A 57,671-nucleotide genomic window follows, 5' to 3' on the forward strand; every position below is an offset into this window, starting at 1 on the left:
TTACGCTGACGGTAAACACTGACGGTAGCTACAACTTCACCCTGCAAGGTCCAATTGATCACGCTCCAAACAGTGACGAGTTGATCCTCAACTTTCCAATCATAGCGACAGACTTTGACGGTGATACAACAATCGCGACTATCCCAGTTACGATTGTGGACGACAAGCCGGTCATTACTGATGTCGATGCGATTTCTGTTGATGAAGATGATTTAGCGCCGATCGGTTCAGATGGCTCTGCCCCGGTTTCAATTGACGGAAACTTCACTACCACACAGGGCTCAGACCGAGTAGTGAGCTACCAACTAGAAAGCTCTGCAACACCAGTTGATGGTTTGAAATCACAAGGTATCGACGTCGTTCTGAATGAAACTGCAAACCCAGATGGTAGCTTTACTTATGAAGCGACAGCGGGTGCTAACTCGGTGTTTACGTTAACGGTCAATACCGATGGCAGCTACAACTTTACGCTGCAAGGTCCGATCGACCATGCACCAAACAGTGATGAGTTGATCCTTAATTTCCCAATTACAGCAACAGATTTTGATGGGGATACGTCAACAGTCAGCATCCCAGTCACGATTGTTGATGATAAGCCAACCATTACTGATGTTGATGCGATCTCTGTCGATGAAGATGATTTAGCGAGTATTGGCTCGGACCAAAGCAATCCAGTTTCAATTGATGGTAACTTTACGACAACACAAGGTTCCGACCGAGTAGTAAGTTATCAATTAGATAGCTCTGCAACACCAGTTGATGGTTTGAAATCGCAAGGTGTCGACGTCGTTCTGAATGAAACGGCAAACCCAGATGGTAGCTTTACTTATGAAGCGACAGCAGGCGCTAATGCGGTCTTTACGTTAACGATCAACGCTGATGGCAGCTACAACTTTACGCTGCAAGGTCCGATCGACCATGCATCAAACAGTGATGAGTTGGTTCTTAACTTCCCAATTACAGCAACAGATTTTGATGGGGATACGTCAACAGTCAGCATCCCAGTTACCATCGTTGATGATAAGCCAACCATTACCGATGTTGACGCAATCAGCGTGGACGAGGACGATTTAGCGGCTATTGGCTCAGACCAAAGCAATCCGGTTTCCATTGATGGTAACTTTACGACGACACAAGGCTCTGACCGAGTGGTGAGCTACCAACTAGATAGCTCTGCAACACCAGTTGGTGGTTTGAAATCGCAAGGTGTCGACGTCGTTCTGAATGAAACGGCAAACCCAGATGGTAGCTTCACTTATGAAGCGACAGCAGGCGCAAATGCAGTCTTTACGCTGAAGGTCAACACCGATGGCAGCTACAATTTCACGCTGCAAGGCCCAATCGATCACGCTCCAAACAGCGATGAGTTGATCCTTAATTTCCCGATTATTGCGACCGATTTTGACGGCGATATAACAACGGCAACGATTCCTGTCACGATTGTGGACGACAAGCCGGTCATTACTGATGTCGATGCGATTTCTGTCGATGAAGACGATTTGGCGAGCGTTGGTTCGGATGGTTCAGATCCAATTTCAATCAATGGTAACTTTACGACGACGCAGGGCTCTGACCGAGTGGTGAGCTATCAGCTTGAGGGCGCTGCAACGCCAGTCGATGGTTTGAAGTCGCAAGGAGTCGACGTTAGTCTAAACGAAACGGCTAACCCAGACGGTAGCTTCACTTATGAAGCGACAGCAGGGGCAAATCCCGTATTCACTCTGACGGTGAACCCAGATGGCAGCTATAACTTCACGTTACAAGGTCCGATTGACCATGCTGCAAACAGTGATGAGTTGATCCTCAATTTCCCAATTATCGCGACCGATTTTGATGGTGATAGCACAACGGCAACGATTCCGGTTACGATTGTTGACGACAAGCCAACGATTGCTGATGTAGACGCAATCAGCGTGGATGAGGACGATTTAGCGACTATCGGTTCAGACCAAAGTAATCCGGTTTCCATTGATGGTAACTTCACGACGACGCAAGGTTCAGATCGCGTGGTGAGTTACCAACTAGACAGCTCTGCAACACCAGTTGATGGTTTGAAATCACAAGGTGTCGACGTCGTTCTGAACGAGACTGCAAGCCCTGATGGTAGCTTCACGTATGAAGCGACCGCTGGGAGCAATGCGGTCTTTACGTTAACGGTCAACACCGATGGCAGCTATAACTTCACGCTACAAGGCCCAATTGACCACGCGCCAAACAGTGATGAATTGATCCTCAATTTCCCAATCATCGCTACTGATTTTGACGGTGATAGCACAACGGCAACCATTCCAGTCACGATTGTGGATGATAAGCCAACCATTACTGACGTTGACGCAATCAGCGTGGACGAGGACGATTTAGCGACTATTGGTTCAGACCAAAGCAATCCGGTTTCCATTGGTGGTAACTTTACGACGACGCAAGGCTCAGACCGAGTGGTGAGCTATCAGCTTGATGGCTCTGCAACGCCAGTTGATGGTTTGAAATCGCAAGGTGTCGACGTGACACTAGCGGAAACCGCAAACCCAGATGGCAGCTTTACGTATGAAGCGACAGCAGGGACCAGTGCGGTCTTTACGCTGGCGGTAAACCCAGATGGTAGCTACAATTTTACGCTGCAAGGTCCAATCGACCATGCGCCAAACAGCGATGAGCTGATCCTTAACTTCCCAATCATTGCGACTGATTTTGATGGTGATACGTCAACGGTAAGTATCCCAGTCACCATCGTCGATGATAAGCCAACCATCACTGATGTTGATGCGATCAGTGTGGACGAGGACGATTTAGCGAGTATTGGCTCAGACCAAAGTAATCCGGTTTCTATTGATGGCAACTTTACGACGACGCAAGGCTCAGACCGAGTAGTGAGTTACCAACTAGACAGCTCTGCAACACCGGTTGATGGTCTGAAATCGCAAGGTGTCGACGTGACACTAGCGGAAACTGCAAACCCAGATGGTAGCTTTACCTATGAGGCGACAGCAGGCGCTAACGCGGTATTCACGCTTACCGTTAATACTGATGGCAGCTATAACTTTACGCTGCAAGGTCCAATCGACCATGCGCCAAACAGTGATGAGTTGCTCCTCAATTTCCCAATCATTGCGACCGATTTTGATGGTGATACGTCAACGGTAAGTATCCCAGTCACCATCGTCGATGATAAGCCAATCATCACTGACGTAGATGCGATTTCTGTCGATGAAGACGATTTGGCGAGCATTGGCTCGGATGGTTCAGACCCAATTTCAATTGGTGGCAACTTCACGACGACGCAAGGCTCAGACGGTGTGGTGAGCTATCAGCTTGATGGCTCTGCAACACCAGTTGATGGTTTAAAATCGCAAGGTGTCGACGTGACACTAGCGGAAACTGCAAACCCAGATGGCAGCTTTACCTATGAAGCGACAGCTGGTGCTAACGCGGTATTCACGCTTACCGTTAATACCGACGGCAGCTATAACTTTACGCTGCAAGGTCCAATCGACCATGCGCCAAACAGTGATGAGTTGCTCCTCAATTTCCCAATCATTGCGACCGATTTTGATGGTGATACGTCAACGGTAAGTATCCCAGTCACCATCGTCGATGATAAGCCAACCATCACTGATGTCGATGCGATTTCTGTCGATGAAGACGATTTGGCGAGTGTTGGTTCGGATGGTTCAGACCCAATTTCAATCAATGGTAACTTTACGACGACGCAAGGCTCAGATGGTGTGGTGAGCTATCAATTAGATGGTTCTGCAAACCCTGTCGCTGGACTGAAATCGCAAGGTGTCGACGTGACTCTAGCGGAAACTGCAAACCCAGATGGTAGCTTTACGTATGAAGCGACAGCAGGCGCTAACGCGGTATTTACGCTTACCGTTAATGCTGACGGCAGCTATAACTTTACGTTGCAGGGACCGATTGACCATGCGCCAAACAGTGATGAGTTGATCCTCAATTTCCCAATCATTGCGACAGATTTTGATGGCGATACTTCGACAGCAACGATCCCTGTTACGATTGTGGACGACAAACCCAACATTACTGATGTAGATGCAATCAGTGTGGACGAAGATGACCTAGCGAGTATCGGTTCCGACCAAAGTAATCCGGTTTCCATTGATGGCAACTTTACGACGACTCAAGGCTCAGATGGTGTGGTGAGCTATCAACTAGATGGTTCTGCAACCCCTGTCGCTGGACTGAAATCGCAAGGTGTTGACGTTACTCTCAATGAAACCGCTAACCCTGATGGCAGCTTCACTTATGTGGCGACAGCTGGGGTGAATGCAGTATTTACGCTAACGGTTAATACTGATGGCAGCTATAACTTCACGTTGAAAGGTCCGATTGACCATGCGCCGAATAGTGACGAATTGATCCTCAATTTCCCAATCGTCGCTACGGATTTTGACGGCGATACTTCAACGGCAACCATTCCTGTTACGATTGTGGACGACAAACCAACCGTTACTGATGTTGATGCACTCACTGTCGATGAAGATGACATCACAACCATTGGTTCTGACCAAAACGACGACGCCTTTATGTCAGGCATGTTCACGACCACAGAAGGTTCTGACGGGGTAGTGAAGTATCAATTAGATACGACGGCAGATCCGGTTGCAGGGCTGAAATCTCAAGGTAATGACGTAACACTTGCTGAGACCGCTAATCTTGATGGCAGTTATACCTACACAGCCACGGCTAATGGTAGTGCTGTATTTGAATTAGTTGTTAAGCCTGACGGTAGCTATACGTTCACCTTGCAAGGTCCACTTGACCATGCGACCAACAGTGATAGTTTGCAGATTGACTTCCCGATCATTGCGACCGACTTTGATGGTGATACATCATCTGAAACGCTTCCTGTCACGATTGTGGACGATAAACCGACACTTGGCGGTATTGTTGATACCAGCACGCAAACAGTGGATGAAGATGACATTCCAACGATAGGATCTGATGGTGCTCAATCGAATAGCATTACGGGTAACTTTATCGCGAATGATGGTTCTGACAGTATCGTTGAGTATGAGGTGTCCGATCTAAATTCTCCAGTTCAAGGTTTGCAGTCTGGAGGGCAAGACCTAGTGATGGTTGAAGTCTCTAATTCAGGCGGTGTTTCTGTTTATGAAGCGCGTATTGATGGGACTACGACACCAATTTTCCGCGTTACGCTTGATGCATCGGATGACAGCTATCAGTTTGATTTGCTTGGTGCGCTAGACCATCCTGATGCGGACGGAGAAAACCAGCTCGTCATCAATTTACCTATCCAAGCGACCGACTTTGATGGTGATGTTTCTAATACGCAATTGCTACCGATTACGGTTGTCGATGATGTTCCAATCATTGATGGCGTAGTGGCTGGCAGCGAGCAGATTGTGGATGAAGATGACTTGCCGGCAGGCACTGACGGGGCAAGTGCCGAAGATACTGTCATCACAGGCACGCTGGATATCAATGAAGGCGCAGACCAAGTCGCCTCTATCCAGCTTAGCGATTTGACCACGCCGGTTGCGTCATTAATGTCTGATGGTCAGCCTATCTCTCTTGTTTTGAGTTCAAGTCTCAATGGGGTCAATGTTTACCAAGGCATTGCTGGTAACCCAGCAGAGGTGGTATTTGAGCTGTCGTTAGATGCGACAGATAACTCTTATGAGTTTGACCTACAAAAACCACTTGATCATCCAGATGGTAATCAGCAAAACACCATTGTTATTGACCTTCCTGTTACAGCGACAGACAACGATGGCGATACGTCACCAGTGTTTACGTTGCCGATTACGGTAGTGGATGATGTTCCAGTCGTTACGCAAATTGATAGTTTGCAAGTTGACGAAGATGACCTTCCTTTGGGTTCAGATTCATCGAAAGAGCCTTTGACCGTATCCGGTGAGTTTGAAGCAACCAGTGCCGATGGTATTGATTCGTTTGTTTTGGATCTGAGCACGAATCCAGTTCCAAACCTGAAATCGGGTGGGGAGGATGTCACCATTTCACCGGATGCAAGCGCGTCAACGGCAGATGCACTTGTCTACGTTGGTCAAACTGCGAATGGAGCAACGGTCTTTACCTTAACACTCCACCAAGATGGTAAATACGACTTCGAACTGTCTGGTCAACTTGATCATGCGGTTAACTCAGACCAAATACTATTGAATCTTCCTGTTCAAATTACAGATGGCGATAACGATACGATTACAGCAACGTTGCCTGTTACCATTGTGGATGATAAACCAACGATTGATGCCATTCGTCCTGGTAGCATCTTGTCAGTGGATGAAGATGACATCCCAAGTGAAGGTTCAGATACCACGCCTGAATCCAATGTTATTGGCGGTAACTTCGATGTTACTGACGGCGCTGACTCTATCGTGAGTTTCCAATTAGATAGCTTAACATCGCCTGTTTCAGGACTAAAATCAGGAGGTCAATCCCTTGAGTTGGTTGAATTCTCTAATGCTAACGGTGTCGTTGAGTATCGTGCTTACGTCCAAGGGACAACCGACACAGTATTTAAACTGACGCTTAATGGCTCTGCAGACAGTTATGAATTCGAGTTATTGGGGGCTTTGGACCATCCATCAGGCAGCGACCAAAACTCGCTAGTGATTAACTTCCCTGTTAATGCGACCGATTTTGATGGTGATGTCTCAAACAACATTACCTTACCAATCACCGTTGTGGATGATGTCCCGGCGATTATCAAAGTCGCGGACACAAGCGAACAAACAGTGGATGAAGATGACTTGCCAGGAGGCTCGGATAGCACTAGTGGTGATTCTCGCGTACTTAATGGTGGTTTTGACGTTGTCGACGGTACGGATGAGATTGTTAGTTATCAAATCTCAGATCTAGATGCGGTGGTATCTGGACTAACTTCGAACGGTTTAGATCTTGAGCTGAAGCCATTGCCTTCTGCCGGTGGTGTGACAGGTTATGAAGCCGTCATTGCGGGAACTTCAACGCAAATCTTCACGCTGACACTCGATGCGAATAACGACAGTTATCAATTTGAGTTATTGGGTCCGCTCGATCATGCGGTGGTTCAAGGTGAGAACACGCTAACGATCGATATTCCAATCACGGTCACCGATTATGACGGTGATACGTCTGCTTCACTTAATCTACCGATCACCATAGTGGATGATATTCCAGAAATTAAATCGGCGGATGCGCTTGCCGTGGATGAAGACGACTTAGCCAATGGCTCTCAAGCAACGGGTAAAGATAGCTTAGAAGCAACTGGCAATTTTGATACGGTTGAAGGGGCAGATACGGTTGTTTCTTATCAGCTTGATCTGACTTCGAATCCTATTCCTGGTGTCACTTCGGGTGGGTTAGCGGTGACTCTGGTACAAACTGGGGTAAGCAATAATAACTACACCTATCAAGGACAAACGCCAAATGGCAGCTCCGTGTTCACCTTGGTACTCAATGCAGACGGCTCTTACAAGTTTACGCTTGAAGGTGTCCTTGACCATTCTGTGCAGGGTGAAGACACTTTAATCCTCGACCTGCCTGTCTTTGCTACAGACGTGGATGGAGATACTGCGGGCATTAATTTACCTGTAACCATAACCGATGACGTCCCAACGTTATATGACGCATCGATTTCACGTGTTGAAGGTCAAAGTGGACGCACGGTTCGCTTGTTTAGAGACCCAGTAGAAGGCGACGATGATCTTGGCGCCGATGGTGCGCAAATTACCTCTTTCTCAGCGGATAATTCCGGAATTTACTTCAAGCAGAATGGTGTTGACTCCAGCTCAGTTGACCTCAATGGTAGTAATCAAACCGTCTCAGTCCATAAAGTATTAGATGGTGTCGATGCCGAAATCGGTGTTTTGATTGTTCGCACTAATGGTCGTGTGACATTCCGCCCTAACGACGACTTAGATCATACCGAAACAGATTCTATTGATTTCACTGTCAACGTTGTTGCTACCGATGGTGATGGTGATACAAGTGATGCAGATGTAGATATTTCGGTAAGAGATAGAAATGCTGAAATTAAAACGTCGACAGTAACCGCGTTTGAGGACCAAGGGCGCGGTGGTGTTGTCGCTGGTGTTGATTCAGCGAATACACAAGACAACCTGTCAACGTTAGATATCACTCCTGCAAAAGTGGACCTCGTTATTGATCTGCATGATATCGATCGTAATGAGAGTTTAGGCGATATCATTATTCGTGACGCGAACAGTTACGAAGGTACTTTCTTCTACCTAGATAGTGCTACCGGTAGCTATGTGGCGCTAACGACTAGCGGTAACAATGTTATTTTGGATGGTGCGAATGTCGAGCAGTCGTTCAACGGCGAACTTGTGTCACTCGATAATCTATATTTCGTTCCTGACCGCCATGCTTCAACAGATGCAGCAGGTGTTGACCCTCGTATTCGTATTGAAATCCTCAACAACGGCGTAAGAGATCACTTTGTTGATGGTCGTTTAGATATTGAGGTGGATGCTGTTGCGGATATTGCTACGTGGAAAGGGACCAGTGACTTTGCGTATACGGTTGATGAGGATGCTAACAACGTCTCATTAAACATTGAAGCTGAAACGCAAGATAACAGTAATCCGGAAGCAATAGCCTATGAGCTTGTATTTACTGAAGGTGGTGCTAGCGCAACACTTGTGTACTCAGATGGTTCCGCTATCCCAGAAGTGGGTGGTAAATATCTTGTTGACGCAAACCGAATTGGTGAAGTCCAGGTTGATCCTGCAGATAACTTCTCCGGTCAGATTAAAATCGATGTGACAGCGATTACGACGGAAGGGAATAACCCGCTTGCTGGTAAAGATACCGCTCGCTCTGTGACAGAAGAAATTGTGATTGACGTGAATCCGGTTGCTGATGCCGGTAGTTTTACTGTTAACCGCATTAATATTTTTGAGGACAACGCGAGAACGCAAGACACCATAGACCCAGTGACAGATCATGATCCACTTCAACTCAGTGAAGTGATTAAGATGACGCCTTCTGCAGATATAGATGGCTCGGAAGAGCTGTTTGTGCGCATCGATAACTTCTCAATTGATGGTGTCACCTTAGTGTGGCTTGATAGCGGTAACCCAAGCCAAATCAACGTTGTTACTGACTCTGGTGGCAATGTTCTGTATTACGAAATTCCAGAAGCGAATCTAGCGGATGTTGAGGTGCTTCCTCCAATTCACAGCAACGAAGACTTCACTTTCGATGTCGAAGGTATTGTGAAAGACAACGCATCACTTTCTTCTGGCGCCGCGCAGGACATCCGCTCATTAGGTACCCAGTCAGTGATCGTTTCAGTCAAAGGTGTTGCCGATATCCCGGACATTGAACTGAACGATAAAACTGGGGTTTGGAATGTTTTTGATGATGGTAACGTTCGTGGTATCGAAGCAACCATTGACGAAAATGGTCAAGTCGATCTTGCATTTAGCGTGGTTTCCGGAGAACTGAAGGATAACCCTGCAGACAGCTCAGAAACCATTACGGTTCTTCTGTCGAACATTCCAGACGGTGTTGAACTGTTTGATAGTGATGGCTCATCCATCGATTTGACGTTTGTTGGATACGACGGTGCTGGTGAACCGATTTACGAAGCGAACATTACGGACGCAAATGTGAATTCAGGTATTGTGATTCGACCTGAAACCTCATCTACGGAAAATATCACGATCACGGCGACCACTATCGTGACAGAAAACGATGGTCATACTCGCTCTGTGGCGGGTGAGATCCGCGTTAAAGTGGCACCAGTTATTGATGCTCAAGACAACTATGTGGTGAACTCTGAAGGTAATGAAGATACTCGCATCAATATCGATTGGGAGCCAACTGCAACACAAAGTCCGGATACGGACGAATTCTTTGCCGAACTAACCATCAGTGGCTTCCCGAATGGCAGCACCGTATATGTTGGTGGTGTTGCTCAAACGGTAACGGGTGGCAGCATCACGTTGACGCCGGGAACCAATGAGTCAGAGCAAGATTTCTCGGCGCGAATAACCCAAGACGGATACATTCAGGTGCAATTGGAGCAAGACTCTAGTCTAGACTTTGATTTGAGCACGCAAGTGACGGTGAAGGAAATTGATGCTGAGTACGTAGATTCAGGTAATCCTGGCGAGGGCATAGCATCAACGGTCATCAATGGTACGGTCAATGTTCAAGTTAACCCAGTGGTTGAGCCAGAAGATTTAACCGGTCCAGTTTCAGGTCAAACACGTCTTCTTGTTGAAGGTACAGGCGGTGTTACTGACACGGTACAGTCCGATACTCAGGGACGAATTGATTTCACTATTAATACTGCGGCCGGTGGTTCTGCTGATGCAAACATTATCAAGTATCAGGAGTTCGATAACTCTTCAGATGAAGTGGTCACCCAACTTGTGGTGCAGTTTAGTAATACTTCTCCAGAGATCTTGAATCAATTAGTTATTGTTGGTGCTTCTAACGAAGGCGGTGGTCGTTGGACTATTACCGATGAAGAGAACTTCTCAATCATTGCGCCTGCTGGCTTAGATTTGACGCCAAACGACAACACGGATGACGGAGCAAACGGTGGTATCTCTTCGATTGGTCTTACCATCTATGCTCAAGTTAACGATTTAGGTGAAGATGCGTCAGAAGTCGACGCAACCGTGACGCGACAAACCGATATCACACTGGAGTTCCCAACTGATATCACGCCTCAAACCAGTGTAGCGGCTGATATAGAGCTTGATAATACGGTCCAAATTGATGGTAGCGAAGACAATGTCATTGATTTAGGTGTTCAGTTGGCATCGAAAGTCAGCACTATGAATGGCGATACAGTAGAAGACGTGTTGACGTTAGTGATAGACCCAACATCCCCAAGTGTACCGCCAGGTCTTGTTATTGGTGGTACCGATGTCGACTTTGTTAATGGCAAATATGTGTTCCAAGCAACGGTTGATGCAAGTGGAAATATCACTGGTTTGGACGGTCTCACTCTACGTGTGGCAGAAGACTGGGCAGGAGACTTTACCTTACCAGTACTATTTGTAACGACTGACACGCAGTCCGGTGACGAAAACTCAACGTTTGAGTCACTTCCTGTTCAGATCCTACCCGTTGCAGACGTACCAGGGTCCTCTGTTGATCAACCTCTTGATAGCGACGTCACTCCGGATGTGACGGTCGACATCACTGGCACACTTGGTCTTGATGCTAACAAACAACCGGTTAATGACCTCAATAGCGATGTTCCAACGAACGATGGTGTTGGCTACGAAGATGGCTTGATTCAGTTGAATTTGAACGTTGATTTTGCTGACGACCGTAACAATCTTCAAGCAGGACAAGAAACGCTCACTAACGTGAAGCTTACGGTTGCCGATACAACACTGGGTGAGTTTGTTGATGCAAATGGCAATCCACTTGGTACAAGCATTGAGTTTAATGCTACTGAGATTGCGGCAGGTGCACTTGATGAGGTGTTGTTTAAACCGAAAGAAAACTACCCTGTCGGTGGTGGTCAAAATACGGTTCAAATCAATATTGAAGGCGAGATCACCGATACTGCAGCTATTGACCAGACTACATTGGCAAACCCGGGGGATGATACGGACGTACGCAACTTCACCGACAGTGTGTCATTTGAAATCACTCCTGTTGTGGATGACATCACTATTAGCGGTGCCGATCCAACTCAGCCTATAGTGGTGACGGGCGATGAAGATACGTTGATTTCCTTAGCGCAATCAGGCTCTGGTGTGTCAGTGAGCCTGAATGACAATGATGGTTCGGAACAGTTTGTATCGCTGAAACTGACGGGTTTACCGACTGACTTTATCGTCACTTCAAATTCTCCTGATTACACCGTGAAGAACAATGGCGGCGGAGAGTGGAGTATTCAGTTGAAAGACTTGACGCAAACGTCAGTTGATCTCAGCGCTATTCAAATTCAACCGCCGAAAAACTTCAGTGGTGAAGCGGAGATCGGAATTACAGTCTTTACGCAGGAAGAATTACTTAAAGTTCCTACTGAACATACTGGCAATTTCAAAGTTGTGATTGACCCAATTGGTGATGATGTCGACGTTAACCCAGATACACTTGTGTCAGGTAACGAAGGCGAAGACATCGATATCAACATAAATGCTCTAGTGGTCGACAATAAAGAGTCGATTGGTGATGGTGCAACGTATCAAGAAAATGACCCAGAAACACTTCGCGTCGAAATTTCAAACGTGCCAGATGGCGCAACCATTGCACTGGCAGATGGTACTCAGTTTGTGAACCAAGGCAGTGGTGTATTCGTCCTAGAAATCGATGCACAAGATTTGGATAAAGTGGCCTTCAATTCGGGTGATCGTAACGATAACTCTTGGAATGGTACGCTTGAGTTTAAAGTTCAAGCCGTGGATACCGGTCTAGATGGAAGCCAAAGCTTAGGCACTCCACAGCAATTTGATGTGAATGTTGAGGTTGAGGCGATTAACGACCGTCCTGAATTCGTTAATACCGTAGATGTTGAAACGCCGGAAGACACACCATTACTCCTTGATGGCTTTAGTGTTTCGGATGTTGATGCCGTTTTGGATGATCCGAGTGCTGAGTACGTATTGGATGTGACGGTCGATAGCGGAACGTTGGTTCTGGACCCTGCGCTTGTCACTACTTACAACTTAACCGTGCAAGGTGATGGCTCTGATACTCTTGAATTGAAAGGGACAGTGGCTGATCTCAACAATGCTATTGCCAATGGTTTGATAGAGTTCAACCCTGATTTGAACTTCTTTGGTGACGTTACCGTTGGCGTTACTGTCGATGACCAAGGTAACGAAGGTCTAGTGATCAGTGGCGTCGATGACACACTCAATACCAACAGCACTAGCTTTAATATCGAAGTGACTGAGGTCAATGATACACCAGAGACAACACCAGTTACCTTGCCGGATATCGAAGAAGACAGTGGCGTATTCTCTATTTCTGAAGCAGACCTAATTGCGAACGCGACGGATATTGAAAACGACAACCTCACAGTAAGTAATGTGCAGGTGACGGATCCAAACGCTGGTAGCGTGAATTTTAACAATGTGACGGGAGAGTGGGAGTTCACGCCAGCGTCGGATTATAACGGTCCAGTCGAGCTCACCTACACGATAACAGATGATGGTACGACAGACGGCGCATTGGATCCTAAGTCGGTAAATGGCACCGCTTCATTCAATGTAACGGAAGTGAATGATGCACCAACCACATCACAAGTTGCGCTCTCTGACATAGCTGAAGACAGTGCGGCGGTCGAAATTACTCAAGCCGATCTGCTCGTTAACGCATCTGACATTGAAAACGACACCTTGACTGTAAGTAACGTGCAATTGGTTGATCCAAGTAGTGGCTCAATCACCTTTGATAGCATTGCGGGTACATGGTCTTTTACACCAGCGCCAAGTTACAACGGCACAGTAAATCTGACTTACGACATTACCGATGATGGTACAACCAATGGTGCTTCTGACCCACAGACTGCGTCAGGAACAGCAACCTTTGAGGTGACGGAAGTCAATGATGCACCAGTGACTTCTGAAGTGACGCTGAGCAGTGCGGAAGAAGATGGCGGTACCGTGACAATTACGGCGACAGAATTGTTAAGTAATGCCACGGATCCTGAATCGGACAACCTGACCATTAGTAACCTTGCTCTCGCTAATCCTACTGACGGCGTTTTAATTCAAGTGAGCGCAACGGAATGGACGTTTGAACCTGCTTCAAACTTCTTCGGAGATGTGAATTTTACCTACGAAATCACCGACGATGGTACGACCAATGGTTCACCAGACCCAATTACGGTCGCTGGCACAGCAGTGATTAATGTTGAAGCTACCAATGATGCACCACAAATTATGGCAACATCGGTTACGGATACCATTAATGAAGCAGATGGACAGAAAATCACAGGTATCAGTGTCAGTGATATCGATTTTACAGGTGCACAAGCGAACGAAATTATGACCGTAACACTCAGCTTGACCGAAGGCGATGTTCGTGTTGAGCCACCTGCGGGCAGTGGTGTCACTGTTGGAAATGGGATGGCGGGTGAAGTTATTCTTATGGGGACACCTGACAATATTAATGCCGTTCTTGGGGCAACGGATGCTGCTGAAGGTGTATTTGTGGATGCAGGAGACGTTAATGCGGCTTCTATCTCGTTGTCTGTCAAAGTCGAAGATAATGGCGTCTACTTTGAGAATACAGCGGGCACGGCGCTGGAGGCAAACCAGGACTTTGCTATCAATGTGACACCGGTAGCTGACGCTCCGACATTAGGTATTGACCCTCAGTTTAACTACATTCGTCAAATTGCGGCGAGCCAAACGGCGAGTGCTCAAGGTTTAGCCATTGTCGGTATCATGGCGGCACTGACGGATATTGATGAAGTGCTATCTCTTGAATTAACCGGCGTACCCGCGAGTGCGAACGTGACCAGTGGTATTGCACCGTCAAACATTACGTTTGATGGCACAACATGGACGGTTCCAAGTGATGAGATTGATACACTGCAAATTGTCGCAACGGATACAAACAGCGGTATCGATGTGGGTAGTTACGATATCTCCGTAACGGCGGTATCAACCGAATCTAATGGCGATGAAGCGCAATCATCACCCGTTCAAATTAGTTTAGATGTTAGCAGCGATGGAGACGACATTGATCAATCGAGCGCATCGGATGACAGTTACCTCGCTGGTGGCGATACGGGCATTAGCCTAACTGGTGGTGACGGTGACGACCTGATCGTTGGTGGTGATGGTGATGACGTCCTTATCGGCGGTTTGGGTTCCGATATCCTCACTGGTGGTGATGGTAGTGATATCTTTAAATGGACAATCGATTCTGTAGACGAGGGGGCGATTGATACCATTACGGACTTCACCCTTAACGAAGACAGTATCGACCTACGCGAAGTAATTTCTGACCTAAGTAGCCCAATGATCGATATGGATGATTTGTTGAGTCATATCTCTGCAGACTACGATGCGTCAACAGAGGCTGTGTCATTGAACATCACGACCGATGCCAATGTTCATCAAACTATCGTGGTTGAACATCTAGGTGATTCAATTGATTTCAATGGGTTAACCTCTAATGAAATTATTGAGTCATTGTTGAATAATAACGTTCTTGCCAATGGTTAAACGAGTGTAAAAGCAAAAGCGCGATAGCTCATAGAGTTATCGCGCTTTTTTGTGTTCAGTTTGTTGCTGTTCGACCGCTGACTGCTGGTAGATTACCGTTGCTCGCAGGTATTAATTAGGAGTGGCTTAAACGTGGATATCGAGTAAGCTGCCGATGACTTCGTTGTTTTTATCAACAACGGAAGCACCAATGCGATTGTAGGTTGAGGCTTGGGTGAGATTTACCAAGGGTTCGATTGGGTTAGCAGGCAAATCAGAAGCCTTATTGAACTCAAGTTCGTTGCCTTTTACTAAATCGACTTTATTGAAGGCGAGATCATTTTCTTTTATGAAGTCTTGCTGAATTTCATGCGCAGCACCTTCAGCCATCTTATGCGATAGCTGAATCATATTATATCCGGACTGTATTCCTGATACTGGCATGGTTACTCTCTCACTTGTTATGCTTTTGTTAGCATAGGAAGTGTTGATAATTCGTGCAAGTGCTTTATTTGAACTGTTTGATTACGCAAACAGTTTTGAAAGCATATCACGCTCTTCCGAAGAAAGAAGCGGACTCTCTTTTTTATTAAGGGATAGATTAATTTCACCTTGAAGTGACTTTAACTGAGAAGCCGTCAGTTCATTAATCTTCTTTCTTAATTCATAAAATTCTTGAGTAGTCATCGTGACCTCCCCACATTTCTTGGGTTTCTCCTTCATCAACCCACCTCAGTGACCCTCATGGTCACAATCAAACAGTGTTCTAATATGGTTAGATTAGATTTTGAGTGGTGATTTTTTGTCCGAGAAATGTCAGATGGTGTCAAATGACATGTAAGAATATTCTTATGAATAAGTCTGCTAATCATAAAGGAGTAGAATCATAACCTACTCCTCTGGAACAGTGTTCTTAATCAGTTTACGCGCACGGCAAACTTAGAAGCCAGTGAATGCAACTCGGGTAACATGCGATAGATTAGGTGAAGCTGTTGAAGCACCATTCGTGCAGAATGATCATCTTCATCACGCCACTCATTTAATCGTTGTTCCAAATTCGTGTCATCGATCGAGGACAAATCGCATTCTTCACAGTGTTGATGCAGTTGTCGGTGCAGTACGTCTAGGTGCTGGTGAATACAACGGTGTGCATCCAGAACGAGTTGGTGAATTGACTCATCCTCAATCCTTGTCCGGTGTGCGCCCAGTGCTGAAATGTAACTCAACATCGCGTGGTTTAGCGTAAGGAAGCGGAAACTCTCATCCACGGCTGTACGGTACTTACCCGGTTCCGCCAGCATAGTGCTGATGGCTGAAGAGAGGTTGGCATCGGTATTGTGCGCCTGGCGACGAGCAATTCGATAGCTCAAGTTATCTTTCTTACCAATTCGGTACTGACCGATGATCTGTCCAAGATATTGCTTGTTGGCGTCGATTGCATCCGACATGACTTTATGCAGACGTTTTGATTGCCAATCAGGCAGAATCACCATAACAGCACCAACGGCTAACACACAGCCAATCAAGGTATCTGCAAGGCGAGGGAGCACCACAGCGTAGCCTTCGCCCAATTGGTTAAATAGGAACAGCACGAGTAAGGTGATAAAGCCAGTCGCATAACCATAGTTGTTGATGCGAAACGCAAAGAACATCACGCCGGATATCACAATGAAGACCAACTGGCTTTCTTGGGAAGGAAAGAAGGTGAGCAGTGGTACGCCAATCAACAAGCCCGCTAACGTGCCAATCACGCGCGCAGTAAGCTTCTGTCTTGTCGCACTGTAGTTTGGTTGGCAGACAAACAACGTGGTCAGCAATATCCAGTATCCACGATCAATATCGAACGCTTGAATGATCCCATACCCTGCAGTAAGCGCAATCGACATGCGTAAGGCATGACGAAACAACATTGAATCCTTGTTCAAGTTAGCTGAAATGCGTTGCCACATTGCTTTAAGCGTGTGCGGATTGGTGTCATCCAGTACGTCTTCTTCCAATCGTTCAGCATCTGGGTTGTTGATGTTACTCAGCTGCTTTTCCACGGTCGCAAGGTTATTGAACAGGTACGTTAACTGAGCCAATAAGCGCTTCCAGTGACTTTGCTGTTGTTCTTCCAAATAACCCAATGAGTTTTGTAATTCCGCTAATGCCAATATGGATTGATCAGTGTGCGTGTACTCGTTTCCCAACCGAATCGCATGAGCGATATCGCGGCAAGCTTGGGCTTGAGACTCAAGCAAATACTTAAAGCGGAATAAGACGTCAGAGCGTTCGAATTCCGTCGCCAAATCTTGATAGCGATAATGGCTGGAACTCACGCGCTCGTGAATGTCTTGTGCAATAAAGTAGATATTGAGGAAGCGGTCACTCGGACCATCAATATGCCCGCGTTTGGAGCGGCTAAGCAGGGTTGCTTTACAAGCATTCAATGCATTTACGGTGGCTGCGTTTAATCTTGCTGCTTCAATCCGCATCGGCTGCGGGGTTAAGTTCGTTACTGGATGAAACAGCTTGGCTTTCGCATCAAGGTAATTGGCGATTTGCAGGAACACAGTTGCCAGACTTTGCTGAACAGGCTGCATTGGCCAAAACATCTGCCAAATCATCGACATAAAGTAATACCACGCAGCGCCCGTTAAAAGCAGCAATGGTTGGAACCAAATATTGGTACTCTCATGTGCCCCAAGCATGGTGTAGATGGCGATCAACAATGAGCCAAATGCAATGCTAGCGTACTTAGGTCCGATTGCTCCTAGCATGATGAAGCCGAACGTCGAGATAAACAGACCGATCGCAAATGCCCATGGCGTATCAAATAAGATCTCTATTGAGAAAGCAGCGACCGCAAAACAGATAAAGGTGAGAAAGAGGGCTTTTATCCTACCTGTAAAGCTGTCATCACTCTCTGCAAGTGCAGCGGCAATGACACCTAGAATCAGGGGCGTGATTAATGTGTTTTGCTGGAAGTACCATGCGGGGATCACGACGCCTAGTAAGGTGATCAGAATAAGAATGCTGTAGTTGAGAGTTTTGTTTGCCCAAAAGAGGCGGAATTTTAAAGCTGCTTGCACGATGCGCCTTTCGTTGCCGGTGGAAAACGAGAGAAGTTTAACAAACTCACTATAGCGCGTTTATGACCTAATTTAATAAAAATCGTCACTTGCTTAGGAAATCAACAGATTTGTCATTGACTTAACGAATCTACACGGATGAAAGAATATACCGTTGTTCACAAATTCAACAGTAATGTGAATTTTAATTAAGAATACAGACAGAAGGCGATTTGTGCTTCATCCATCGCTACAATTTAGCGGTCTAAAATGATATAAAACGGGAACTTCTATATCAAAAGGCGCACCTTTCATGCAGCTTACTGCCTCTAATAAAGCACAGTTTTTTATTCAAAATGAGTATTACCAAGTCGAAATAAAAGAAAACAGTGTTTTATTAAGCTCAGTGGGTAGTGAAGAACACATCCCGTTTACGATTTGGAATGGCAAAGTTAGCGTGAAACGTGGTCTTCTCTGGAGCTCACTTCAGTTTTTTGCTCATGAGCAAGATGGCAAGCAACAAAGCTGGCTTGTGCAAGGTTTACCTTGGCCGCAGTGTCGTAAGTTTGCGGTCGAAGCCGTGCGTCAGTATCAGGATTGGCATAACACCCAATGTCGTAAACTCGCGGAATATCTACCCAAGTGGGAAGATGAGCTGTATCAACTCAAACATCTTCCAGCCTACTTACCTCACTCAAAAGTGCAGTCTTGGGTGACTCAACTGAACGAAGAGCTCATTGAAATCAAAACCAGTTTGGCAGAAGCGAAAATGCGCATGCCTAAACGTATGGCGGAGATTGAACCATGGCTTGCACAAACCTCGCAGACGTTGAGTGAGCGTAACCATGAATGGCTAGAGAACGAACGCCCAAACTGGGAAGTGCTGTTTAGCCGAATTGAATCTTCGCCGCTTAACCTTTCTCAGCAGCATGCGGTGCTCCTTAACGATGACCATAACTTGGTACTAGCCGGAGCTGGTTCAGGTAAAACTAGTGTGCTGACAGCGCGTGTGGCGTACCTTCTACAAAGCCATCAAGCGCAGGCAGAAGAGCTGCTGATGCTGGCCTTTGGTCGTGACGCTGCCAAAGAGATGAAAGAGCGATTGGTCGAAAAAGTTGGCTTGGCGGCAGAAAGTGTTCGCGTTAATACATTCCATCAACTTGGTTTGCGCATCCTAAATCAAGTTGAGACTCAACCCGTCGAAATCAGCCCATTAGCGCTCGATGATAATCAGCGCTCAGCCTGGTGCATTGATTGGCTTAAGAAACATTGGATGACGCCAACAAACTTTAAGCGTTGGCAAAAGCATCTAGATAAATGGCCGATTGCGTACTTGAAAGGTGACGATGAGCTCGGCAGTCACTCGGAAAATCCTAAACTGATTGCTTGGTTAGATAACCAATTGTCTCAACTTGCATCGGTTGGTTTAACCAAGAAACAAGTACAAGAAAAGCTCGTTAATCACCAAGACTACACTCGTTTAAACAGTGAGTTGGCACTTTGCTGGCCGTGCTTTAGTGCGTGGCAAAAGATGCTCAAAGAGACCAATCAAGTGGACTTCCCAACCATGATCAGTCGTGCGACCGATTACGTTAAGAAAGGGAAATTCAGTTCACCTTGGCGTTTTATTATGGTGGATGAATACCAAGATATTTCTCCTGATCGCTTGGCGTTGATTGAGGCTCTATGTGAATCCACAGAGAAGCAAGCAGGTGCAACCTTGTTTGCTGTAGGTGATGACTGGCAAGCGATCTACCAATTTGCGGGCGCAGATGTGGATTTGACGACAGGATTCCAAGATAGATTCATTCATTCAACGGTGCATCACTTGGATACGACGTATCGCTTCAACAATCAAATTGGTGATGTAGCAAATACCTTTGTGCAAGAAAACCCGTCGCAATTACCGAAGACACTAAACAGTCACAAACAGCGTAAGCAGAAAAGCGTTCATACGGCACCAAGCAACCAAGTTGAGAAGATTCTTGACCAGCTTAACCAACAGGCGAAGAAAACCAAATCTGTGTTGTTGTTAGGACGTAATCATTACCACAAACCAGACTTATACGATGACTGGTTGAAGCGATTCCCGAACTTGGATATTCGCTTTATGACTTGTCACGCGAGTAAGGGTAGAGAAGCAGACTTTGTAATTATTCTATCTGTGGACGAAGGGCAATTCCCTGCGAAGAAAAAACAAGCTCATATTGATGGTGCGCTATGTGAGTCGAAAGACAAGTATCCATACGCAGAAGAACGTCGTTTATTCTATGTGGCAATTACGCGTGCGAAGGAAAAAGTGTGGATCACGCACACGGGAGCAGGGTCCTCATTTGTTCAAGAGCTGGTAAATGGTGATTATCCCATCGTGACGTCAAGATAAGGTATACCTGTTATCTGATTACAACAAAGGCGATACTCAGTATCGCCTTTGTTTTACTTGTGATGAGTTTTATTTGTGACGAGTCGATCCGCTCAGAGGAATTAAGTGCGCTCTGCTATATATGCGTCGTAGTCTGGCACTTCAATATCCACTTCTTGGTCGATCAGTGGAGAGTTGAATAGGAACTTCGCTGTCGCGCGGTTCGTTGCTACAGGAATGTTCCAAACACTTGCAATACGTAGTAGTGCCTTTACATCTGGGTCATGTGGTACAGCATTTAGCGGATCCCAGAAAAACACAAGAACATCGATATTGCCTTCAGAAATCAGCGCACCAAGTTGCTGGTCGCCTCCCATTGGACCACTGATCATGCTCTTGATCGCTAAGCCCGTTTCTTTGCTTAGCATGTGACCCGTTGTGCCAGTCGCATACAAGAAATGGCTTTGTAGCTTTTCTTTGTTCTCTTTTACCCAACGAAGCAGTTCAGGTTTGCAATTGTCGTGGGCAACCAATGCCACATGTTTGTGCGCAGGCATGGTACGAGTTGTTTTTTGCATCAAGTTATTTCCGTTTTTATGATTTTAAAGTCGTTCCGGTTCAATAAAACACACTTTTTGCCTATCAATCAACAGCCTTAACGCTGAATGTCGGCCTATATTCTGACGGAGATAACGATTCTTCAATTGTATCGTCGTGAAGTGTCTTTGGCGTCAATGGTTTGATCTGTGGAGACGCATGTTTTTCATACGGTTGATGACGCAAATAGTGCGTCGCTTGAAGGACAGACAAACGACCTTGTTCTACCATTTTATCGGTTGGAGCGAATAACACCTTATGACGCAATAGTCCACGATACACACCATGACTGAGATACACGGAAACCAAACCAATGTCCTTGGTTTTGTTTGCACTGCGTAGTTCACTGATCGCGGCTTCGATCGCAACGGCACTACCGACAATGTAGTCGATATCGCCCATATCAATAACACGCTGAACTAGGTTACGCTGTAACTCTTTGTCATTGTCAGCCCAGTAAGAATCCACGATGTGAATATCGCTGTTCTTTATTGCTTCGTAGAAACCTGTGGTAACCGGTTTGGTACCACCACGCGTTCTTGGACCAAGCAGTAGGGCAATATTGGTTTTACCCGAGCCTTTAGGGTGCTTTTCTGCAAGGTATTTGCCGGCTTCATAGCCCATCCAATACCAGTCCACACCAACTACGCCTTTAAGCAGTTTGGTTTGCTCTGCATCAAGGTCGAGTTGATTTACGGTAGCAAATACAGGCGTATTACCAACCCAGTTTCTCAGGTTGTGCTCATAAGCTTGTGGATCAACGGTACCAAGGATAATGGCATCGGCACCCCATTGAGTGCACAAAGCCAATTGTTGCTCTTGGCGCGTTTTATTGGGATAACCGCCTGCCTCAAGTACGCGCAGGTTAACACCCAGTTTTTCCGCTTCGGAAACCATTCCATAGTTTACTGATAGCCAGTATGAATCCTTTAAATGAGGGTAAATGGCACAGATTTTCTCTGCTGCAAAACTCGGCACTGAAGCGAAAAGTGTCATTGCTAGCGCAGATTGTTTGAAAATTGTGCGAAATGAACGCTGATTTATAACCATGAAATGAAGTTCGTTGGCATAGATTAAGTAAACACTGCAAAATATAACGTAATATGTCGCCGAACACGAATATTAAGGTCAGGAAAATATGTTGCTAGCTACCGCAAGCATCGGTCGTAAACTGTTATTGTCCTTCATTGCGATGGCAATGTTGGTGATGTTATCAGCATTAATCGGTGTATCAGGGTTTTCTCTGGTGGCAAAAACGGAAAGGAACGTGGTAGATGCTGCCATACCAGCAATGATTGAAGCTCGACAAGTGTCAGAGCTCAGTACCCGCATCATTTCATCGGTTCAAATGTTGTCCAATGCGCAAAACGAACAGGAGCGTAAAGAGGCGGGGCGCGTCTTATTTGATCAGCTTGAGTCCTTACTTACTCACATCAAAGAGCTGGGTGGAGAGTCTTTTGATTCACAATTGCTAGAGGCATTGGAAAATAACGTCCAGAACGTCATTAACAACCTGGCTGAGTTAGGTGTCACGGTAGAACGCAAGCTTTGGCTAGCGAAAGAGATCGATACGCGTGTAGAAGAAATGCGCTTATTGAGTGAAGAGTTGGAGCAACTTACGCGTACTCAAGTGCAAAACACCAGTACCATTGCCGTTGCGAACGTGACGCATATTTATGATTTGCTTGAATCCAACAAGAAAGATCAAGTGTATCAAGCGCTAGATGCGTTAGTGGAAGTCGACCTAGACCTGACCGAACGACTTCACGAGCTGCATTTACTCGCCTTCAAGATGCTCAACCAAATTGAAGAAGCGCGCACACTGACTAACGTAGACCGCATTCAACAGATCCAAACAGCGTTCGAAGACAACCTAAAAATCATGAAACGCCGAGTGTTAGCGGTAGAAGACCCTACGCGCTCAGAGCAAATGAGCCAACTTCTTACTGAACTGGGTAAACGTCAAGTTGTCTTCACCATTTTGCTTCAACAATATGAGAACAACGAGCAGTCTCAGCAACTAATGCAAAAAACGCTTGAGCTTTTCTCTGAGTTAAACAGCACCGTAAACAAGCTGGTGGATGATTCTAACCAGACTACCCGTATTGCAGTTGAACAACTGACAAGTACCTTGAAATTTGCGCAGTGGTCGCTGACGGTCATTTCGATCATTGGTTTGATCATTGTTGTGCTTATTCTTTGGCGTGTGGTTTACGTGTCGGTCGTGAAGCGCTTGACAGAATACTCTTCGGCGCTGCTTTCTGTTGCGCAGGGCAACCTAGCGGTAGAGCTGGAAGTGAAAGGAAAAGATGAGCTGGCGCATATGGGGCAAGCCATCATTACTGCTCGTAATACGGCGCAAGCCCTCAAGGTGGTTGCTGAGGGCGAAGCGAAAGCCAAGCGTGAATTGGAAGAGCATAAAGAGCACCTCGAAGAGCTGGTTGAGCAACGAACTTCTCAGCTGAAACAAGCAAACCGCCGTTTGAATGAAGAGGTGTTGAACCACGCGAAAGCACGTAAGCAAGCAGAACAAGCCAGCCGAGCGAAGTCTGCCTTCCTTGCTACTATGAGTCATGAGATTCGTACGCCGATGAATGGTGTGCTTGGTACGGCACGTCTGCTGATTGATTCCGGTCTGAACCCAATTCAAAAGCGTTACGCAGAAATCATCAACCGCAGTGGTAAAACGTTGCTGGCGATTTTGAATGACGTTCTGGATTACTCGAAAATCGAAGCCGGACATTTGGAGATCCGCAGTTTAGGTTTCGACTTGCACCAAATGATAGAAGACACATTCCAGTTGATGAACGGCAAAGCGCAAGAGAAAAAACTGCTGTTCTCTTACCATATCGAAAGTGATGTAGGGCGTTACTGGAAAGGGGATGTTACGCGCATCAATCAAGTTCTAAATAACTTAGTGGGTAATGCGATTAAGTTCACCGAACAAGGTGAGATTGACATCTATGTCAGCTTAAACCCAGAAGATGAATCGCAAGTTCTGTTCGAAGTCTCGGATACCGGTATTGGCATTGCAAAGAAAGACCAAAAAACCTTATTCGATGCCTTTACACAAGCTGAAGGCGGTTTGAACCAAACTGGTGGTACCGGGTTAGGTCTTGCTATTAGCCGCCGTATTATTCAAGCAATGGGGGGCCGTTTGGATGTGGATTCGGATGAAGGACATGGCAGCCGTTTCTGGTTCTCCATTCCTTTAGAAGAGAGTGAGCCTGTAGAGACGGTTTCCATCGCGAGCGCTCGTTGTAAAGTGAAAGCGAAAGTTCTGCTAGTAGAAGACAATCCTGTAAACCGTGTTGTGGCGGAAGGTTTCTTAGAGAGCATGGGACACCAAGTTATCATGGCAGAAAATGGCTTAGAGGCGGAGCAGATCATTGACAAGCACGATTTCGACATTGCACTGGTCGATATCAACTTGCCAGATTGTAACGGTGCTGATTTAATCCACCGCCTTAAACGCATAGAGCGCAACAAACCAGCGGATAAAGCACTTGCACCTACGCCAATGGTGGCGGTTTCTGCTCATGTATTTGCTGAAGAAGTGGAAAGCTATTTGGCGGCGGGATTTGATGGCTACTTACCAAAACCTATGGAAAAAGAAGCTCTTGCTGCGCTCATCCAAGATATGTTGGATGGCAAACAGTTGCTGCTTCCTCAAAGCGGGGAATGCATCCCACATAATGAAATAACAACAACGACCGACAACAACGAATCGGCGGTCACAACAGACACGATAGCAGAGGAGCCAGCAATGGTTATCATCAACCCTAATGTGATTCAGTCAGACATGAAGATTTTGGGCAGAGAAAAGATGCTGCACATCATTGATTTGTTCAGACAAACCAGCGCTGATGTACTAAGCCAAATGGAAACGTCTTCAGAAAGCGGTGACAGCCGAGGCGTGAAAGATCTTGCCCACAAATTGAAAGGCAGCGCAGGCAGTTTAGGTCTGACGGCATTAATGAATACATGCCAATGTGTTGAAATTGCCGCTGAGCCATTGGAGGCGTACGCCACACACCAAGGTGCGCTAAAAGAGCAAGTTGATGAGTCGATTCATGCCCTTGATAACCTGATGGCTGAATAAACGTCTATTTTGCTACCTGCTTGAGCCAGAAGGTAAATTCGAGCAAGCAGATCAATGCCGATAAACAAAAACCTCCGGTTTACGCCGGAGGTTTTTTTCTATTCGGTCAGATCATCTTCCCACTCAAACCGAGTGTCTAATGCATAAGGATCATCTTCGAACGGATGCTCCATTCTGCCACGCAAGTATTCGAGTTGGTGCTCAAGCATGTTGACCGTATCGTAATCCCCCTCTGAGCAAGCAACGTAAATCTGTTGCTCGAGAGCGGCAATGTTGTCTCGGATACTCATGAGAACCCCCTTAAATCATCATCGATTCTCAAAACGATTATAGTCAAGTAAACCAAATTCGATCGGTTGATTTGTACGATACCAATCGTGGATACGATCGCTAAACGGCCAGAACTTTTCTGAGCTTCGGCGAATCGCAAAATTATCCAGTAACTTAACGTAATCTGACTCGGATTTTAGAGCACTAAATTGATCGACAAATTCTTTTACCTGATTTTCGTTAATTGAGAAAAACGCAGCTGGGTAACTGCCAACAACACCTCGAACGATGGTCATATCATCGTTTGCGAAGTCACGGTTACTTTCTTCATCAAACAAACTAGAAATATTGATATGCGCGTTATTATGCAGCAGGGTAAACAGCTCATCTTGACCGGAATTACTGCGCACCATCAGCATGGTGATTTGCGGCACAGTTTGGAGTCCCTCTCCACGAACTTGGTTGATGCTTGCCAACTGCTGCTCATTCTCCACCGTTAGTGCGGTATCTACAATGTCATAACGTGGTAACAGGATAGGTGAAACCTGCTTGCGCAAGATATCAAGCAGTTCGGATTTCGGGTCGTCAGTATGGTACACAACGCTAGTCGGTTGGCTAAATGGTGCGACATTACGCTGCAAGAAGTCGCTTAGCTGACGCGGTTGATCTTGGTACCAACTTGAGTGCTCTTGATGACGCATATCGGCAGGCAATAGGGCAATGAAATTACTCTCCCCTTCAAGACGAAGGAAGTCCATGAACATACGAGTGATCAACTGATGACCAAAGTTGCCGTAAACATCAAACCCAGCAACGAGAAGGTAGTGAATTCGCTCAAGTAGGGCATAGTCCAGCACCCAAGCTGTTTTTGGTTGTTCTCCGACTAAACCCTGCACGACAGATGCACTGTCAAAGTGGCGGAATACCGTTAGCGCTGCATTCTGATTGGTGCCGTTACCATCCCAAATCACATCCGTAGAAAGATGCTCGCCGTTTTTGAACCATTTGTTGATGAAGTCTGATTTAGCCTCTAGGTAACGAGCTTGCTGGCGCGAGTACTTCACCCAGTTTGTTACTGGTACGGTATTGCTTTCTAACTCGCCCGGAAGCTTCAAATTGTCTGCTTGGGAACGATAAAACTCGTTCACCTCGGGAATATCCGCTTTGTCTGGATCGAGAAAGAACACCCAGAAACGGTCGTTAATTACATTCAATGCTAATTGACCGCGACACACCGGACCTTTGATGTAAGCCATAATGGTGTTTTGTGCATTATCCAGCATGAACTTGAAGCGAGATTTCACTGGTAGGTCAATGAATGCAGTCATTGGGTTAGCAGCGACTTCTGGCTCGTAGCTTGGCAGTTGTGCCACTTTGTAATCGGCATCAATGAACCACTTTTCCCAGTTATCAATGCGTTGTTTATTCAAGGCAAACGGCATGTGGGTCTTATCCACGATAGTGCCTTGCTCTGGAATAATACGGTAGTAAACGCGTTCCACTTTGGGATCATCATATGGACGACGTGTTGTAATGCGTTTTACAGGCTCGCCGGGAGGCGTCGCAGAGCGAACTAATATAAAGAATCGAGGTTGTTCTCCATCTAATTCAGAGAAATATAGGTGAGATAAGAACAGATGTTCGTAAATGTAACGAGCAGCAAGTTGATTCTTACGAGAGCCCTTGTTGAGTAACGCTTCGTACTTGTCTACTTCTGTTTGTTGTTGCTCGGTTAACGGTACATGTGCGTTCATGATCGCGCCGTTCTTTAACCAAAGCATCAATGTTTGATACTCCGCTGAAGTTAAGTTCGGCATACCAAAAGGCATTCCCCATGTTGGGTTGTCTTGCTCATATTGCGCGTATTCTTCAATGGTCGGACAGGTTTGTTCACGATCGATAGAAAAATCGAAGCCTTCTAGCTGAACTTGGTCGGGAAGAGGGTGACGTTCCTTTTGTTGCAGCATTCGTGCAATTAGACCTGCATCCATGTTAGCCGCCATGCTCTGCTCACGTTCGTTAAGCACAGGATGGAAGCCAGCGTCACGCCACTCCTGAGTGGTTTGTGCATCTTCAAATAGACGAGTTGGGGCAGCGGCAGTGAGGCGAGTGCCTTCATATACTAAAGCTTTGCTTGCTCCGCGGTCTATGCCTTCTACGGAAGAAAGTTTGAGCTGACAAGGGGCATCGTAGCAGGCATGGCAAACCACACAGCGATTATCAACAATAGGTTTGACGTCATGTTGAAAGAAATCCGCTTGTGGCGTATCAATCGTTGCGGTTCGCTCGCGAACTTGCTCAGGACCAAACAGTTTATCGTAGTTTAGTCCTGCATAGGTCGCACAACCCGCAAATAGAGTGGCAATAGACAGTGTAAAAATTAAACGTAAATTCATTGAGTTATTTTGAGTAAATTGAATTTGCGTTAATTAAAGCAAAATACGCCGCTAAATACCAAAAATCGGAGCAATTCGCCCCGATTTCTGAGTTGTTATCGTTAGGTCAATGGCAATGTACTCACTCGAACCTAGAACGCGTAAGTGACGTTAAATCGGAAGTCTCGACCAGGGCTCGCATACCCTTGTGCTACTGGGCTTCCGATGTATGCCATGTATGAGGCATGGTCGAAGTAGTACTTATCAAAGACGTTCTTCACCGATAGGGTTAAGGAAAGTTCTTCATCAGCTAATGGCATCCAGTATGCGTAAACGTCATGCACACCATAGCCTGGCTTTTCTGGATGGACGGTTGGATCCGCTACATCGGTCAAGCGTTCAACAAATCGAGCATTCCAACCAAACTCAAGGGTTTCCATTGGTTGGTAGATAAGATCAAGTACCCAAGTATCACCAATCGATGTTCCCAATGTGGAATCTTCATCAGAAAGCGGTGTGCCGTTTAGCTCTGGACGGGATTGGTTGTAACTCAATCGAGCTGATACATCAGCAATTGCATAGCCTAAGTAAGCGGTAACACCTTGGTTATCCAAATCGCCCACGTTGGTGTAAACCGCGCCTTGGTTTGTTACCACGTCTTTGATTGTGCTATCGAAGAAGGTGACGCCAGCAAAGAAATCATCGTATTGGTAATTTGCCCCTAGCTCTAAGTTGCGTGCTTCTTCAGGTTTACGATTTGGGTCATTTTCGCGGTAATCGATAACAAACAGTTCTTTGATTTGTTGACCACGGAACGCTTCCGCATAACTAGCAAATAGGTTCAAGCCTTCCAACGCATTGTAATTAATACCTACGTTAGGGCTAAAACCGTTTGAGTCGAAGTCTTGGTCCTTGTTATCGGTTAACTCGTACCAATCGTAACGAGCACCAGCGGTTAGAATGATGGTTTCTGTTAACATCCAATCATCTTGGACAAACAGACCATAGACTGTGCCTTTTTCTTCATCATCCTTTTTACCATCGTAGTTGGTTTCAAATTCCGATTTGTCTTTCTTGTAATCCAAGCCATAGACCAAAGTGTGGTCAGTCAATTTACTCGTGTTGAATATCTTTATACCAGTAGTCTGGATCGAACCATCACTGGTGCCCCAGCGGGGGTGATCTTTATGAGCTAAGCGACTATCGGTGTAGTAGAGCGTGGTGTCTAAATTAAACAATTCGCTTGCTGCGTATTTGTGATTCAGAGTAAAAGTAGAACGATCGGTTTCTTGATCGAGAGGCGCATTTTTAAAGCTTGGCTGGAAGTGAGGGCGATTTAAACGTCGACCATCATCATTGCGGTAATCGTAACTGATAGATAAGTAATGTTCGTCATTCAACTGACCAGAAAGCTTTAGAAGCGCAATTTGTTGCTCTAACGCTGTGTAGGGTTGTTCCTGACCTTTACCGTCTTCGATGTTATCGCCGTCGACGTAACCAAACGAAGCCAGAAGACCAAGCTGATCAGCGACTTCTCCGTATAAACTTGCTGAAACCTTGTAACCCTCATTATTGGTGTAATAACCGCCTTTTAGCATCGCACCATAGGTTTCACCTGCGGCAAGGAGATCGTGTGCATCTTTAGTGGTGAACTTAATCGCGCCACCGAGTGCACCTGGTCCGTCTGTTGCACGACCTGTACCAGCACTCACATCAACTTGCTTGAGAAGTTCAGGTTCAATAGAGAGTCGACCTTGATGGTGGAATAGGTTACCGGATTGCTCCGCACCGTCGATAGATACATTCAACATGGTATCTTCCAGACCACGGACATAGACCTTTTGAGAAACGCCAGAAGAGCCACCGACGCTAACTTCTGCATCTTTACGGAAAATGTCGTTCAAGTCTTGCGCTTGGGATTTAGCGAGCTGATCGGAATCGATTGTGATATCGACGCCTTCAGGCGTGTGCCCAGTAACTTCGACAATTTCGATGTCATCCTTGGCGTATGTCGCTTGTGATGCAACCAAAAGCGCGATGGTAAGTGGGCTTAGCTTAAATACGGTTGAAGCAGACACCGTAACCTCCATTGTTAATGAGAATTATTATCGAGTGAGATTTTGGTGATTCTTACACTCTGAGTAAACGACTTTTACAACTGTTACAATCCTTGCAGTGAGCTGGAGTTAGCGTCGTTTAGGTAATGAAATATCCATCGTCAATCCCTTTGGTTCTGCGTTGTAAGCGGTGATCTTGCCGCCTACTGCTTCGATGTGGCGCTTGGCGAGCGCAAGACCTACACCAAAGCCTTTTCGGGATGTAACTTGGTTATTTGCTTTAAAGAAGGGTTTGAAGATTTGTCGATACAGACTAGGGTCGATACCCGGACCTGAATCAGTAATCAAGATTTGATAATGATTGGATTTGGTGAGAACACGAATGTCTAACGTTTCTTTTGTTTGTGTGTATCGCAGACCGTTACGAATGATGTTCTCCAAAGATTGGCTGAGCGCCATTTGGTTCGAGTCTTGTAGAGGAAGAGAATGATCTTGCAGCAATGAAACCTGTTTATCCGGGTATTCAAAACGCGCATCTTCTACGATGATTTCAATTAGCTCGGCGAGATCAAACGACTCGGTTCTTAAGTTTGGTTGCTCATTTTCAATCCACGCAAGGGTCAGTGTGTCTTCGGCGGTCGCTCGCATTTTTTGAGTATCGCTTTTGATTCGTTCTAGCATTTGCTCGCGTTCGATATTTTTATCTACGCAGTCAATTGCCATCTCAATTCGAGCGAGTGGGGTACGTATCTCATGTGACATGTCCGCAATAAGGTTGCGGTTGTGCTGAATCACATCTGACGTTCGTTCCGCCATTTTGTCGAAAGTACGAGCGACTTGGCTAATCTCATCGTTGCCTAGTTTCATGGTATGCCCAATACGAGCAGAGTAATCGCCCTGACTGAAAGCTTGACTGGCACGATGAAACTGCTGCAAGGGGCGCATGACATAACGGTACAAATACACAGTAAGTGCTAGTAGAGCAAGAAAGGGAATCACAAAGCGAAACAACCAAAACGCGTGAGACATGTAGGTTCCCGGTCGCATTCGATCTGGTAGCAGAATCAAAAAGTGGTATCCGAATGGAGAGAGTGGGACTTCCATAATTGGGTTGTCTGGGAAATCGAGGTGAATCTTCCACTCTACACTTCGACCAATTCCATAACCTTGCCAAAAACGTTGGTTGAGCGGGTTCCCTCCTTTTACGTCAAGATGGGATTGCAACACGGTTGCCCAAGTTGATTCTTTGATAGCAAGCTCTTCCAGCCAAACATCAAGTCCGTGCCAATCTTGTTGGTCAATGAAGGTTTGTGCGGTATTGCCCCAATCTAAAATTTGTTGACGATGAGACTTCTTTAAATAGCTCATTTTCTCGTTAGAGAGGATGGCAGCACTATGAATCAGAGAGAAAAAGATCACCACTCCAAGGGATAAAACGATAAATAGCCGCCAAAACAGCATTTTTTTCATTTAAAAATGTATCCCTTGCCATGAACGGTTTGGATGCGGTCGTTAGACATTCCCTCTGCGATGAGGCGCTTGCGTACTCGGCTTAAGTGCATATCAAGAGCACGGTCGTATTGACTGAACTGACGCTCTAGAACGGTCTGATAGAGAAAGGGTTTACTTAACACTTCACCGCGATGTTCGATTAAAGTCCAAAGTAACTTGAACTGAATCGGTGTGAGTTGAACAGGTTCCATTTCTGGGCGGTGATGAAGTGTGACGGAATGCGTCTGCTTACTGAGAAGAAGCTCTCTATCATTGAGTTTTGTGGCAGAGTTAGGTTGTTGAATCAGTTGGGTTCGGCGCAGTATCGCTTCAACACGTAAGCTAACCTCGGTGAAGTTACAGGGTTTAGTAATGTAATCATCAGCACCACATTTAAGACCTTGAATCCGATATTCTTCCGCACCGTAAGCGGTGAGCATGACAACGGGGGTTTGCGACTGAGATCGAATCACATTGAGCACTTCAAATCCATCAAGGTTAGGTAGGTTCACATCTAAAATCACCAAGTCGAACGTTTGTTGATGAAATGCGCTTACTCCATCGTCACCACTGTACATAGAACTCACGTTGTAACCTTGCTCTTTGAGTAGTTCTGTGAGTTGAAGGTTGAGGTCGGGATCATCTTCAACTAACAAAATAGAAGGAGCAGTTGAGGGAGCACTAGAAGACCAGTTTTGATGAGAAGTGCTAGTGGCTGACGTTGGACTGAACATGTTGATGCATTACTCATTACTTGATAATGCGAACTATTATCAAAAATCAACTGGTGAAAATCAATGTGCTGAATGAGAAAGCTATCAGTTATTAGTAATAGAGCGTCAAAGTGCGACCTAATTAGAAGTTTCGTTATCTGAGAGGGAGGTGATGCGAACGTGTAATATAGGTCGGTCAATTAGTAAAGAACAAGCGGCTAACGGATAAAAGTGAAAAAAGAAAACCCACCAAGGCTGGCGGGTTTTTTCGGTAGTAGCAAAAGAAACTATTTCATTTTCTTAACTTCTTGCTGAAGTTGTTCTAGCTGTTTCATTTTCCCTTGTAGACCAAGAGATTGGTAGCTAATTGATGCAGGGTTCATCATTTGACCTTGCTGCATTGGGTAATCCGGTAGTGTCTTGAAGAACTCACCTAGCACGTCTTGGATAGGTACAAACAACCACATGTTGTCAGCCATCCAGCGCAAGTACATACCAGACTCGTGAGGCGCTTTCTCGAATGGGTCAGCACGTAGGTGGATGATCTTCGGCCAGTTTGGTGCGAAGCGTACCGCGTCCGTAATGTTACCTTCTAGTGTTGCGAAATGCAGTTTCCAATCGTTCCAGCGAACTGCGTTTAGCTCACCGTTTGCTGTGAAGTATAGTAGTGATTCACGCGGACCTTTCTCTTCTTTACCTTGGAAGTAAGGCATGAAGTTGTAGCCATCAATATGTACGCGCCAGTCTTTGCCATTTGCTTTGTAGCCTTTAGCCAGTTTCTCTTTCACGTCAGGAACGCCTGCTGCTGCCATCAGTGTTGGTAACCAGTCTTGGTGCGCCATCATTTCGTTGATCTTAGTACCTGGTTCAATTACGCCAGGCCAACGAACGAGCTGAGGAACACGCATACCGCCTTCCCATGTCGTGCCTTTTTCACCGTGGAATGGTGTTGCACCGCCGTCAGGCCACGATACAGTCTCTGCACCGTTATCGGTTGAGTAGATAACGATGGTGTTGTCTGCGACGCCTAGCTCATCCAATTTGTCCAGTAGAATACCCACTTGATCATCATGCTCTAACATGCCGTCGGCGTAGATACTGATGCCAGATTTACCTTGGTATTTCTCTTGAAGGCGAGTCCATACGTGCATGCGTGTTGTGTTATGCCAGATGAAGAAAGGCTTGTCCGCTTTTACGGCTTTTTCCATGAACGCCAATGACGTTTCTAGGAATTCTTCATCGGCATGTTCCATACGCTTACGCGTCATAGGACCTGTGTCTTCGATCTTACCGTCAGCAAATGATTTGATTACACCACGAGGACCGTAGTTTTTACGGAATTCAGGGTCTTTCGGGTAGTAATATGTTTCTGGCTCTTCTTCAGCGTTTAGGTGGTAAAGGTTACCAAAGAACTCGTCGAAACCATGGTTAGTTGGCAAGTGTTGGTCTTGGTCACCCAAGTGGTTCTTACCGAACTGAGCCGTCATGTAGCCTTGCTCTTTTAGCAAGTCTGCAATGGTCGGTGCCCAATCAGGGATACCGTGAGTTGAGCCTGGCATACCAATTGTAAGCAAGCCTGTACGGAACGGTTCTTGGCCTGTGATGAATGCTGCACGGCCTGCAGTACAAGATTGCTGACCGTAGTGATCAGTAAATAGTGCACCTTCGTTTGCGATACGGTCGATATTCGGGGTTTCGTAACCCATCATACCTTGGTTGTATGCACTGATGTTCCAGTAACCAACATCATCACCAAAAATCGCTAGGATATTCGGTTTGTCTGCCGCCACTGCTGCGCTTGAGGTTGCCAGTACGCCGAGACCGACAGCCAGCTTGCTCATTTGGTTAGCCATAAAAACTCCAAATTGGTTGAAAGTTGGAAGAGAAGCTTAGGGACCGCCTACGCTTCGTTGGCTATTAAGTTAATGATGCAATTGAAGAATGTCGCTTTATAGTGTTTATAACCATAAGTTATGCAGACGCGTAACTCTTTGTTTTCTTAGTTTAATATTCAAACCTTACCTTTTGTATGGAAAACTGAAGCGAGACTTGGGTCACGTTAATTCCCCTTTGGTTTAGAGCTTATAAGACCTTAGTTTTAACTTAACTTTAATTATGCTATTGGATTCGCATTAGTCTGTTTTGTGAGCTATACGTTTGTGTGCAGGATGCACTTTTCTAATACAGACAGAGGTTTATATGACAGCGAATTATGGCGTTAAACGCCGATTAGCGATTCTTGCCGCTGCTTTTATCGGCGCGACAAGTAGCAGTATCGCAGCAGAAAAACCGAACATTCTGGTTATCTGGGGTGATGATATTGGTCAGTCGAATATCAGCGCCTATACGTTCGGCCTCATGGGCTACAAAACCCCAAACATCGATAGAATCGCAAAAGAAGGTATGATGTTCACCGACTACTATGGCGAACAATCATGTACCGCGGGTCGCTCCACCTTTATTACGGGTCAAACAGTGCTGCGAACCGGCTTGAGTAAAGTTGGTCTTCCGGGGGCTGACCTAGGCTTGCAAGCAGAAGATGCAACGATTGCAGAAATGCTTAAACCTTTAGGTTATATGACGGGGCAATTTGGTAAGAACCACTTAGGCGATAAAGACGAACATCTTCCAACCAATCATGGCTTCGACGAATTTTTTGGCAACCTTTATCACTTGAACGCCGAGGAAGAACCGGAAAATGTTGATTACCCGAAAGACCCAGAATTCCGTAAGAAATTTGGTCCTCGTGGTGTCATTAAATCCTTTGCTGATGGCAAAATTGAAGATACGGGGCCGCTCACTCGTAAGCGAATGGAAACCGTAGATGAAGAAACGCTAGATGCGGCACTTGATTTTATGGATCGGGCGGTGAAAGCCGACAAACCGTTCTTCGTCTGGTGGAATGCCACACGCATGCATTTCCGCACTCATGTTAAAGAAGACAACTTGGGTAAAACTGGCATCAGTTTTTATGCCGACGGCATGGTTGAGCACGATAACCATGTTGGTCAGCTATTGAAGAAAGTGGATGATCTTGGCATTCAAGATAACACCATCGTATTTTACTCCACTGATAACGGTCCACACATGAACTCGTGGCCAGATGCAGGTACAACGCCATTCCGTGGTGAGAAAAATACTAACTGGGAAGGCGCATTCCGTGTTCCCGCTATGGTTCGTTGGCCGGGTAAAATTGAGCCGGGAAGCGTGTCTAACGAGATCATGCATCATATGGACTGGATGCCAACATTCCTAGCGGCAGCAGGCGATGATCAAATCAAAGAGAAACTCCTGAAAGGCTATAAAGCAGGAGATAAGACGTTCAAAAACCATCTTGATGGTTACAACTTCCTGCCTTACCTAACTGGTAAAGAGGACAAAGGGCCACGTGAAGAAATCTTCTACTTTACAGACGATGGTGATTTGAGCTCACTGCGTTTCCGCAACTGGAAGATCGTATTCCTAGAGCAGCGCGCGAAAGGTACGTTGCAAATTTGGGCTGAACCGTTTACACCGTTGCGTGTGCCTAAGATCTTCAATCTACGCATGGACCCATACGAAGTCGCAGATATTACGTCGAACACCTATTACGATTGGTTGATCGACCATGCGTATATGCTTGTTCCTGCACAGGCTTATGTGGGCAAGTTCTTAGAAACATTCCAAGAATTTCCTCCAAGGCAGAAAGCTGCGAGCTTCTCACTTGATCAGGTGATGGAGAAACTGCAAGAAAGTCACAATAAATAGATTGATTGCAACCAAATGTGGGGGCTCTTCGGAGCCTCTTTTTTTGCGCCTCGTTTGAGTTTTTCTTAAAACCTATGTAATTGCTTGTCTAAAAAGAAAAAACACTTCTATCTTTGATCAGAGAATAAAAAGAATCACACAAGGACAGTTATGACTCAGTGGGCAAGTTGGAAGCAGACCTTAATTGGTCTTGCAGCGCTCGTCAGTTTTTCTCTGTTTGCACAGGAAACGCCGCAATCAACCGAATCATCAACGCTAACTTACGTAGGCAGTGAAGCTTGCGTAGATTGCCACCAAAAAGAAACCAAAGCGTGGCAAGGATCTCATCATGATATGGCGATGAGGCATGCTGATGCACAGTCCATATTGGGTGACTTTAACGAGCACACATTTACATTCGAAGGAAAGCCAAACCGTTTTTATCGAAAAGGGGACGAGTATTGGGTCAATATCCAAGGTCCAGACGGAGAGTGGCACGACTACAAAATTAGCTACACTTTTGCGTGGGAACCGCTTCAACAATACATGGTGGAGTTTGAAGATGGACGAGTCCAGCTCATTCCTTTTGCATGGGATTCGAGAACCAAGCAACAAGGTGGTCAGCGCTGGTTTCACCTATATCCAGATACCACGCCAAAAGATGAATTCTACTGGACGAATACGGGGCAAAATTGGAACTTCATGTGTGCCGATTGCCACTCAACGAATCTAGAAAAGAACTACGACGCCAAAACCAATACGTATTCAACCACGTGGTCTGAGATCAATGTGGGTTGTGAAGCGTGCCATGGTCCTGCCAGCGAACATGTAGAACTTGCCAAACAAGCGGAAAAATCTGGAAATACCATCGTCTCAGCGAATCACTATGGTTTTGATCGAGATTTAGGTCTGGCTGTAAAAGAATGGGTCTACGAAGAAGGGCGCAGTACGCTCCAGCCAAAAGAAATAGCGATGACGCACCAAGTTCAAACGTGCGCGCAGTGCCATAGTCGTCGTACGCAGCTCAATGAAACTGAAGATCACGCAAAAGGTTCGTTCCTAGATAAATATCGTCTTAGCTTAATCACACCAGAGCTCTATTATCACGATGGTCAAATCTATGACGAAGATTACGTCTACGGTTCATTTTTGCAATCTGCCATGGCAGAAAAAGGCGTTACTTGTACTAACTGCCATGATCCGCATACCGCAGAATTGAAGATCCCAGAAGAAGCGGTTTGTGCTCAGTGCCATATTGCGTCTGACTACATGCCGGAAAATCACACTTTCCATGAGGCAAATACTGAGGCATCGCAATGCACAACTTGTCACATGCCAGAAACGACTTACATGCAAGTGGACCCGCGTCGTGATCACAGTTGGCATGTGCCGCGCCCAGATTTGAGTATGCATATTAATACGCCAAACGTCTGTACGTCTTGTCATGAAGACGAAACCAATCAATGGGCAGATACGAAAATAGGCGAATGGTTCCCGAATTCAAAATACCGAAATCAACAACACTTCGCGGTCGCATTTTACGCGGATTCTATTGGTCATCGTGGTGCGCCTGATGCATTAGCATATTCGGCTCAAGACGCATCGTTAAGCGATATTATTCGTGCGTCTGCTCTAGAACGTATGGGTGGCAATACCGGACAGAACACTTTGGTTTCATTAGCGAGGGCCGTAAAACATGAAAGCGATATGATCCGTTTGGGTGCCGTTGCTGGTTCTTCTAGTTATGAATTTAGCGATCGTTGGCAAATTCTCGAACCATTACTAACTGACCCAGTATTGTCCGTTCGCGCTGAAGCCGCGGCTGCTTTGGTTCGTCATTATCCAGAAATGAATCCGCTGCAACGCGACAAGATCAAACAGCCGTTGGAAGACTACATGGCAATCCAGCGTTTCAATGCGGATCGAGGTTTTGGACGAACCAACCTAGCAAATGTCTATCGAGCTCTTGGAGAAACAGGTAAAGCCATTACGTCTTATCAAAAAGCCATTGAAATAGAGCCTTACTTTGAGAATAGCTACGCCAACTTAGCGGATTTGTACCGTACACAAGGTAACGACAGAAAAGCACTAGAAACCTTGATGGCAGGGATTGAAGCGCAACCTAAATCGAGTGCTTTGCCTTACAGCGCTGGTTTGGCATGGCTTCGTGTTGGAGATGGCGTTAAGGCAAACCAATATTTGAAACAAGCGGCTGAAACGGCAGAACACAACCCGCAATATTGGTATGTGTATGGCTTGGCGTTAGAGAAGAGTGACATACTCGCGGCAAGCAAAGCACTGAGCACAGCCTACCAAGTGGGTGGAAATCCGCAGCATTTGTACGCCGAGTGTGAAGTGTTAGCGCGCAACTATAAACAAGGGGCCGTAGCTTTTGCTTTTGAACAATGTGTTAAGCAGCTTGCAGAAGTGGCTCCAGCGGAGGTTGTTCAACGCTTGAGAGCCTCTATAAATCAATAGGTGCTGGATTGGTAGACTCCAACTGATGTTGAATTTGTTCTCTTAAGCGTTGATGGGCAGGGTTGTGCTCGTCGCGCTTATGGTAGACAAATTTATAAGGAATACGCTCTATTTCTATTGGACAATCAAGCACTTGTAATTTAAGTGCTTTACTCCATTTCATCGCAAACGAGCGTGACACGACACCGAGGCAATCACGTTGTGCTACATACATTGCCATACCTGCTAATGATGACGTCACGATCTCGACATTTCGCTCCTGAATCGGCTCTTTTGCCAACTGTTCAAAACCGGACGTGTTATTCCATTTTCCTGAAAACATGCAGTGATTCTCATGATAGAAGGCTTCTTTGCTGAGCGAACCTTGAATCCTAGGGTGGCTTTGGCGACAGATCACCATGGCGGGCTCGTCGTAAGCCGTTTCTATCACGAATGAGGAGTCCTTAGTGATGATAGTATCAATCACCAAGTCCATTTTCTGTTGGCGAATCTGTTCAAAAAGTAAGTATTTTTCCGGTGGAGATTCGTGGAATACCACGTTCTCAATTGGATTTAAGCTATGGAGCAAGGTTTCGGAGCAGCAAACTTGAAAAGAGGTACGTTCAGAAATGGCGTTGTCGACAATACTTACAGCTTGGCGAAACTGCGGCATCAATTGATAGGCAGTCGAGGTTGGTGCAATACCACGACCTTGTTTCACAAACAGCTGCTTGCCTACTACTTGCTCTAGTCGCTTTATTGAGGCGCTAACAGCAGGCTGTGTAACTCCTAAATGGTCTGCTGCTTTGGTGTATGACTGGTACTCAGCGACAACCAAAAAAGTCTGAATCAAGTTTAAGTCCATCTTCTTATCCATAAACTGAATTTATGTATTAACGTATCTGAACTCTATTTATCCGTCAAATTACAAGTTTTATCTTAATCAAATCTTGGCATCTGATTTCTCCCCAAGATTAGCAGCAACGGATTTATGGAGCTCTTTTATGGCAAACCACGATAAAAAACGCGGCAAGAAGTTGGTATTAAACGCTTGCACTCTTGCGATTGGAGCGGCATCTGCGACCGCTTATTCAGCAGAACAACCCAACATTCTCGTTATCTTTGGTGATGACGTCGGTTACTGGAACTTAAGTGCTTACAACGGCGGTATGCTGGCTTACAGCACTCCAAACATTGATAGTATTGCTAGAGATGGCGCTAAGTTTACGAACTTCTACGCTCAGCAAAGCTCAACCGCAGGTCGTTCGGCGTTCATTACGGGACAAATGCCAAAGCGTACTGGCTTGTCTAAAGTTGGTTTGCCGGGAGCGAAAGAGGGGATTTCTGAGAAAGATCCAACTATAGCGACATTGTTACGTGACCTTGGTTACGCAACGGGTCAATTTGGTAAGAACCATCTAGGTGACCGTGACGAACACTTGCCAACCAACCACGGTTTTGACGAGTTCTTTGGTAACCTTTACCACTTAAATGCAGAAGAAGAGCCGGAGAACGTAGACTACCCACAAGATCCTGAATTTAAGAAGAAGTTCGGTCCTCGTGGAGTGATCCATTCTTATGCGGATGGCAAGATTGAAGATACAGGTCCATTGACCCGCAAACGTATGGAAACAGTCGATGATGAGTTCTTAGATGAAGCAGAGAAGTTTATCGAGAAACAAGTCAAAGCTGACAAACCATTCTTTACGTGGTTTAACACCACGCGCATGCACAACTTCACGCACGTTCCTGATGAATACAAAGGCAAAACTGGCGCTGGCTTCTACGCCGATGGTGTGAAGCAACATGACGATCAGATTGGTCACTTGCTCAATAAGGTTAAAGAGCTTGGTGTCGACGACAACACCATCATTGTTTACACCACAGATAATGGTCCAATGATCAACTTATGGCCGGACGCAGGTATGACGCCATTCCGCAGCGAGAAAAACACGGGCTGGGAAGGCGGTTTCCGCGTTCCTGCATTGATCAAATGGCCAGGTCATATCCAAGCTGGCACAACGCTTAATGGCATTGTGTCTCTGGAAGATTTCCTACCAACCTTAGTAGCTGCGGCGGGCAATAGTAACGTCAAAGAGGAGCTACTCAAGGGTAAGAAAGTGGGCGATATGAATTACAACGTCCACTTAGATGGCTACAATCAGCTGCCATATCTAACGGGGAAAACGGACAAGTCTGCTCGTAACGAGTTTGTCTACTGGAGCGACGACGGAGATTTGTTGGCTCTGCGCTATGGTAAGTACAAATATCACTTCATGATCCAAGAAAATGAAACGGGCTTGGATATCTGGAAGAAACCATTCACCAAACTCCGCGTACCACAAATTTATGATTTGAGTATCGACCCATTTGAGCGTGGCGATACTGGTATGGGTTACGACCGTTGGATGTACGAACGTTCGTTTTTGATGATGCCTGCCATCGAGAAAGTAAAAGAGGTCATGGAAACCTTCAAAGAGTACCCGCCGCGTATGGCTCCGGGCTCGTTTGTTCCGAAATAACGTTTTGTCCACAGGTCGATAGACCCTAGTTATTGTCCTTAAATACAGCGCCCAACTTGGGCGCTGACTTTCTTCTGCTTTCGAGATCGTTCTTTATGAAAAAACAAACTCACATTCATACCACTCAAATGGCATTAACTCCTCTCAAAACGGCATTTGCATCTAATAGTGATAAAGTCGAACGACGTTTTCACGTGATGGCGAAACCGGGCGGAGCAAAATGCAACATCGATTGTCAGTACTGTTTTTATCTGCACAAAGATGAATTACTCAATCAAGGCACTCAACCAAAAATGGATGATGCAACACTTGAGGCATTCATAAAGAGCTATATCGAAAGCCAAGACGGTGACGAGATTGTGTTTTCTTGGCAGGGTGGTGAGCCAACATTATTAGGTTTGGATTACTTTAAGAAGATTGTCGAACTGCAGAACAAATACGCTAAACACGGCGTTCGTATCGAAAACGACCTTCAAACCAATGGTCTTTTATTGAACGAGGCTTGGTGTCAGTTTCTGCATGACCATGGGTTTCTGGTTGGTCTATCGATAGATGGTCCTGAGTTTATCCACGATAAATACCGTAAAACCCGAAGTGGAAAGCCGGCCTTTCAACGCGTCATGCAAGCCGTTGATTTGATGAAGCGTCATAATGTGTCATTCAACGCTTTGGTGACAGTAAACCGCTTTAACGCCAAATATCCGCTCGAAGTGTATCGCTTTCTTACTCAAGAACTCCGTGTCACTTATATCCAATTCACACCTTGTGTTGAACCTCGATCTTTCACTCAAACCGCTCCCAATTTCTGGAAAGAAAACATGTCTCCAAAACTTGGCAGCGAATTAGCAAAGCCGGGGCATTTGATGTCGGTCGTTACGGATTGGTCGGTCGATGCAGAAGAGTGGGGCGAGTTTCTGATTGCTGTATTTGAAGAATGGGCGAACAACGATCTTGGCAGAGTCTTGGTCAACCTTTTCGAAACCGCCGTCGCGCAAGTGATGGGGATGCCTTCGCAGTTATGTGTTAGCGCAGAGTTCTGCGGTAAAGGTCTAGCAATTGAACACAATGGAGATGTGTTTAGCTGTGATCACTACGTTTATCCGGAATACCAACTGGCTAACATTCATGACCGATCTCTGAATGAAATTGCTATCTCAACTCGTCAATACAGCTTTGGCATGGCGAAAAAGTCTTCTTTGCCGCAATACTGCCTCGATTGCCCGTATTTGAAATATTGCTGGGGAGAATGCCCAAAAAATCGGCTACTTACCGCGCCGAATGGTGAGGCTGGTCTAAACTACTTGTGTCCAGGAATAAAAATGTTCTTTGACCATTCGCTGCCAATTTTGGTTGGTATATCTACGTTAATAAAGTCTTACAACTCAAGTGAATATAGCGAATATAACCTTTAGTTATTACTTTCAGTCTTATACTCAACTTTTAACGCTCAGGCTCCCGTAAACTCAATAGGTAGACTATGAACCACGCACAACAAGCCATTAATGAATTAATCGAACAAACTGAAAAAAGTGTCATTGGACAAAGCCATGTGGTTCAGGCTTTGGTGATAGGGTTACTGACCAATGGTCACGTACTTCTAGAGGGTTTACCGGGGACGGCAAAAACGCGCTCGGTGAAATCGCTTGCCAATCTACTTAATACCAGCTTTGGTCGTATTCAGTTTACCCCCGACTTGTTACCTTCAGACGTTACAGGTACCGAAGTGTACCAAGAACTAGATGGCAAGCCTCAACTTCACTTCCAACCAGGTCCAATCTTTAACAGCATCGTATTGGCGGACGAGGTAAACCGTGCGCCAGCAAAAGTACAAGCTGCACTGCTAGAAGCGATGGCAGAAGGTACGATTACAGTGGGTGATAAGACGCACGTCTTGCCAGAGTTGTTCATGGTGCTTGCTACGCAAAACCCAGTTGAACAAGAGGGCACTTACCCATTGCCAGAAGCGCAGATGGACCGCTTTATCATGAAAGTGACCGTGGACTATCCAGAAGATGAAGCTGAGCGTGACATTATTCGTTTAGTGCGCAGTGAAGAGCTGGGTTCAGAAACCAGTAGTGAATTAGTGACGCCAAAACACATTGAGCCAGAGCTTGTGATTGAAGCGCGACGTCAACTGCCAAACGTTGCGGTTTCCGATTTGGTTGAGAACTACATTGTGGCGCTTGTGATGGCGACACGTAAACCAGAGCGTTACGCCGATTCCCAGCTACAAAAATGGATCGAAATCGGCTCAAGCCCTCGCGCATCAATTTCGTTGGACAAATGTGCTCGTGCTTACGCGTGGCTACAAGGGCGTGACTATGTAACGCCTGATGACGTACGTGCGATGGTGCCATCGGTACTTGGACACCGATTCTCACTTTCTTACGATGCACTTGCCGATGGTGTTGATCACCAGCGAGTGGTGCAAGAGCTGCTTGATTGTGTAGAAATCGGATAAGCAGGAGGGACTATGGCAAAGCCAACGCTTGCTCCTCAATCCCAAGGGCTCGATCCTCGCTTGTATTGTGATTACGCTCGCTTAGTGCGTTTACAAGCACAAGCCGAATCCTTCAGCCTGCTGCCTCACTTAAAAGCGGGCAGTGTGCTTTCTGGGCGGCACAACTCATTATTCCGTGGGCGTGGTCTGAACTTCGAAGAGCTGCGTCACTATCAGCTAGGGGACGACATCCGAAACCTAGATTGGAAAGTCACCATGCGCACAGGCAAGCCCCATGTGCGCAGTTACACCGAAGAAAAAGACCGCAATGTGATTGTTTGCGTTGATCAGCGCAGTGCGATGTTTTTCGCCTCTACCGAGGTCATGAAATCCGTGGTCGCTGCTGAAGTCGCGGCTATGTGTGGTTGGCGAGTATTGAAAGACGGTGATCGAGTGGGATTTGTTATCGCTTCTGACTCCGCTCTATATCACAGCAAAGCCCAGCGTTCACAAAACGATCTGCTTGCACAACTGAAACGACTCTCTCAAGTTAACCAGCGCTTAAATGTGGACTCGATTGATGCAGATAACGTGACGTTCAGTAAATGGATAGAGCTCATCAAACGCATGAAACTAAAACAATCCACATTGATTCTTATTAGTGATTGGCGTGATTGCGAAGAGCACCACCTAGATCACCTTAAGCAGCTTCAACAGCACAACGATGTTCTCGCGGTGATGGTGAGCGACCCTTTAGAGCAGTCGCTTCCTCAAGATTTGGCAAAAGTGAAATGGGTGATTGGTGACGGTCGTTACCAGCTCAACTTAGACAGCAAAGCCAAAGTCGACGCCGCCAGTGCCAGTTTGGTTGAGAAAGCGCAGTTAAAACGTCAATCACTGGCGCAACTAATGGCGATGAAAAAGCTGCCTCATATCGAAATCGATACATCAGGTGACCACATTACTCAATTCCAAAAACTCGTTGGAGGTCGATAAATGACAGACTTACACACGCCTCCAAGCACGTATATTCTGCGTGAGCTGCATGACGTTGCGGTGCCAGAAAGCGTAAGCTGGGTACCACAAACCATTGGTTGGAAGATCCTTGCCGTCATTGGTGCGATTGTACTTATGTATCTGGGTTACCGATTGCTGCACCATTGGTGGGATAACCGCTACCGTAAAGAAGCTATTGAAGCCATTTCTCGTTTGAATCCAGATGACGCGAGTATGCCCAAAGCCCTGTTCTCGATTTTGAAAATTGTATTGATTCATCTTGATAGCTCTCATGCTCGCTTGTTTGATACGGCGTTCCTGCGCAAGTTAGATGAGCTTAACCCTAAGCATAAAATGTTTGATGACGAAGTCTCGAAGCGATGGCTGCAAAGTATCGTTGACCCAAGTGTTGAACTGGAAAAAACAGAGTGTTTACAACTTCTTGAACGCGCCACTAAGTGGGTGAAAGAGCATGATGAGAACGCTCAAAATATTGAAAAGCGCACGCTTGCCTACAAAGCGCGTGTATTAAAAGGAGGTCGCCATGGGTGATCTTCTTGCTTCATGGCTGGGCATGAGCAGTTTTGAGTTTGAGCATCCGCTTTGTTTCATCATCTTGCCACTGCCTTTGGTGGTGTATTTCCTCGTTCCAGCTTACCGCACCAAACAAATGGCCATCAAAGTGCCGTTTTTTAGTCAGCTTGTGGACGCCATTGGCGAAACGCCATCAGAAGGCGCAAGCCAACTGACTCCAAGCTGGTGGCAGCGTGCGACGCTGATTATTTCTTGGCTTTTAGTCGTGACCGCAATGGCAAAACCGACAGTACTTGGCGAGCCACAGGTGCGTGAAAGCTTAGGGCGTGATGTCATGGTTGTGGTCGATTTGTCTGGCTCAATGGCAGAGCAAGACTTTACATCCCAAACCGGAGAAAAGATCACTCGCCTTGATGCCGCTAAAGAAGTGTTGAGCGATTTTGCTAAAACGCGCAAAGGCGACCGTTTAGGTCTGATCTTGTTTGGCGACGCAGCATTTGTCCAAACTCCGTTCACGCCTGATCAAAAAGTATGGTTAGAGCTGCTTGACCAAACGGATGTGGCGATGGCTGGGCAGAGTACCCACTTAGGTGATGCAATTGGTTTGGCGATTAAGGTGTTTGAGCAAAGCGAACAGTCACGCACCGACGTAGAAGAGAGCAAAGAGAAAGTCGCCATTGTTCTGACAGATGGTAATGATACCGGAAGCTTCGTTGAACCGATTGATGCGGCGAAAGTCGCGAAAGCGAAAGATGTACGTATCCACGTGATTGCCATGGGTGATCCACAAACCGTGGGTGAAACTGCGCTAGATATGAATACGATCAAACGTATTGCGAAGGAGTCCGGTGGTGAGGCGTTTGAAGCGCTCAACCGTGACGAACTTGCTAAAGCCTATGATGAGATTGGTAAGTTAGAGCCCCAGCTTTATGAAAGTACCACGTATCGCCCCAAGCAAAGCTTGCATCATTATTTAATGGCTTTGGTCGTTGTGATGTACTTGACCGCGTTCACGTTAGCGACATTTAAGCGTCGTCGACTATCAGTGACCAGTGGAGCTTCCACGCAAGCAGAAAACGGAAAAGGAGATCGCCATGTTTGATTCTCCTTTCTCTAGCATGGGACTAGAACAGTTCTTCACACAGTTCCATTTCATTCGTCCAATGTGGCTATTGGCGTTCATCCCAATGTTTCTTTTGCTTTGGTTGAGGTGGCGAGAAGAAGCCAAACCTAGCTGGAAAGACATTCTTCCAGAACACTTACGTAAAGCCTTAACGATTGGTGACTATGGTTGGCGAAAGCAACTGCCGCTCAAGCTACTTATGGTGATAGTGGCGATTGCCATCGTCATCTGTGCCGGCCCTTCGTGGGAGCGCCAAGCTTCTCCATTTGGCGAGGATAAAGCCTCCATGTTGGTGGTGTTGGATAACAACGATTCGATGTTGCAAAAAGACCTTCCGCCAAGCCGTTTGGAGCGCTCTAAGCAAAAGATCCGCGACCTATTGGCAGCAAGAAAAGGAGGCAGTACTGGGCTAGTTGTGTATGCGGGGTCTGCTCATGTTGCGATGCCTGTGACGCAGGACAGTAAAGTATTCGAACCGTTTCTTGCTGCGATAACACCAGAAATCATGCCGGTTGAAGGTAAACTTGCTGAAACGGCGCTGCCTTTGATTGACCGACAATTACAAGACCAACCGGGTTCGACGGTTCTGTTGGTCACGGATGGGGTTAATCCTGCAACTATTACCGCTTACAAAAACTACTTCGCTGACAAGCCTTATCAATTGCTTATCTTGGCTGCGGGTAACTCAGACATTGTTTCTAACAACCCGGTCGATTTGGACTCGTTAAATAATCTTGCCAGCGCGACGGGTGGACGCCTTGTGGAAGTGACGGTAGACAATAGTGACATAGAGAAGCTGAATCGTTTTGTTGAGCGAAACATGCAACTCAATGGTGAATCCTCAATGCCTTGGAAAGACATGGGTTATCAACTGTTGTTCCCAATTGCGCTCATCATGATGCTTTGGTTCCGCAAAGGGTGGTTAGTGCAATGGTGTGTTGTCGCGATGGTGTCAACGTCTTTGTTTATGACGCCAAAAGTCATGGCGGAAACCGTCTCGCTCAAAGCGAATAAGCCCGAAGTGGTGCAAGAGGTTACGGTCTGGGATAAAGCGTCTCAATGGTGGTGGGATTTATGGCTCACGCCAAACCAACAAGGGCAGCGCCTGTTCAACAACAACGAATACCTTGAGGCAGCAAAGCACTTTACGGATCCGTTGCGAAAAGGGACGGCTTATTACTACGCAGGCGAATACAAACTGGCTCATACGGCTTTCTTGGAGATGCAAAACAATCCATCAGATGCGGTAAAGGACTATGGCTTGTACAACGCTGCGAGTGCGTTGGCGCGTCAACGTGAGTATTTGGCCGCGCGTAATTTATTGCAAACACTGGCAGACAAAGACACCTTGAGCGATCAATTGCGACCAGACGTTGAACATAACCTAAAAGTCATCGGCGGCATTGTTGAAGAGATTAACCGCACCAGTGAAAGTCAAGCAGGGACAACGGATGGACCCGAAGAGTCATTTGAACTGGGTGACAACCCGCAAACGGCAGATGGGGCAGACGAAAAAACCGCTGCTGAATTAATGCTGAAAGAGAAACTCAATGCGAACGAAATCCTTGGCAGCCAAGAACTGGCGGATAAGTGGTTAAAACGCGTAGAGGCCGACCCTAAGTACTTCTTGCGCGCTAAATTCCAAATTCAACTGCGTGAACCCGTGAAAACGGGGCCGAAGCCACAACCGCAACAACAAGAAGAGGAGCAAGCACAATGATGAATGTATTCAAACTTGGCGCTGATTCTATTGTTGCGCGTCTAAGCACTATCTTGATGGTGTTTACTTTGTTTTTTACTGGTTTGGCGAACGCACAAGACATTCAAGACTTGCAGCGCAGCGATAATGTTGAATTGTTAGCATGGGTCGGTAAACAGGGAGCAGGGGCAGATACGAAAGAAGCGCCTAAGTTCAGTGTGAATGAGCAGGTGATCTTGTACATCGAAGTCGCAACGCCTCGTTGGTTCACCGGTGGTACACGCATTGGCAGCGTAGAAATCCCTAACGTGATTGCAAAGCAGCGTAACCAATTAGCAACCAACTATACCGAGCGTAAAGGGGGGAAAACATGGTCTCGTCAGCGTTGGGAAATAACCCTGTATCCGCAAGTCTCGGGACAATTTGTAATTCCACCGGTCGCCGTTGGTGTGCAAGTCTCTGCGCCTGATGGTTCGAAGGTCGCTGGCACGCTTTATACGCAGCCAATTAAGTTTGAAGCGTCTATGCCTTCTGGATTGCTCAGTGATGAGTCTGAATGGTTTACTGCGACTAAGGTGAGTGTGGATCAGAAATGGACAACGTCTAACGATGAGCTGAAAGTCGGTGATGCAATCACTCGCACCATAACGATCAATGCACAAGACAGTTTGTCAGTGTTGCTTCCAGACTTGTTATCCAATGATTCTACTGCCGGTTATCAAGCCTACCCTCAACCAAACCGCTTAGATGATAAGCAAACGCGTGGCGATTACCAATCGAGTCGCATCGAAGAAAGTGTGTATGTGATCCAACAGGGTGGTGAGTTCACCTTACCTGAGCACACTTTCCAATGGTGGAATAACCAGAGTAAACAGCTGGAAACGGTGGTTATTGAGGGTAAGACCTTCAAAGCCAAGCATACATTCAAATCCTTTGTTCGAGCTTATTCTGGCTGGTTGATTGGCTGTGCAGTGACGCTATTTGTTCTCGTTATCGCCGTCTTGAGCATTCACCGTTATTATCGTTCTCGTCCTGCGCCGCCATGGTTGGTGTTCAGACGAATGGTGAAAGCAAACCGATGGGGTGATGTTCGAGCAAGCTTGTATAAGCAGTTGAGAAGCAACACTGGTGGTCTTGAAATGAGTAAAGCCAGTGACTCTGACGTTTGGCAGAAGCGTTCACAGCGCCTACAAGAGGGGCAGGAGGACGCAAGCTTGATGAATGCTCTTTGGAAAGGGATACAAGCGTTGAAGCCAAAACGCTTCAAGTGGGTGATACCTAAAGCCTTGCAACAACTCGATAAGCAGGCAAGCAATAAGAAATAAAAACGAAAAGGACGCTAGTAAAGCGTCCTTTTTTATATCCTTTAATAAACGTCGTGTTGTTATTTTTGCGTGCTACAATGGGCGTAACTAAATAATATATTCTACATATATTTAATTCTTGTCACTTCGACGTTCTGCTTTTGATCTATTTTATCTTTATATTAAACAGGTTTATTAATCAGCTATATATTGAAAATAGTATATTTAAGATTATATAACCAATAAATCACTTTAATTCCTTTCGTGATGGAGTGTCACTTCCATGTGACAAGCTTTTCGTCTTAACCCTGATAAAGACGGCTTATTCAATGTATATTTCATTTTTGATTTGTTCAAATAAAATAACACTTCAAAAATGGAATGATAATTTGCAAGTTTTTCGATTTAGATTATTAAAATTATCGGTGTATATTTCTGGGGAAACGGAAATACGGAGTGATTCCGTTTTGATTTTTAAATATGTGAATAATAATTATCAGATTAAATTTAATTCTGTGTATTAAATTTATCTTAATATAATTCGTCGTCACTAGGCAGCTTTATTTTGTGAAGTTTAATTATCAGAAGTTTTAATTCGATATTATTTTAAAGGGTGATTTATGGAAGCTAATATTCACGACGACCCAATATTGGTGGCAGGCAAGAGGATTCTGATTGCTCAAGCAGCTTTGGGTCTGGTATTCATCGCGTATGAGTACATGCGAAGCGGGACTCTAAGCGCTGAATCAGCAATCACTGGGGTACTGATTGCGATTCTTCCATCTCTGTTTGGCATGGTATTCGCGTCCATTAAATCTAGGGTGAAACCAGAAGAGAGTTTGCGTGACCTCATGCATCTGAGTCGAAATATCAAAGTCATTTACACCATAGTGATGTTTGTTTTGACGTTTCGATTTATGGCTCTTCGCAACATCGTGGTCCTGATAGGCTTTTGTGTGACGATGTTTGGTCACTTCTTAACGCCGCTGTTCAGAGACCGCTTCGAAAGGAAGGCATAAATGGAGACTGTCCAGTCCGCTCATGAATATATTGAGCACCACTTGACCTTTCTCACCGCCGGCGACGGTTGGTTTGGAATTAACCTTGATTCCATGATCATGGTCTGGTTGACGGGGCTCGTTTTCATCCTTTCATTCCGTTATGCGGTGACGAAAGGAACGAAAGGAGTACCAGGACGATTCCAGTGTTTGATCGAGATAATATTTGAGTTCGTCGATGACATCGTAAAAGAAATATTTCAAGCGAAGGACAAATTAATTGGTCCTTTGGCACTGACAATATTTGTTTGGGTGTTATTAATGAATGCCGTGGATTTGTTACCGATTGATTTAATTCCTGCACTTACTCGTGCTGTAGGGGTTGAACACTTCCGTGACTTACCATCCGCTGACGTCAATATTACGATGTCGATGGCATTAGGCGTATTTATTTTGGTGTTAGGTTATACGTTTAAAAACAAAGGCGTGAAAGGTTTTATTAAAGAGTTAACTACTCAACCATTTTCACATCCGTTGTTATATCCAGTGAACTTAGTTCTTGAATTGGTGACGTTAATTTCTAAACCAATATCTTTAGGTCTTCGATTATTTGGCAATATGTATGCAGGTGAAATGATCTTCATTCTAATTGCATTAATGCCGTGGTGGATGCAATGGGCACTAAGTGTTCCTTGGGCACTGTTCCACATTCTTATTGTTGTTCTTCAAGCATTTATTTTTATGGTACTGACCGTGGTTTATCTCGGCATGGCTGTTGAAGAGCATTAATTTCAAAAATCTTGTTTATTAATTAAAAAATCCAATTCTAGGAGTTGTTATGGATATCGTTAGCGCAGTTCTTTACGTGGCGGGTGCACTACTGATCGGTCTTGGTGCAGCGGGTGCCGCAGCAGGTATCGGTAACCTTGCAGGTAAATACCTTGAAGGTGTGGCTCGTCAACCTGATTTGACCCCAATGCTTCGTACTCAATTCTTCATCATGATGGGTCTTGTGGACGCGGTGCCAATGATCGGTGTTGGTATCGGCTTGTACATCATCTTCGCTGTAGCGTAATTCGAATTAATAATTTTCATAACGTTATAGAAGAGAGGGTGCTATGAACTTAAATGCCTCAATGTTTGGTCAGGCGATCTCCTTCGTGATTTTCGTTTGGCTGTGCATGAAATATGTCTGGCCACCACTTGTAAAACTGCTTGATGAGCGTCGTGCTGAAATTGCCCAAGGTCTTGAGCAAACAGAAAAAGCAGCACAAGAGTTAGAACTGGCAAAAGCGAACGGTGAAGCGCTGCTGACAGAAGCTCGCTCAAAAGCTCAAGCTATCATCAACCAAGGTAAGCAACGTCAAGAACAGATGGTTGCGGAAGCGGTTGATCTGGCAAATCAAGAGAAAGCGCGCATTGTCGCAGAAGGCAAAGCAGAAGTGGAAAGCGAACGCAGCAAAGTTCGCCAAGAGCTGAAAGATGAAATGGCGGATCTGGTGATTGAAAGTGCCAGCAAGCTGATTAATCGCAATCTGGATAGCTCGGCTAACCGCGACTTGGTGAACCGCTTCATCAACGAAATGTAGGAGGGCACATGTCCGAATTGACAGTGGTAGCTCAACCCTACGCAAAAGCGGCGTTTGATTACGCACGCGATGCAGAATGCTTGGACGATTGGCAACAAATGTTTGCGATTACCCAAGTGGTCTTGGAACAACCTAACACGCTTCTGGTCTTGAATGACCTTGATGAAGACGGTTCTGAACAACCATTGTTGGATCTGATTCTTCATGCTGGTGGTGAATGGTTGAATCAAAACTTCGAGAATTTTCTTCGCATTATGGAAGAGAACAAGCGCCTAAAAGCGCTCAGTGAAGTAAACGTTCAGTTCCAAGAGATGAAAGCGGATTACGAACGAACCATGACAGTAACAGTACGTGTTTCAGAACCTCTGGATGAGGAACAGATGGCAAGGCTTAAACAAGCGTTAACCGAAAAGTACGGTAAAGCCATCACACTAGAAACACAACTGGATCCATCCCTTGTAGGTGGTGTGGTGATCAACGCAGGGCAGACCGTGTATGACGGCAGTGTCCTCACCAACCTAAGCCGATTGGCGACCAACCTACATGTGTAACGGGGTATAGAAATGCAATTAAATTCAAATGAAATCAGTGAATTAATCAGAGAGCGAATTGTTAACTTCAACCTCGAAAGTGAAGCGAGAAATGAAGGTACTATCGTCTCCGTTAGTGACGGCATCATCACAATTCACGGTCTTGCAGACGTTATGCAAGGCGAGATGCTAGAACTGCCAGATAACCGCTTTGCGTTGGCTCTGAACTTAGAGCGTCATTCAGTTGGTGCTGTTGTGATGGGCCCATATGCGGACTTGTCAGAAGGGATGAAAGTAAAAGGCACCGGTCGTATTCTCGAAGTGCCAGTTGGTAACGGTCTGCTAGGTCGTGTCGTGAACACGCTAGGTCAACCAATCGATGGTAAAGGCGCAGTGTCATTCGATCGTATGGACCCTGTAGAGGTCATTGCCCCTGGTGTTATCGACCGTAAATCTGTCGACCAACCAATCCAAACCGGTTACAAAGCGGTAGATTCCATGGTGCCAATTGGTCGTGGTCAACGTGAGTTGATCATCGGTGACCGTCAGACAGGTAAAACCGCGATGGCGATTGATGCCATCATCAACCAAAAAGAACTGGGCGTTAAATGTATTTACGTCGCAATTGGTCAAAAAGCATCGACGATTGCTAACGTGGTTCGCAAGCTAGAAGAACACGGCGCACTAGAAAACACCATTGTGGTGGTTGCGTCAGCATCAGAAGCGGCAGCACTGCAATACCTAGCGCCATACGCAGGTTGTACCATGGGCGAATACTTCCGTGACCGTGGTGAAGATGCGTTGATCGTATACGATGATCTATCAAAACAAGCGGTGGCTTACCGTCAAATCTCACTACTTCTAAAACGTCCACCAGGTCGTGAAGCCTTCCCGGGTGATGTTTTCTACCTCCACTCACGCCTACTAGAACGTGCAGCACGTGTTAACGAAGAATACGTTGAGCGATTCACTAACGGTGAAGTGAAAGGCAAAACCGGTTCTCTAACCGCACTGCCAATCATCGAAACCCAAGCGGGTGACGTATCGGCGTTCGTACCAACCAACGTTATCTCGATTACCGATGGTCAAATCTTCCTACAGACTCAGCTATTCAACTCAGGCTTACGTCCAGCAGTTGACCCAGGTATTTCGGTATCTCGTGTAGGTGGTGCAGCACAAACCAAAGTGATCAAGAAGCTGTCGGGGGGTATTCGTACCGCGTTGGCGCAATACCGTGAATTGGCAGCATTTGCTCAGTTCTCTTCTGACCTAGATGAAGCGACACGTCGTCAGCTTGACCACGGTGAGAAAGTAACGGAACTCATGAAGCAGAAACAGTACGCACCAATGACCGTTGCTGAGCAAGCACTGGCGATCTTTGCAGCAGAGAAGGGTTACCTCACCGATGTGGCGTTAAACCAAATATCTCGCTTTGAAGATGAGTTGATGGCATTTGGTCGTACAAACGCGCAGCCGCTATTGGACAAGATCAACCAATCCGGTGATTACAACGACGAGATCGAGAGTGAGCTACACAGCTTGCTGAAAGAGTTCACTGCGCTGCAATCGTAGGACCACTAACAGGAGTCCGTTATGGCAAATACCAAAGAGATTCGCACCAAAATTGCTAGCGTGAGTAGCACGCAAAAGATTACGAGTGCGATGCAAATGGTCGCCGCCAGCAAGATGCGCAAAGTGCAGGAGAACATGCAGGCGTCCCGTCCTTACGCGGAGAACATGCGTAAGGTTATCGGTCACGTCTCGTCCGGTACGCTGGAGTACAGCCATCCTTTCCTTCAAGAACGCGAAGTGAAGCGAGTGGCTTACATCATCATCTCATCCGATCGAGGTTTGTGTGGTGGCCTGAACAGTAATTTGTTCAAAAAAGTATTGGCAGAAATGCAGGACTGGCAAGAGAAGGGCGTTGAAGTAGATACGACGCTCATTGGTTCGAAAGCAATCAGCTTTTTCCAGTCCCTCGGGAAAGTAATGGCACAGACTTCTGGGCTTGGTGATGCACCAAAACTGGAAGATATGTTGGGTGCGGTTAACGCCATGATGGAGCACTACTCCGAAGGCAAAATCGACCGCTTGTTCCTCGTTTACAACCAGTTTGTAAACACCATGGTGCAAAAACCAACGGTATTGCAAATGTTGCCGTTCCCTAAAGAAGACATTTCACGTGATAAAGAGGCTCGTTGGGATTACCTCTACGAGCAGTCTCCTCAAGACATTCTCAACCACCTGATTCAACGCTATGTGGAATCACTGGTTTATCAGGGTGTGGTTGAGAGTATCGCTTGTGAACAAGCCGCGCGGATGATGGCAATGTCTGCCGCGACGGATAACGCAGCGCAACTGATTGAAAACCTACAACTGGTTTACAACAAAGCGCGTCAAGCGGCGATTACTCAAGAGTTGAGTGAAATTGTATCCGGCGCACAAGCGGTTTAGAGAGAGAATTTGAGGTTTAAATTATGAGTATTGGCAAAATCGTCAAAGTCATCGGTGCGGTGGTCGACGTCGAGTTCGAACAAGGCAAAGGTCCGAAAGTTTACGACGCACTGAAAATCAACGATGGTAGCAACGGCTCACTGATGTTGGAAGTTCAGCAGCAGTTGGGTGGCGGTGTGGTTCGCTGTATCGCAATGGGTTCTTCGGATGGTCTTAAACGTGGCCTAGAAGTGGAATCTACGGGCAACCCAATCACGGTACCAGTGGGTGAAGAAACCCTAGGTCGTATCATGAACGTGTTGGGTCATCCTATCGATGAATGTGGTCCAATCGGTGAGCAAGTGTCTTACGAGATCCACCGTGATGCCCCAAGCTACGAAGAGCAATCTAACAGCACTGCGCTACTAGAAACCGGCGTTAAAGTTATCGACTTGATTTGTCCGTTCGCGAAGGGCGGTAAGATCGGCCTGTTCGGTGGTGCGGGTGTAGGTAAGACGGTAAACATGATGGAGCTTATCAATAACATTGCTAAAGCTCACTCAGGTTTGTCGGTATTTACCGGTGTAGGTGAACGTACTCGTGAGGGTAACGATTTCTACTACGAAATGAAGGAAGCGGGCGTTCTCGACAAAGTAGCCATGGTTTACGGTCAGATGAACGAGCCACCGGGTAACCGTCTACGTGTTGCGCTAACAGGCTTGACCATCGCAGAACGTTTCCGTGATGAGGGTCGTGACGTACTGTTGTTCGTGGATAACATTTACCGTTACACATTGGCAGGTACTGAGGTATCGGCATTGCTTGGTCGTATGCCATCTGCGGTAGGTTACCAACCAACACTGGCAGAAGAGATGGGTGTGCTTCAAGAGCGTATCACGTCGACTAAAAATGGTTCTATCACGTCTATCCAAGCGGTTTACGTACCAGCGGATGACTTGACTGACCCATCGCCAGCAACCACGTTTGCGCACTTGGATGCGACCGTTGTTCTATCTCGTAACATCGCTGCTTTGGGTCTGTACCCAGCGATTGACCCATTGGATTCGACATCACGTCAGCTTGACCCTCAAGTGGTTGGTCAAGAGCACTACGATGTGGCGCGTAAAGTTCAGCAAACGCTGCAACGTTATAAAGAGCTAAAAGACATCATCGCTATCCTGGGTATGGATGAGTTGTCTGAAGAAGATAAGCGCTTGGTATCTCGTGCTCGTAAAGTTGAACGTTTCCTAACTCAGCCTTACCACGTAGCAGAAGTGTTTACGGGTCAACCGGGTGTATTCGTTCCACTAAAAGACACCATTGCAGGCTTTAAAGCGCTGCTTGATGGTCAGTACGATGACATCCCAGAGCAGGCATTTATGTACTGCGGCAACATCGACGAAGTGCTTGAAAAAGCGAAAAAACTGTAAAGCGCGGGAGGCAATATGGCCATAGCGGTTTCACAAAATACGTTTCAACTGAATGTGGTAAGTGCGGAGGGCACTCTTTACTCAGGTCCGGCACATGCTATCGCGGTAGCGGGTGCGGATGGTGAGTTAGGTATTCGTCCGGGTCACTCACCGCTTATCAGTAAAATCAAGCCGGGCGTTGCTCGTATTACTGGTGACTTGTCCAAGCCTGAGGAGATCCTGTATGTCTCTGGTGGTTTGGTCGAAGTCCAACCTGATGTGGTTACTGTATTAGCGGATACTGCGCTTCACGGTAAAGACATCGACAAAGCAAGGGCTGAAGAAGCTCGTAGAGCAGCGGAAGAAAACATTCGTGCTCATGTAGACGATATCAGCTTTGCACAGGCACACATGGAGTTGAACAAAGCATTGGCTCAGCTTCGTGCAGTTGAACTAACGATGAGAATTCGTTAGTCAACACTTCGGAATGCGGTCTGAAGGGTAACCAAACGGGGCAACTACGGTTTGCCCCGTTTTTTTTATTTTTTATGGGGATTAGGTTTAGCAATGAGTCGTTTGTTGAGATAAGACGTACCAGTATTGCAAACACTTTTATATAGCGAGGAAAGCATGCTGGCGTTAGAATCCATCACCCAAATTCTGAATAACGAGTATCAAATTCAAATGAACCAACAATTTATGCTTCGTGCGTTGGAAGTATCACGCAACGCGCTGCCTGCCTGTCAGCCAAACCCGCCTGTCGGATGTGTGCTGGTCAAAAACGGTGAAATCGTATCAGAAGGGCACACACAAGCGATTGGTGGTAATCATGCAGAAGTGGAAGCCCTAAACGCATACAACGGAGACCTAAGTGACGTCACCGCGTACGTAACACTAGAGCCATGTTCATTTGTGGGTCGCACGCCAGCTTGCGCTAAAACCTTAGTGACTTGTGGTATCAGAAAAGTAGTGGTTGCTATGCTTGATCCTGATCCCCGTAATGCTGGTCGCGGTATCGAAATCCTAAAAGAAGGTGGCGTTGAAGTAGAAGTTGGCTTATGCGGTGAAGAGGCGAGTGCATTCTTGACCCCTTACCTAGGAAAATCCTGAGTGATTTTCAGAATATTCTTCGTCAATGCGAGGTTAAAACTCACGAAAACATGCATAGACGCTCAAATCTAGAGTTCTGAGTCGTTAACTATCATACTGTTAGCTAAAATAAGGTCATGTCCTGTTTTATGTTTGCAAAATGAAGAGCACCGACTTAAACCTTATCCCCATTTTTGTGGCGATTTATGAAGAGCAGAACCTGTCTAAGGCCGCTGCTCGTCTTGATATCAGCCAACCTGCGGTGAGCAAAGCACTCGCTCGTTTGCGTGACATTTATGATGAGCCACTGTTCCACCGCAGCACATCGGGTGTCGAGCCGACCAGTTTTGCTATGGATATTTATCCTGCGATGGTCGCTGCGCTGAAAAACTTTACTTCTACCTTATCCGCCTCGAGCAGTTTTGATCCTAAAGTATCCAATCGTATTTTTTCCATCGCCTGCGTCTCAGTTGCCAGTTATGAGTTAATGCCGCAGCTCCTGCGCCAAATCCGTAAAAACGCGCCGAGTGTCGGTTTGGAAGTGCATCCTTTGTTCACGGAAGATTACGAAAGCGATCTGCGTTTACAACGATATGATTTGATTATCGATATGCCACCGCGTGGTCGTACTGTCCTCAAAGTAGAGCCTGTGTTTTCCGAGCGTTTGA

The 57,671-nt window shown here is 46.1% G+C and carries 36 protein-coding genes (2 of these 36 cut by a window edge); 24 read left to right on the plus strand and 12 right to left on the minus strand.

Going from position 1 to position 57,671, the window contains the following annotated elements:
• A protein-coding gene (locus NL647_RS02725) for a retention module-containing protein (protein WP_253649584.1) crosses the window boundary here: on the plus strand, window positions 1–15,158 show its 3' portion. It extends 5,614 nt beyond the left edge of the window; the window shows 15,158 of its 20,772 coding nt (coding positions 5,615–20,772); its start codon lies off the left edge, out of view; the stop codon is at window positions 15,156–15,158.
• Between the two features lie 126 nt (window positions 15,159–15,284).
• On the opposite strand, the gene NL647_RS02730 is transcribed toward NL647_RS02725, so the two are convergent.
• The 3 genes from NL647_RS02730 to yccS all read right to left on the minus strand — a co-directional run bounded on the left by NL647_RS02730 (window position 15,285) and on the right by yccS (window position 18,208).
• Entirely contained in the window at window positions 15,285–15,548 is a 264-nt protein-coding gene (locus NL647_RS02730) for a hypothetical protein (protein WP_047515514.1), read from the minus strand.
• A gap of 114 nt (window positions 15,549–15,662) precedes the next feature.
• Window positions 15,663–15,824, minus strand: a complete 162-nt coding sequence (locus tag NL647_RS02735) for a hypothetical protein (protein ID WP_009697258.1) — start codon at window positions 15,822–15,824, stop codon at window positions 15,663–15,665.
• A gap of 230 nt (window positions 15,825–16,054) precedes the next feature.
• Window positions 16,055–18,208 carry a YccS family putative transporter gene (gene yccS, locus NL647_RS02740; RefSeq protein WP_017188884.1) on the minus strand — a complete coding sequence of 718 codons (2,154 nt, stop codon included), beginning with the start codon at window positions 18,206–18,208 and terminating at the stop codon, window positions 16,055–16,057.
• A 292-nt stretch (window positions 18,209–18,500) separates the two neighbouring features.
• Between yccS and helD the strand changes: the two genes are divergently transcribed.
• Window positions 18,501–20,570, plus strand: coding sequence for a DNA helicase IV (gene helD / locus NL647_RS02745; protein WP_005447221.1), 2,070 nt, complete (start codon window positions 18,501–18,503; stop codon window positions 20,568–20,570).
• A 101-nt stretch (window positions 20,571–20,671) separates the two neighbouring features.
• Here helD and NL647_RS02750 read toward each other — a convergent pair whose 3' ends face one another.
• Both NL647_RS02750 and torT read right to left on the minus strand, forming a co-directional pair.
• A complete protein-coding gene (locus tag NL647_RS02750; RefSeq protein ID WP_005447220.1) occupies window positions 20,672–21,127 on the minus strand; it encodes a methylglyoxal synthase in 456 nt (151 codons plus the stop codon).
• A gap of 64 nt (window positions 21,128–21,191) precedes the next feature.
• A complete protein-coding gene (gene torT / locus NL647_RS02755) occupies window positions 21,192–22,241 on the minus strand; it encodes a TMAO reductase system periplasmic protein TorT (RefSeq protein WP_080573709.1) in 1,050 nt (349 codons plus the stop codon).
• Window positions 22,242–22,284: 43 nt separating this feature from the next.
• Here torT and torS point away from each other — a divergent pair, with 43 nt between their 5' ends.
• A complete protein-coding gene (gene torS / locus NL647_RS02760) occupies window positions 22,285–25,248 on the plus strand; it encodes a TMAO reductase system sensor histidine kinase/response regulator TorS (RefSeq protein WP_005447216.1) in 2,964 nt (987 codons plus the stop codon).
• Between the two features lie 98 nt (window positions 25,249–25,346).
• On the opposite strand, the gene NL647_RS02765 is transcribed toward torS, so the two are convergent.
• The 6 genes from NL647_RS02765 to NL647_RS02790 all read right to left on the minus strand — a co-directional run bounded on the left by NL647_RS02765 (window position 25,347) and on the right by NL647_RS02790 (window position 34,007).
• A complete protein-coding gene (locus NL647_RS02765) occupies window positions 25,347–25,538 on the minus strand; it encodes a hypothetical protein (RefSeq protein WP_005447215.1) in 192 nt (63 codons plus the stop codon).
• A gap of 18 nt (window positions 25,539–25,556) precedes the next feature.
• Window positions 25,557–27,914, minus strand: coding sequence for a fatty acid cis/trans isomerase (locus tag NL647_RS02770; RefSeq protein ID WP_253649585.1), 2,358 nt, complete (start codon window positions 27,912–27,914; stop codon window positions 25,557–25,559).
• 131 nt (window positions 27,915–28,045) lie between these two features.
• Window positions 28,046–29,971 carry a TonB-dependent receptor gene (locus NL647_RS02775; RefSeq protein ID WP_017819209.1) on the minus strand — a complete coding sequence of 642 codons (1,926 nt, stop codon included), beginning with the start codon at window positions 29,969–29,971 and terminating at the stop codon, window positions 28,046–28,048.
• A gap of 108 nt (window positions 29,972–30,079) precedes the next feature.
• Window positions 30,080–31,420 carry a sensor histidine kinase gene (locus tag NL647_RS02780; RefSeq protein ID WP_253649586.1) on the minus strand — a complete coding sequence of 447 codons (1,341 nt, stop codon included), beginning with the start codon at window positions 31,418–31,420 and terminating at the stop codon, window positions 30,080–30,082.
• On the minus strand, window positions 31,417–32,175 hold the full coding sequence (locus tag NL647_RS02785) for a response regulator transcription factor (RefSeq protein WP_253649587.1): 759 nt from the start codon (window positions 32,173–32,175) through the stop codon (window positions 31,417–31,419). Before NL647_RS02785 ends, NL647_RS02780 begins: the two co-directional genes overlap by 4 nt.
• A 266-nt stretch (window positions 32,176–32,441) precedes the next feature.
• Window positions 32,442–34,007, minus strand: a complete 1,566-nt coding sequence (locus NL647_RS02790) for an arylsulfatase (protein ID WP_005447193.1) — start codon at window positions 34,005–34,007, stop codon at window positions 32,442–32,444.
• A 346-nt stretch (window positions 34,008–34,353) separates the two neighbouring features.
• Here NL647_RS02790 and NL647_RS02795 point away from each other — a divergent pair, with 346 nt between their 5' ends.
• The gene (locus NL647_RS02795; RefSeq protein ID WP_005447192.1) at window positions 34,354–35,901 is read left to right on the plus strand and encodes an arylsulfatase; all 1,548 of its coding nucleotides are present in this window, start codon (window positions 34,354–34,356) and stop codon (window positions 35,899–35,901) included.
• 150 nt (window positions 35,902–36,051) lie between these two features.
• On the plus strand, window positions 36,052–38,358 hold the full coding sequence (locus tag NL647_RS02800) for a multiheme c-type cytochrome (protein WP_253649588.1): 2,307 nt from the start codon (window positions 36,052–36,054) through the stop codon (window positions 38,356–38,358).
• Here the strand turns inward: NL647_RS02800 and NL647_RS02805 are convergent.
• Window positions 38,345–39,214, minus strand: a complete 870-nt coding sequence (locus tag NL647_RS02805; protein ID WP_033001469.1) for a LysR family transcriptional regulator — start codon at window positions 39,212–39,214, stop codon at window positions 38,345–38,347. The two genes, NL647_RS02800 and NL647_RS02805, sit on opposite strands and share 14 nt — an antisense overlap.
• Before the next feature lie 127 nt (window positions 39,215–39,341).
• Here NL647_RS02805 and NL647_RS02810 point away from each other — a divergent pair, with 127 nt between their 5' ends.
• The 19 genes from NL647_RS02810 to NL647_RS02900 all read left to right on the plus strand — a co-directional run.
• Entirely contained in the window at window positions 39,342–40,859 is a 1,518-nt protein-coding gene (locus NL647_RS02810; RefSeq protein WP_049537074.1) for an arylsulfatase, read from the plus strand.
• Window positions 40,860–40,954: 95 nt separating this feature from the next.
• Window positions 40,955–42,271, plus strand: coding sequence for an anaerobic sulfatase maturase (locus NL647_RS02815; protein WP_253649589.1), 1,317 nt, complete (start codon window positions 40,955–40,957; stop codon window positions 42,269–42,271).
• 65 nt (window positions 42,272–42,336) lie between these two features.
• A complete protein-coding gene (locus NL647_RS02820; protein WP_009697249.1) occupies window positions 42,337–43,320 on the plus strand; it encodes a MoxR family ATPase in 984 nt (327 codons plus the stop codon).
• Window positions 43,321–43,332: 12 nt separating this feature from the next.
• Entirely contained in the window at window positions 43,333–44,295 is a 963-nt protein-coding gene (locus tag NL647_RS02825; RefSeq protein ID WP_253649590.1) for a DUF58 domain-containing protein, read from the plus strand.
• Window positions 44,296–44,847 (plus strand): DUF4381 domain-containing protein, encoded by a 552-nt coding sequence (locus NL647_RS02830; RefSeq protein WP_053049375.1) that lies wholly within the window; start codon window positions 44,296–44,298, stop codon window positions 44,845–44,847.
• Window positions 44,840–45,931, plus strand: a complete 1,092-nt coding sequence (locus tag NL647_RS02835) for a VWA domain-containing protein (RefSeq protein WP_253649591.1) — start codon at window positions 44,840–44,842, stop codon at window positions 45,929–45,931. Before NL647_RS02830 ends, NL647_RS02835 begins: the two co-directional genes overlap by 8 nt.
• Window positions 45,924–47,672 carry a VWA domain-containing protein gene (locus NL647_RS02840; RefSeq protein WP_253649592.1) on the plus strand — a complete coding sequence of 583 codons (1,749 nt, stop codon included), beginning with the start codon at window positions 45,924–45,926 and terminating at the stop codon, window positions 47,670–47,672. Before NL647_RS02835 ends, NL647_RS02840 begins: the two co-directional genes overlap by 8 nt.
• On the plus strand, window positions 47,669–48,976 hold the full coding sequence (locus tag NL647_RS02845) for a BatD family protein (RefSeq protein WP_253649593.1): 1,308 nt from the start codon (window positions 47,669–47,671) through the stop codon (window positions 48,974–48,976). Before NL647_RS02840 ends, NL647_RS02845 begins: the two co-directional genes overlap by 4 nt.
• A gap of 599 nt (window positions 48,977–49,575) precedes the next feature.
• Window positions 49,576–49,974 (plus strand): ATP synthase subunit I, encoded by a 399-nt coding sequence (locus NL647_RS02850; RefSeq protein ID WP_005447171.1) that lies wholly within the window; start codon window positions 49,576–49,578, stop codon window positions 49,972–49,974.
• A complete protein-coding gene (gene atpB, locus NL647_RS02855; protein WP_005533315.1) occupies window positions 49,975–50,742 on the plus strand; it encodes a F0F1 ATP synthase subunit A in 768 nt (255 codons plus the stop codon). It begins immediately after the preceding gene.
• Window positions 50,743–50,791: 49 nt separating this feature from the next.
• Window positions 50,792–51,028 (plus strand): F0F1 ATP synthase subunit C, encoded by a 237-nt coding sequence (gene atpE, locus NL647_RS02860; RefSeq protein ID WP_004727739.1) that lies wholly within the window; start codon window positions 50,792–50,794, stop codon window positions 51,026–51,028.
• Between the two features lie 43 nt (window positions 51,029–51,071).
• Window positions 51,072–51,542, plus strand: a complete 471-nt coding sequence (locus NL647_RS02865; RefSeq protein WP_005431830.1) for a F0F1 ATP synthase subunit B — start codon at window positions 51,072–51,074, stop codon at window positions 51,540–51,542.
• A gap of 8 nt (window positions 51,543–51,550) precedes the next feature.
• Complete coding sequence (locus NL647_RS02870) at window positions 51,551–52,093, plus strand: F0F1 ATP synthase subunit delta (RefSeq protein WP_017188898.1); 543 nt, start codon at window positions 51,551–51,553, stop codon at window positions 52,091–52,093.
• Between the two features lie 12 nt (window positions 52,094–52,105).
• Window positions 52,106–53,644 carry a F0F1 ATP synthase subunit alpha gene (gene atpA, locus NL647_RS02875; protein ID WP_009699258.1) on the plus strand — a complete coding sequence of 513 codons (1,539 nt, stop codon included), beginning with the start codon at window positions 52,106–52,108 and terminating at the stop codon, window positions 53,642–53,644.
• A gap of 21 nt (window positions 53,645–53,665) precedes the next feature.
• Window positions 53,666–54,526, plus strand: coding sequence for a F0F1 ATP synthase subunit gamma (gene atpG / locus NL647_RS02880; protein WP_253649594.1), 861 nt, complete (start codon window positions 53,666–53,668; stop codon window positions 54,524–54,526).
• 23 nt (window positions 54,527–54,549) lie between these two features.
• On the plus strand, window positions 54,550–55,935 hold the full coding sequence (gene atpD / locus NL647_RS02885; RefSeq protein WP_017188899.1) for a F0F1 ATP synthase subunit beta: 1,386 nt from the start codon (window positions 54,550–54,552) through the stop codon (window positions 55,933–55,935).
• Between the two features lie 15 nt (window positions 55,936–55,950).
• Window positions 55,951–56,388, plus strand: a complete 438-nt coding sequence (locus tag NL647_RS02890) for a F0F1 ATP synthase subunit epsilon (protein ID WP_005431788.1) — start codon at window positions 55,951–55,953, stop codon at window positions 56,386–56,388.
• 210 nt (window positions 56,389–56,598) lie between these two features.
• Window positions 56,599–57,024, plus strand: a complete 426-nt coding sequence (locus tag NL647_RS02895) for a bifunctional diaminohydroxyphosphoribosylaminopyrimidine deaminase/5-amino-6-(5-phosphoribosylamino)uracil reductase RibD (RefSeq protein WP_009697242.1) — start codon at window positions 56,599–56,601, stop codon at window positions 57,022–57,024.
• A 139-nt stretch (window positions 57,025–57,163) separates the two neighbouring features.
• Window positions 57,164–57,671: the 5' portion of a LysR family transcriptional regulator gene (locus NL647_RS02900; protein WP_009697241.1), read on the plus strand. It continues 398 nt past the right edge of the window; 508 of the gene's 906 nt are visible here — the first part of the coding sequence; it begins with the start codon at window positions 57,164–57,166; its stop codon lies beyond the right edge, outside the window.

The organism is Vibrio sp. Y29_XK_CS5, from assembly GCF_024181835.1.
Lineage (GTDB): Bacteria > Pseudomonadota > Gammaproteobacteria > Enterobacterales > Vibrionaceae > Vibrio > Vibrio harveyi.

Excerpts from the sequence above, each read along its gene's own strand:
- NL647_RS02810 (WP_049537074.1), top strand. The coding sequence starts at position 39,342 with ATGGCAAACCACGATAAAAAACGCGGCAAGAAGTTGGTATTAAACGCT.
- NL647_RS02765 (WP_005447215.1), bottom strand. The coding sequence starts at position 25,538 with ATGAGTATCCGAGACAACATTGCCGCTCTCGAGCAACAGATTTACGTT.
- NL647_RS02870 (WP_017188898.1), top strand. The coding sequence starts at position 51,551 with ATGTCCGAATTGACAGTGGTAGCTCAACCCTACGCAAAAGCGGCGTTT.
- NL647_RS02845 (WP_253649593.1), top strand. The coding sequence starts at position 47,669 with ATGATGAATGTATTCAAACTTGGCGCTGATTCTATTGTTGCGCGTCTA.
- torS (WP_005447216.1), top strand. The coding sequence starts at position 22,285 with ATGTTGCTAGCTACCGCAAGCATCGGTCGTAAACTGTTATTGTCCTTC.
- atpA (WP_009699258.1), top strand. The coding sequence starts at position 52,106 with ATGCAATTAAATTCAAATGAAATCAGTGAATTAATCAGAGAGCGAATT.
- NL647_RS02795 (WP_005447192.1), top strand. The coding sequence starts at position 34,354 with ATGACAGCGAATTATGGCGTTAAACGCCGATTAGCGATTCTTGCCGCT.
- NL647_RS02815 (WP_253649589.1), top strand. The coding sequence starts at position 40,955 with ATGAAAAAACAAACTCACATTCATACCACTCAAATGGCATTAACTCCT.
- NL647_RS02825 (WP_253649590.1), top strand. The coding sequence starts at position 43,333 with ATGGCAAAGCCAACGCTTGCTCCTCAATCCCAAGGGCTCGATCCTCGC.
- NL647_RS02820 (WP_009697249.1), top strand. The coding sequence starts at position 42,337 with ATGAACCACGCACAACAAGCCATTAATGAATTAATCGAACAAACTGAA.
- NL647_RS02750 (WP_005447220.1), bottom strand. The coding sequence starts at position 21,127 with ATGCAAAAAACAACTCGTACCATGCCTGCGCACAAACATGTGGCATTG.
- NL647_RS02800 (WP_253649588.1), top strand. The coding sequence starts at position 36,052 with ATGACTCAGTGGGCAAGTTGGAAGCAGACCTTAATTGGTCTTGCAGCG.
- NL647_RS02790 (WP_005447193.1), bottom strand. The coding sequence starts at position 34,007 with ATGGCTAACCAAATGAGCAAGCTGGCTGTCGGTCTCGGCGTACTGGCA.
- NL647_RS02840 (WP_253649592.1), top strand. The coding sequence starts at position 45,924 with ATGTTTGATTCTCCTTTCTCTAGCATGGGACTAGAACAGTTCTTCACA.
- atpG (WP_253649594.1), top strand. The coding sequence starts at position 53,666 with ATGGCAAATACCAAAGAGATTCGCACCAAAATTGCTAGCGTGAGTAGC.
- NL647_RS02835 (WP_253649591.1), top strand. The coding sequence starts at position 44,840 with ATGGGTGATCTTCTTGCTTCATGGCTGGGCATGAGCAGTTTTGAGTTT.
- atpD (WP_017188899.1), top strand. The coding sequence starts at position 54,550 with ATGAGTATTGGCAAAATCGTCAAAGTCATCGGTGCGGTGGTCGACGTC.
- NL647_RS02735 (WP_009697258.1), bottom strand. The coding sequence starts at position 15,824 with ATGACTACTCAAGAATTTTATGAATTAAGAAAGAAGATTAATGAACTG.
- NL647_RS02830 (WP_053049375.1), top strand. The coding sequence starts at position 44,296 with ATGACAGACTTACACACGCCTCCAAGCACGTATATTCTGCGTGAGCTG.
- atpE (WP_004727739.1), top strand. The coding sequence starts at position 50,792 with ATGGATATCGTTAGCGCAGTTCTTTACGTGGCGGGTGCACTACTGATC.
- NL647_RS02780 (WP_253649586.1), bottom strand. The coding sequence starts at position 31,420 with ATGAAAAAAATGCTGTTTTGGCGGCTATTTATCGTTTTATCCCTTGGA.
- NL647_RS02865 (WP_005431830.1), top strand. The coding sequence starts at position 51,072 with ATGAACTTAAATGCCTCAATGTTTGGTCAGGCGATCTCCTTCGTGATT.
- NL647_RS02850 (WP_005447171.1), top strand. The coding sequence starts at position 49,576 with ATGGAAGCTAATATTCACGACGACCCAATATTGGTGGCAGGCAAGAGG.
- NL647_RS02730 (WP_047515514.1), bottom strand. The coding sequence starts at position 15,548 with ATGATTCAGCTATCGCATAAGATGGCTGAAGGTGCTGCGCATGAAATT.
- NL647_RS02805 (WP_033001469.1), bottom strand. The coding sequence starts at position 39,214 with ATGGATAAGAAGATGGACTTAAACTTGATTCAGACTTTTTTGGTTGTC.
- NL647_RS02770 (WP_253649585.1), bottom strand. The coding sequence starts at position 27,914 with ATGAATTTACGTTTAATTTTTACACTGTCTATTGCCACTCTATTTGCG.
- helD (WP_005447221.1), top strand. The coding sequence starts at position 18,501 with ATGCAGCTTACTGCCTCTAATAAAGCACAGTTTTTTATTCAAAATGAG.
- NL647_RS02890 (WP_005431788.1), top strand. The coding sequence starts at position 55,951 with ATGGCCATAGCGGTTTCACAAAATACGTTTCAACTGAATGTGGTAAGT.
- atpB (WP_005533315.1), top strand. The coding sequence starts at position 49,975 with ATGGAGACTGTCCAGTCCGCTCATGAATATATTGAGCACCACTTGACC.
- NL647_RS02895 (WP_009697242.1), top strand. The coding sequence starts at position 56,599 with ATGAACCAACAATTTATGCTTCGTGCGTTGGAAGTATCACGCAACGCG.
- NL647_RS02785 (WP_253649587.1), bottom strand. The coding sequence starts at position 32,175 with ATGTTCAGTCCAACGTCAGCCACTAGCACTTCTCATCAAAACTGGTCT.